Genomic DNA, 56,437 nt, shown 5'->3' on the forward strand with positions numbered 1-56,437 from the left:
ATGTTGCCAAAACGTGTTGGTGAACCAAGCGCCAAACCTGAACAATGGGTGAGATCATCCAGGGTACAATAAATGTCTCCCTCAGCAGGAATACTCGGCTCAGCCTCAGTCACCACAGTGGCCAGATTTGGAACGGTACGAATACGGGCAGTGACACCCGCAGCCTCAATTCCATCTGCAATCAGGTGTGCCATCTGTCTGGTTGAACCATATTTACTGTAATAAAGAACAAGGACGTAAGGTTGCATTACTTTCAATAATTTTGTTAAAAAGAACACTATACGATATTTTTTATATTTTTAGCGGTAATAAGTTCTGTGAAACGCATAGGATTTTGATTAAAACAATAGGATGAACCCATGATCTTCGAACGATATCGAAACAAACTGCCTTTTTTAGAAAAAACATGGTTTCAATTTATTGTATTTGTGTTACGGCGTTTCAAGGCCGATCGCTGTCAGGACCAGGCGGGTTCCCTCACCTATACCACCCTGTTTGCCGTTGTCCCTATGCTGACCGTTTTTCTGGTTATCATTTCCTCCATCAAGGCACTGGAACCTGCCCGACAACAACTGCAACAACTGATCTACAGCAACTTTTTGCCTAAAAGCACCATTGCCTTTGACAAGGCACTGAACGCATTTACCGAAAAATCCAGTAACCTCACCGTGATTGGGGTGTTATTTCTTTTTGTCACCACCGTACTGATGCTGTCTTCGATTGAAACCGTTTTCAATCGTATCTGGCGGGTCAAGGAAACCCGTACAGGCCTGATTGGCTTTATGCGTTACTGGACCATTATTTCACTGGGCCCGATCATTTTAGGCAGTGCGTTTGTACTTTCCTCAACTGTCGCCTCAATGAACATTCTCAGCAACAACTTTGCAGGCTATCAACTCAATGGTTCATTAATCTTATGGTTGATTTCATTTCTACTTACGATTGCTGGCTTTTTCATTTTATATTGGACCATTCCAAACCGCACTGTCCCGATCTTTTCAGCAGTGATTGCCGCCTGTTTTAGTGCAACGGTTTTTGAAACCCTGAAACGTTTATTTGGCTGGATCATGAGCAACTTCACTAGCTATGAAATTGTCTATGGTGCATTCGCTGCCGTTCCCATTTTCCTGCTCTGGATCTATTTGTCCTGGAACATCATTTTACTGGGTGTGGAAGTCAGCTATGCCCTCACTGCATTTAATTTAGGCAAGGAGCAAAAGCGCCATCCAATTTTGATGTTACTCGACATGCTGGAGCTGTTTTATAAAAAACAGCAAATCGGTGAAAGTGTCAGTGAAACGGAACTACTGGATATTATTGGTCGTGGTGAATTGGGGCGTTTACCTGCCTATATCCTGCAACTTGAAAATCAAAATCTCATCAAGCGCACAGATAAGGATGAATATGTATTGGTACGGAATTTGGCGCAGGTTGATTTCTGGAGTTTCTTTACCGCTCTTCCTTATCCTTTACCTCTACGCCCTGATGTATTCAATGTGCATCAGAATGATGAATGGATGGAGCGACTTGGCCCAGCCCTGATTGAAAGCAACGACTATTTGGCGGCTAAACTGTCTATTCCTCTTTCAACCATCTTTGAGATGTCGACAGAACCGAAATAAATCTGCATAGCCAATGACTTTAACAGGCGAGTCATTGGCTACTTTCAGACTTAACCCGCAGCATGTTGTAAATGCATGATTATGGTCGGACAAAAGTATTCCAGTCGTATTCCCCAGACTGGGTAATCAGTTTTAGGGTGAGTTGATCATTTGGCTGTAAAGCACCTACACCCGCTGGTGTTCCCGTCATGATCACATCACCTGTCTGTAGGCTAAATGCCTGATTAATATCAATCAGTAAATCGGCAATATCAAATATCATATCTTTGGTGAAACCATGCTGGCGTTCGGCACCATTGATGGTCAAGATCAGTTCAAGTTCCTGTAGGTCACCAATCTCATCGGTTTCAATCCACTCCCCCAGAATACATGCGCCATCGAATGCTTTGGCACGTTCCCACGGATGCCCCTTGGCTTTTAGCTCACCCTGTAAATCACGCAGGGTTAAATCCAGTCCCAGTGTCAGTGCTCCCACCGCCTCCAGTACTTTTTCCCGATCTGTTTCGCCAGACAGGGGATGTGCAATTTGCAGGCAGATTTCACATTCATAGTGACATTCACCCAAGGCCTTGTTCCATGTAATGCCTTGCGCTAGAGTCGCCAAACTACTTGCAGGTTTCATAAATAAAATCGGGCGATCTGGAATCACATTGCCAAGCTCTTTTGCATGCTCAGCATAGTTCCGACCGACACACACAATTTTTGATGGAGAGGTGCTCATGGCATTTCCTTATTTATTAGCAAGATTATTTATTTTTTAAAGCTATTTTCAAATTTACTTTGCGCTGCTGAATCCGTAAACGCCCGTTTTGGCACAATCACCACGGTATGGTTTTTCAGTTCCAGCATATAGGTCAGTTTACCAATGGCGAAAGACTGCACCTCGGCATATTGCGCACTTTGCTTTTTACCTGTGGCATAAAGCTCAAAATGATCCTGATACAGGTCAATGCCCTGTTCACTCTTGCCAAACTGATAACGGACAAACTGTCGTTTAAACAACATCGGCAGCAACCAATAGCGCATCAGCCCCTGCATGATCAGGAAAAAGGCCCCCAATGCAACGTAGTAACGCCCCACACCCGAAAAACCAAGATAAATACCCCATACAATAATGGCGATACTAATCAGTGGGGTTAAAAAACGGGTAAAGGTCTTTTTACCAAAGGTCACTAAAGCAAAACCATCCTGGGATTCTTCTAAATTCAGGTAATAACGCAGGGATAGCGCTGGACGTTGTTCAGACATGCTCGACTTCAATTTGTTTCATCATGGATGGGCGTAAATATTATACCAGTTTAGTGGCTAAGACGTTGTTTTACACAATATGGCTATTCTTTACACACAAAAAAATTTATAACTATTTTCCAATTTACTGGCATTGATCAAGATTGAAATGCTGAATTTCCAGCTCAGTCACGTATAAAAAATCAAAGGAATGTTATGTCTTATTTTACCCGCCTGCTATGTACAGGTATTTTATTCGGGATAAGTCAAATTGGTTTTACTCAAATCATTACATGGACAGACAATATCCCAAGTGCCTTGCAGCCTTTTCAGAACAATCCACAGCTCTTGGCCAGTTATACTCAGGACACTATTTTTATTTATGGTCACCCTGCGGTAAAAACTTCAGTACCCACCCTGAAAAGCAATCCTCAACCCACTGTCAGCTTTACTTCCGCTGCCATCATCGTCCCTGCCAATACACAACAGGTGGCGAAAACGCTGACAGACTTTAGTCATTATGTGGGACTGTTTCCAACCCTAAAATCAGCCAAGACCATTGAACAGTCGGGCAATATCGTACAGGTGAAATACAAGGTCTCAATTCCAACACCAATTCCTGTACTCAATTTCAATGAGGACGTCACGCTGCAACACCAGATCAAGCCGAACAGCATCGCCAGTCTGGTCATTGACGCTCCCATTCCCTATGGGGTCGGAAAACTGGAATGGTTTGCACTGGATGAGCATCGGACCCTGGTGACACTAACCCAGTGGGGTGACCTCAACCAACCGAAAGGATTTATTTTAAAGAAAATTTTAAACGCAATTCCTGAGGTCAAGTTTGGAGTTCCCAGCACTAGCAACGCCTTTGTTTTAGAGGCTTTAAGAACCCGTTTTATTGGAAAAAACACTGCCCCACTTGATGGCGGGCAAATGCCAAGCCCTCAACTCAATGCAACCCAGCTCACAAAAATCGCCCAGCTCAGCCAGACATCACAGCAACCCGTTAGCTTTCTGCATGCCCCGACCAGCATCATGTACACGCATGGACGTGAAGCCATGCGGTTTTCCACCACCTATCAGTTTTATAAACAGACACCACAACAGCTACAGAAATGGCTCACTCCATTGGCCTATAAGGATTTATTCCCTCGGCAAATCAAAAAGGTGGTGACCACCCCTATTCAGAATCAGGGACAGGATGCAGATATTCAGGTCAATGTGGGCTTAGGTGTCATTAATATTCCATTTGCCTTTAAACTGCATTTTAATTATCCAAATGCCAGCGAAAATAATTTTTATGCCAATGGTGGTGACTTGCGTTTTATTAAAGGCCAGATGGGATTTACCGAGCTTAATCAGGGTGCTTTATTGAAAATGACCACCAGCATGAAAATTGATGAAAAAGCACCTTTTTTACTCAGGGCAATGCGAAGCCTGCCATATCATGACGTATTGCCAGCAGTTGGCGGTAATGCAGTGTTTGTACAGAAAATTAAGGCAAAGGCATAAGGCACAAAAAAAACCGCAATTAAGCGGTTAATTTATTTAAGTTGGTGCGCTCAGAGAGATTCGAACTCCCGACCCCTTAGTTCGTAGCCAAGTGCTCTATCCAGCTGAGCTATGAGCGCTTTAAGTAAAGTGGCGGTGAGAGAGGGATTCGAACCCTCGATACAGTTACCCGTATGCATCCTTAGCAGGGATGTGGTTTCAGCCACTCACCCATCTCACCGTAACACGAGCGCAATAATACAAACTAAAACCGTATTACACAAGGGATGTTCCTGTTTTTTTCTTCTTTTTCAGTTCAATCAAATACTTTTTAATCAATTCTTATATTTTTTCGTCATTTTTAGCGCTACGCTTGTTAATATAGTGTTCTCTCCTTTATTTAGATCGGCACAATAAACAGAATCTTGCAATCTTTGACGTGCAGTTAGAGTTTGAATGACTTATGCTAAACCGATCTGCCAGATGTGAAATGAAACGATATGACTACAAATTGGGTTGATCCCGAAGCAAAAGCAGAAGCGCAACGTTACGATAATCCTATTCCTAGCCGAACTCTTATTCTAAGTACATTAGAACAATTAAAAACTGCACAGTCTCATGCAGAGCTGGTTGACCACTTTAATATCCCAGATCAAAAAAGTATTGATGCCTTGAACCATCGCTTAAGTGCAATGGTTCGTGACGGTCAGTTAATGAAAGATGGTTTTAAATACCAACCTGCAACCGATTTACCAAGCCATGAAGCAACGGTCTATATCAATAGTAAAGGTCTAGGTACGGCCAATATCGCAGGTCAGGATGATGTACTATTACCTGAACGTGAATTACGTCTAGTCTTTAATGGTGATCGCGTTAAAGTACGCCAAACTTCTGTTGACCGTAAAGGTAAAGCTTGGGGGTTTATTACCGAAGTCGTCCAACGTCGTGTCAAACAAATTATTGGTAAAGTCGCTGAACATGAAGGTGAATACTTTATTCAGCCAAGCAATCCAAATCAGCACCAACCAATTACCTTAGAAAAAGAATTGATTGAACATGCCAATGCCAAAGTTGGCGATATGCTACGAGTTGCGATTGATGATTACCCGACTCGTGAAGAATTAGCGACAGGTCATGTTGTACAGTCGATGGCGGACAAAGCTGACACTGAAATTATTATTCCACAAACCATTTTAGAATTTGGTTTGCCTTATGAATTTCCAGAGGCCGTCATTAAAGAAGCTGAAAGTTTTAAAGAACCTTCAGAACAAGATCGCAAAGGTCGTGTTGATTTACGCGATTTACCACTCGTCACGATTGATGGTGAAGATGCACGTGACTTTGACGATGCCGTGTATGCAGAGAAGCGTGCAGGCGGTGGTTACCGTGTTGTCGTGGCAATTGCAGACGTGAGCCATTATGTCCGTTTAGACTCACCTTTAAATGAAGAAGCTGAAGAACGTGGTACATCGGTTTATTTCCCACACTTTGTTTTGCCAATGTTGCCAGAAGCATTGTCAAATGGATTGTGTTCTCTCAATCCGCATGTTGACCGTCTGTGTATGGTCTGCGATTTAAAACTGTCACGTGCAGGTAAAGTCACAGGTTATGAGTTCTACCCTGCGGTGATGCATTCCAAAGCACGTTTGACCTATAATCAGGTGGCTGCTTATTTTGACGGTGCAACCGATGCCATTCCGCAAGATAAAAGCGTTCATAAATCGTTAAATACCCTATTCCAGCTTTATCAGACACTAAAAGAACTACGTGCCAAACGTCATGCGATGGAATTTGAAACCATTGAAACCTATATGACCTTTGATGAGTTAGGTGGAATCAAGGAAATCTTGCCACGTACTCGTAATGATGCGCATAAACTGATTGAAGAATGTATGTTATTGGCGAACGTTGCCGCAGCTGAATACTCATTAGAACATGATATTCCGATGTTGTATCGTGTACATGAAGCGCCAGAATTCTCACGTATTCAAAAAGTCCGTGATTTCGTCAAATTACTCGGTTTGCCATTCCCAGAGCAACCAACACAAGCCGATTATCAACGAGTCATTGAAGCAACCAAAGATCGTTTAGATGCACCAAGTATTCATGCGGTGTTGTTACGCTCAATGATGCAAGCCTATTATGGTGCGAATAATGCAGGACATTATGGTCTTGCTTATGAAGCTTATACGCATTTCACCTCACCAATTCGTCGTTACCCAGATTTATTGTTACACCGCGCAATTAAAGCCTATCTCGATAAGAAAGCTTATCCATTGTCTGGTGCCGCTTTAGATGAAGCTGGCGAGCATTTTTCACAAACTGAACGTCGTGCCGATGAAGCTTCACGTAGCGTCACCACATGGTTGAAATGCCATTATATGCAACAGCATTTAGGCGATGAGTTTGTTGGTATTATTAGTGCGGTGACTGAGTTTGGTCTATTCGTTACACTCAAAGATTTATATGTGGATGGTATGATTCATGTCAGCCAACTGGGTGAAGATTATTTCTTATATGATCAAGCCAGCCAAAGTTTGATTGGTCAGAATCGTGGACAGTCATTTAGTCTCGGCGATGAAGTCAAGATTCAGGTTGCAGGCGTCAATCTGGAAGAACGTAAAATTGACTTCAAATTGGTTCAACAGTTGACGCATTTGGGGCGTGTGATTCGCCATAAAGCCCCCCGCACCACATCTACCAAAGCTCTAGCTACTGAAGAGGTTTTTAGTAAACCATCCGCAACTTCTCAAATCAGTGAAGATGGTGAGAAGCCTGTACGCAAGAAAAAGGATAAGAGCAAACCAAGTTCTTATACCAAAAAGCCTGCTAAAAAAGCTTCAACCAAGCCTGAAAGCAAAGAAAAAGCCAAGAAGAAAGTAAAAAAGAAAAAGTCCAATGCGAAAGCTAAGCAGGACTAATTTAGCTCAATATTTTCCGTGTTCCACAATAGCCCTATTTTAATAGGGCTATTTTATTTGGATTTAACATCTCTCTTACTTGATTTCTCCCCCTCTAAGCCCTACATCTATACCTATGTTTAAAGATGATATGGCAAAAATACAATGACACTCCAACAAGCGACACTTCCCGTTCCTCAATTTGATCAAATTCAACTTGCTGACCTAAAACAACAAATTGAACAAACCATTCAAAACGGTCAAAACTTCTTAAATCAACTCAAGGAAGTGCCACAAAACAGCGAGGCACAATTGGCAACCTTGACCGAAGTTGATCAGCTTGAAAATAACATGAGTGAGTCATGGGGCATTTTGTCGCACCTCAATGCCGTGATGAACAATGCCGAAACCCGTGAAGTTTACCAATCACTACTCCCAAGCCTCAGTGAATACTATACACAACTGGGGCAACACACGGCGCTGTATCAAACCTATCAACAGATTCATGACAGTAGCATTTTCCAGACCCTCAGCGAAGCACAGCAAAGCGCCATTAAACTCGCGCTACGTGACTTTAAACTGTCTGGTGTTGCACTCCAAGGCGAAGCTAAAAAGCGTTATGCAGAAATCTCGGCACGTTTATCACAGCTGTCTTCAGACTTCTCAAACCATGTGCTCGATGCAACCCAAGCCTATTTCAAGCCTTTAACGGAAGCACAACTTAAAGGTTTACCTCAAAGCAGTGTTGAACTGTTAAAACAATACGGACAACAACGTGAGCTTGAGCAAGCGGTTGCGACATTGGACTTTCCTGCATATTTTGCGATCATGACTTATGCTGATGATCGTGAGTTGCGAGAAGAGCTGTACAAAGCCTATGTCACCCGTGCATCAGATCAATCGGATAAAACCGAGTTTGATAACACGCCTGTGATGGAAGAAATCCTGAGCTTACGTCAGGAAATGGCACAACTACTTGGCTTTAACAACTTTGCTGAATATTCCCTTGCCAGCAAAATGGCACCTGATGTTGAAACTGTTCATCAATTCTTAGTAGATTTGGCAGAGCATGCGCGTACGCCTGCACTTGCTGAAATTGCTGAACTAAAAAGTATTGCACAACAAGATGGAATTGAAGAACTCAAACCTTGGGATTCAACCTATTATTCTGAGAAGTTGAAACAACAACAGTTCAATCTTTCTCAGGAAGCGCTTAAACCGTATTTCCCTGCACCAAAAGTGGTTCAAGGTTTATTCCAGATTGTGCAGCGCCTTTACGGTATCCAGATCGTTGAACGCCAGGCGCCTGTTTGGCAGGATGATGTACGTTATTTCGAAATTGAAGATCAAGGTCAAGTGGTCGGCGGTTTCTATTTTGATTTATATGCACGCAATGGCAAACGTGGTGGCGCATGGATGAGTGGTTTCCGTTCTCGTGTGCAAACGGCCAATGGTCTACAAAAACCCATTTGCTACATGGTCTGCAACTTTACCCCACCGATTGGCGATCAACCTGCCTTGCTGACCCATGATGAAGTGATTACCTTGTTCCATGAGTTTGGTCATGGTTTACATCACATGCTGACCGAAGTGGATAATATCTCAGTGGCAGGGACGCATGGTGTGGCGTGGGATGCAGTGGAGTTGCCAAGTCAGTTTATGGAATTTTGGGCATGGGATAATGAAAGCCTTGATGTGCTCAGTGAACATACCGAGACCAAGCAAACATTGCCACAAGAATTGCTATCTGCCCTGCTCAATGCACGTTTCTTCCAGTCTGGTATGCAAACGCTACGTCAGATTGAATTTGCCCTGTTTGATTTAACAATTCACCGCCAAACACCTGCTTTAAACAGCCAGCAGATTCAGGAAACGCTGAACGATATTCGAGCCAAATTTGCAGTGGTGCCAACGGTTCCCTATAACCGTTTCCAGCATAGTTTTAGCCATATTTTCGCGGGTGGCTATGCTGCGGGCTATTATTCCTATAAATGGGCTGAGGTCTTAGCCAGTGATGCCTTTGACCGCTTTGAAAGCGAAGGTATTTTTAATACCGAGACTGGAAAAGAGTTTAGAAAGTTTATTCTAGCAGTTGGCGGAAAAAATACTGCACTTGATGCATTTCGCAATTTCAGAAAAAGAGAACCAAAAATAGATGCATTATTACGCCATCAAGGTTGGACGAACACCGATAAAACCGCTTAAACTACGTCATTATTGTTCACAGCATGGTATTAACTGACATGAAAAGACAGTTCATCGCGGGTGCAAAATGCCCTAAATGTGGCGCGTTAGATCGTGTAGTTAAGATCATCACTGTGGATGACGAGTGGATTGAATGTATCGAATGTGCTTATAGTGAAAAACGCCCGACCCACGTGGAAGAGCAACAACCCGCTGAGCCAGATGAAATTGGAGTGATACAATTCAAACCTCGTCATTTTGACTAGAAGGTTAAAAATGATGTCCACATACCAAACTCAAAATTCCAAATTATTATGGATGATAATTGGTGGAATTAGCGTTGTTGTGGTTTTGTTTCTTGCTGTGCAATGGTTTTTGGCACAAAAAGATCAGCAATCGACAACCACAGCTACACAACCAGCTGCGACAGTAAAACAGCAAACCGCTGTTACAGCTGAACCAACAGCAGCCAGCAGCGAAGTTGCCAAACCAATCCAGTTGGTTGAGGAATCAATTATTAAAGAGCCGCTTCCAGCAAATGACAGTTTGGCGAAAGAGGAAATTGCCAAACTGGATGATATTCATCAGCAGCTTAAGGATCAACAGCAGGAACTCAAGCAGCAGCATGATGATGTCGATGCACTGCTTAAGCTTAAAGAGGAACAGGTCAAACTACTGGAAGCGCAAATCGCGGCGCAGAAATAAATCCCATGAAATAAAAGGTCAAAAAGCTTTAACCTCAGTTAAGGCTTTTTATTATTGAATCGGTTTTTGAAAGGTGTGGGCCATCAGGATTCCCAGCAATGTTAGACCGCCTTTAATGAAATCCACAGCTCATTTCTTTCTCTTGCAGAGAAGCATACAATAGGTTCAGTTTCTCCCAGCCAGCATTCGATATGAACTCTCATCAAGCTGATCGCAACCTGTTTCTGGCGATTGGTTGTCTCACCATTTCTGCACTGCTCTTTTCAGTGATGGGCATTTGTATCCGATATGCTTCCCATAGTGTTGATAACTACACCATTGTATTTTTTCGTAATGTGGTTGGACTCATCCTATTTCTGCCTTTTATTTTTAAACAAGGCACTGGCTTTGTAAAAACAGAAAAACTATGGATGCATACATGGCGTAGTATTGTTGGACTTGCAGCCATGTATGGTTTCTTTTACGCCATTGCGCATTTAAAGTTATCAAATGCAATGGTATTTACCTACTCTTCCCCAATTTTTATTCCAGTTATTGCATGGCTATTTCTAAAAGAAAAAATCACCATTGCTATGATTTGTGCAGCTGTTTTAGGATTTATTGGCGTATTTTGCGTTGCTAAACCCGATCAAGGTCTACTGAACTGGATTTCGGTGATTGGTATTGCATCAAGCTTACTTGCCTCAATGGCTTTTGTAACTGTTCGGGCATTAACTCAAACTGAACCACCTGAACGCATCGTATTTTATTTCTGCTTGATAGGATCAGCACTTTCTGTGATTCCAATGTTTTGGGTATGGCGACCTTATCATTTACAAGAATTATTGTTTTTAATTGGCGCAGGGATACTTGCTAATGTCAGCCAAATTTTTATGTCTCATGCTTATCGACTTGCGCCAGCAGGACAAATTGCACCTGTGAATTATATGGCAATTATTTTTGCAGGTGTATGGGGCTTCTTACTTTGGAATGAAGTACCCGATTTATACAGTGTGATTGGATTTTGTATTATTTTGCTGGCAATTTTATTATGTAGTCCATTGACTCAACGTCAAAGGAAAATGATTCAACGCTAAAATATTTGATCTTTAAAAATAACTTATCAACATTGACAATGTCTAAAGCATTTTAAAGCTTAGAAATAAAAAAAGCACCCGAAGGTGCTTTTTTTATTGTTAGTTTAGTTATACCAACCAAACAATTTAAAGAAATACGGAACGTAAGCAATAATTAAGATTGCAGGTACCATGACCAATAAAGGCAATATCCAACGTTCATATCGATAGTAGAAAGACAAATGACGAACTTCTGCATCTGCTTCAGCCACTTCTGCATCACCAATCGATTGTCGAGCTAAGAGATGGTTTAATGCAACTGGAGGTGTGACATAACCCAACTCAAAACCAATAAGCGCAATCATCCAGAAATGAACAGGATCAATACCATATTGATATGCAACAGGTGCGACTGTAGCCGTGATCAGAATCACAGCACCAAATGGATCCATAATCATACCTACGAAGATCATCAATAATACAATCAACGTAATCACGACAACAATATTATTAATATCTTGTGGGAATGCTTCCATGATATGAATTTGCTCAAGGAAACCACCGACACTCACTGAAAGCGCCATCAGAATCACAAGTGCACCAATATGGCCTACTGTTTCACTTGAAGAAGCATGTAATGCTTTAGCAAATGAGATGTTACGCTCTGGTTTGCGTGGGTCATCTTCTGGATTAATTTTTGGTGCAGGTTGACTACCGTCCGCAGGCAATGTGTAGCTATTTAAAGTACTGTCCCAATGACCAACAGGTGCCAACGGTGCAGGTTCTTTACGTAACTTATCAAACAATACCATCATCAATAGAATCACAGGCATCATTACAGGTGCAGTAAATTCATTGAGATCAGTTGCTAATGCATGTTTGTAGAATAACCAAATCAAAACAAAGATCACGATATATGGTGATACAGGTACGAATGCACGTAATGATTTAGGCAATGCAACTTTAAATGGTGCAATACGGAATTTTTGTTCCGCAAAGAATAATGCAATCACCAAGAATAACGTTGAGGTTAATAGGAATGTGTACATCCCGTATTTATAAAGCAAATCAGTCGTTACTTCTTTGTTCAGTGAAGCGACTACTACGATCAATAAACATGGACGTAGAACTACACCCATTGAACCCGACAGCGCCGTTGCTGCTAAAGCAAACTGACGGCGTCCACCCGCATTCCACACTTCTTTATAAATAATCGCACCCGCAGCGATAACGAAAATACCTGATGCACCTGTATAGGCTGTTGGTAATGCCGCTGCAAGAAGGATCAACCAAGTTAAAGTCTCTGGAGCCAGATTCCAAGGACGTAAGATATTGAGGAATAAATCAACAATACGTGTTTGCTTGAGCAACATACCCGCCCAAATAAATAAGGCTAGATTCAAGAAAATATTCGACAATTCAACCAACTGTCCCAAATAAATACCTTGCCCCATTGGATAATCCATGAAGAAAGTAAATGCAACCCCGGTGATAATCGCCATATAGGCATATAAAGGAATACTGAGGATGGCTAAACCGACATTACCACCTTCACGAGTTGCAGCTGGTGGTTTGATCATTTGAAATAAACTGATGAGTGTCAGCACACCAAACAATATCATCCACAACCAATAAATCACGTTCATTTCTGGTGTGATCGGAACACCTGAATTCATGACCGATTTATATTGGCTAATCACAGATGATGTGAGTAATGCATTACCCAACAACATCGCAATACCATAAACACGGAAATCAGTTTTAGTAGCAGGACTACGTAAACCAATGTGATGCGCTTTCAATGTTGCACTGATTGCAGCAAATACAACCATAATAACGAGGAATAACGCGCGGTTCTCTGCACCTAATTTAAAGATACCGAAGAAACTAGTTTCAATTTTCCGATAAGTACGAACACTAGGATTGGCTTCGATATGCTTCATTGCCTTATCGTAGAATTGGTATTTCTCATCACATTGTTGCTGAGCCGCTATCAGCGAAGCTCGAACATCTGACTCAGAAGCTACACCAAACATACTCGCAAACTCATCAGCAGCATTGATTTTCATTTGCTCTTGAACTTGTGCATCTATATTTGGATTTCTGTCACAGGTTGGTTTCTCTGGTTCAGCACGTAGAAATGAATATTGCATTCCTGTATCAGGATCACCATAAAGGCGCTCCCCCATACGTAAAAGCTGACCATGAATCATCTCACCTGTTCCAATAACCAATGTCATTAGAAGCAAGAAAAGTATGACAAAGGTCGAAATCCACTCTGTCCATATATGGCTGAGCAGACCTAATCCAGATTTTTTCTCTTGATCATGTTGCATGTCTATTCCACTTTATTGTTCTCAACATCCATCCAAAGATGTTGAATCATGCGATGTATATGGTTGATAGAGAAATAACACCCTCTTGATAACCAATCCCTATTTAAACCGTCTAAGTTGTTGATAAGTTTGTATGAAAGTGACTTAATGTTTTTATTTCTTAATCCTTTTTAATAGCAAATAACCAAGTCCACAAAATACACCTCCAATTGCTCCAATCAAATGTGCTTCTGTTAGTACAGGACTTCCTATTAATTGTGCTGTACCTGTTTGACCAAAGGTATTTTCCCAAACAAGTTTGGCAAATATGAGCACTAAAACTAAAATTGCGAATGTTCTTTCCTTTGGATATTTTAGATAAACCAAACTTACCGCTGTATAAAGACCATGCAATACGCCTGACAAACCTGCATAAGCTTCAACATAAGGAAAGTAAAAATAAAAAATGAGGCTGATAAATGGTGGTAACAGTAATAACAACCAAACTAGATGTCTATTACGTGCATGTGGAAAAATAAAAGGTAAACAAGCAAATGCAAGCATATTCAAAAAGAAATGCATCCATCCAACATGTACCCAATGGGCTGTCCATAAACGCCAGACTTCGACCAGTACACTAGGCTTCCAATAGATGAAATGATCAGCAAAAACTTGCAGACTTGCAGAGATCGAAATACATACTGCGATCAATATGACTTTCCGTATCCATATTTGATCTTTCATTTACGTACCCCTCTTTTAAAACGAACCTTTTACATTCAACATTAACCAGTAATCTACTTAAATAATGTAAAAGGTCGTTTAATCTAGGTTACTGAGCTGGGGTCTCTTCTGCAGGAGCAGACGCACCATCCCCACCACCATCAAATAGCTCATCTAATTCTGAAGAACTTTCTTGTTTATCATCCCAGAATGTTGATAGACCTTCATCGGTAGCACGTATGCCAGTATTTTCTGTCCAGTAACGATCCGCAATTCCACGAACCATTAGACCTGCCATTTTGTCAATTAATCTAAATTGAGGGTTTGCAGGTTTATCTTCCCCTGTTGCAGCAGCATATGAACGGAATGCATCTCTAAGTTTTGCATCATCACCACTTGCTTGTGCAGCAACAGCATAAAGTGCATGTGCTAAGCGAACACCTTTTTTCTCACCAATTTGCATCGATTCTTTCATCGTTGCATAAGGTTCAGGTTTACCATCACCAGCACCTGGTAATAATGTCCAAATCACAGCACGAGTCGCCATTGGAGCGCCCCAGAACTTTTCATTATCTAGACATGCCATACCACGTTCTACAATACCCGCAATATCTTTCGGTACATTGATTGCACCACCAGAGTTAATATCATTGGTCATCGCTTGCAGACCACTTACCATCCCTAAAAGGTAAACTGTCTGATCTAAATCATTGCGCATTGTTGGGCATGAATCACCCAATTTATATTTATATTTTGATTCCCAACGATTTGCAAAAAGTTGATAACCTGCATATTGACGTTCAGCAGCAATCCCCGCCCAACGTTTTTGTTCAATACGAGCATCTTGAGCTTCAGAAACTTGACCTGCTTTCGAAGCACGCAAATAGCGGAGTTCCGCTTCTAAGGCTTTATTTTCAGCACAAATACCTGCTGAGGTATACAATAACACCGCCATACGTGTTGGATCAGCACCCATATCCTTGGTTGACATCACCGCTGGAGTTAAGGCATTACCTGAATTACACACCATTTCGGCGTCATCCATCGCCAAAATTGGTGGAACAATATGATTTTCACTAAAACTTAATGCGACATTAGCCCCTGTTTTAATGATTTGTGAACACCCTGATAATATTGATGTTGTGAGTAACGCAACCGCCACACCCTGTCCCATTTTTTGGAATTTAGACATTCTTCCTGTCCTCTAATTAATTTGTTTTTTCCTTTTAGGTGTACCTTATCAGATGCAATACCCGAATTAAAGAGTAGTTGCTCTAATTTTAACGTGGACATTTTGACACATTTCACAAATAAAAAAATTGACAGATGATTGGTAATACAAAAATTTTAGGCAAAAAAAAGTAGCATTGCGACGGTTCAGCACATGCTACTTATTAACTGGTAAAAACCTAAAACTCTTTATATTCTAGTTTTATTGAACATAATCCTTGAGTAATGTTCCAGCTCTTCCTACAACAATCGACATAACGACTGCAATTACCAGAAACATCCACATTGAAATCTCCATAGAGACCTCCTACACTTTGCGTATCCACTTTTGGTGGACACTAGATTGGCGTTCATCATCATTATTCACTGGGAGTGTGTATATTGATGACACTTTCAATCTCTTTCTCTTGGTCACTACAATTTTACGTTGATGTGATTCAAGAAGTTCCCTGAGTAAAGTTCCTGCTCTTCCTATAATGATTGCGAAAACCACTGCAATCACGAGAAACGACCATGTTGGAATTTCCATCATTTTGGACCTCCACCATACTTTACGTTGGTGTTTGTACTTTAACGAAAAGGAATACAAGTTCAGGGCTAAATTGTCTGACAATCATAATTTTCATGAATTTTTAGCGTATTTAATCTAACAATTTCAGTAAATTTTATTCAAAAGTATATTAAATAATTGATATATTTATTTTTACTAATTTTATACAGTCGTATAATTGTCGAACAATTAGAGCATTTTTATCAGTAGTTTAAGGTTTTTCCACTGTGTAACGGGCAATTGATCCCACCAAATGATGCATTTTTTGTTCTGGGACGAAGAAAAATACAGGACAATATAGCAATGATGGTCGATCATTTTCACAATTTGCCAACGCTGTACAGGAAAATCTGAATTGACAAACTCAAATGACCAATCCTGACCATGCAGATGTTCAAAACGCCTGACCTGAGGTTGCTGAAGAAACCTGAACCAGACAATGGCCATGATTCCCAGACACAGCAGCCAAATCCCCAAAGGCAGTACGTGATAAAGTAAAACTGCCAGAGAGATAAAAATTAAAAGTTGCAAAACAATCATAAATCGACTGGATTGCAACTCAAAAACACGATTAGCCATGGACATACTGTTTTAACTTTACAATCAATTCCTTGATTTCAGTTCTTGGCGCTTCACCCACTTCCATGAACCAGTCCAGCAGGTCAGGATCTTCCTGATCAACCAGTTCCGCAAACAAAGCCTTTTCTGTAGGATCTGCACTGAGATAATAGTTTTTGACGTAGGGATCAAAATACACATCAATTTCTTTTAAACCACGCCGTGAACGATAAATCACCTTACGTTCTTCAAGTGTCATTTCATCGGACATCATTTATTCCCCTATGCAACTATTTGGGCCTAGTTTACCCGATCCCCTCAAGAATTTCGCTGGGATTTTTCTCAAGTGACCAAATACATCAATCAAATTGAGCATTGATCACATTGTCCACTATTTTCAATTTCTTGTATCGTGGCAATGAATGTTTAAATCCAATACTCAAGGAAAAAATAACAAATGCAATCAGGTGCAATTCGTCCAATTCCAAATATGTTACCGCGTAAGCTATTTACTTCTGAGCATGAAGCATTCCGCGAAACAGTCCGTAAATTTTATGAGAAAGAAGTTGTTCCAAATATTGAGAAATATGAGAAACAACAGCATGTTGACCGTGATTTATGGAACAAGGCGGGTGAACTAGGCTTACTCTGTACCACCATGCCAGAACAATATGGTGGTTCAGGTGTGGATCGTCTATACAGCATGATCCTGATTGAAGAGCAGGCCTATGCTATGGACTCAAGCACAGGATTTTCCTTACATTCAGACATCGTTGCCAACTATATCAACAACTTTGGCAATGAAGAGCAAAAACAAAAATGGCTGCCTAAAATGGCGACAGGTGAAACGGTCACCGCTATTGCAATGACGGAACCAGGTACAGGCTCAGATTTACAGGCTGTACGCACCACTGCGGCACTGGATGGTGATGAATATGTGATTAATGGTTCTAAAATCTTCATCACCAATGGCTATCTCTGCGATATGGCGATTGTGGTGTGCAAGACAGGCAACAATGAAAAAGGCTCAGCAAATTTATCATTAATCATCGTTGAAGCTGATCGCGCTGGTTTTAGTAAAGGTAAACCTTTGAATAAAATCGGAATGAAAGGGCAAGATACTTGCGAATTGTTCTTTGACAATGTACGCGTACCTAAGGAAAACCTACTTGGTATGCAAGGTATGGGCTTCATCATGTTGATGAAAGAACTGGCATGGGAACGCATGTTGGTTGCGATTATTTGCCAGGCAGGTGCAGAAGCAGCATTTGCGCATACTGTTCAATACACCAAAGATCGTAAAGCATTTGGCAAAGCAATTAGTACATTCCAAAATACGCGGTTTAAATTAGCTGAATTACGTACTGAAATTGATTTCTGCCGTACTTATTTAGATCGTTGTATGGAATTACAACTCGAAGAAAGCTTAGGTGTAGATGCCGCAGCGGCAGCCAAATACAAAATTTCAGATATGTTCTCAAAAGTTGTGGATGATTGCTTACAGTTACATGGTGGCTATGGTTATATGTTGGAATATCCAATCGCCCGTGCCTATATCGACAACCGCGCCAACCGTATTTATGCAGGTACCAACGAAATCATGAAAGAGTTGATTTCCCGTACCCTATAAGCTTAAACATTCAAAAGGGGAATAGTGTTGATTCACTATTCCCTTTTTTTATTTATTTCTGTTCAGTTTTTTCAGGTTGCTGAACAGGTGCTGGATTCATGCGGGCCATCAATTGTTTAACTGTTGGGTTTTCCACATGCTGCTGCATGGTGGTGTTGAGTGCGGTACGCGCATTTTGAGTGGTGTAATGTGCCACTTCACTGCCAATTTCACTGGCTTTCTTGGCCCAGGCTTTCCCTTCTGTAGATTGATAGAATGAGAGTGCAGCCTGTAACTCTTTCTGGCTAAACGCCTCTACATAACGTTGCACAATAAACTGCTTTCTTTGTTCAGAATTGAGATTCTTGGTCAAGTCTGCATAAAACTCTGCTGGAATATCTTTAGGTAAGCGCATTTTAATTTGATTCAGGATCAACTTGTCTGTCGCTTCCAACCCCTGCTCCGTTCCATCTACCTCAACAAGTTTCTGTGCAATCACTTCCTTTTGTTTTATATCATCTGCCAAAACAGCGGTACTGAACAATAATGCCCCTAAAACCACCCATTGCTTCATTACTCTTTCCCTGATTCTCAGTTTTTTTAATGTCATCAAATATACGCGATATTTTTCTGATTGAAAGAATATCCAAAGTCATATCAATAAAAAACCCCATGTATTTACATGAGGTTCTCAATTTCACCTATGTCAGATTATGACACTAGCTTTGGCTTACGATCTGCCTGTTCACCACGCTTATGGAACTCTAAAACTCCATCATCAAACTTAGCATCTTTCAGTTCTTTGCGATCAACTAGGTAATTATTGGTGATCTTCCACGGTGCTTGTTTACCTTGTTTAGGCATCACATCAGCTGCACGTGCGATATAACCAGAAGACATTTTACCCATGATCGTGTCATTTTCACGCTGTAAAGGATCAGCGTGTGCAATCACTTCATCAAAACCATTTTTATCCATATGATTGATTAAGCGGCAGATATAATCAGCTGCAATATCAACCTTTAATGTCCATGAAGCATTGATATAACCAATGATCATCGCCATGTTAGGGACATCACTCACCATCATGCCTTGATACAGCATATGTTGAGATGTATTCATTGGTTTACCATCAATTGAACCTTGCACCCCACCTAGAATCTGAATTTCTAAACCAGTTGCCGAGATCACAATATCCGCTTCTAAATGTTTTCCAGATTTTAATTGGATACCATTTGCAGTGAATTTTTCAATTTGATCTGTTTCAACACTTGCTTTGCCTTCACGTAAAGATTTGAATAAATCACCATCAGGTACAACACATAAACGTTGATCCCACGGATTATAGCTTGGTGTAAAGTGTTTCATATCCACTTTACCCTTGAGCTGCAATTCAATACCTTTCAATAATAAACGACGGACAGTTTTCGGATATTTTTGTGCCAATGCGTAAATACCACGCTGCATACCAATATTACGCGCACGCGTAAATTTATAAGCCATTTCTTCAGACATAAATTTACGTGTTTTTTCATAAATAAAGTCAATTGAAGGAACTGTTGCAATATAGGTTGGTGAACGTTGTAACATCGTCACGTGTCCCGCCCCACCCTTGACCATTGAAGGTACAAGGGTAATTGCAGTTGCACCACTGCCGATGATCACAACTTTCTTACCCGTGTAATCTAAATTTTCTGGCCAGTGTTGCGGATGAATAAACTGACCTTTGAAATCTTCTTGTTTAGGGAATTTAGGTGCATAACCTTGATCATAGTTATAGTAACCTGTACAACCCATGACAAAGTTGGCTGACCAAATTTGTTTTTTCTTGTTGTTATCTTCGATCTCAACTAACCATTTTTTCTTTGTAGAATCATAGTTTGCTGAAAGAACACGATGGCCAAAGTGAATTTTATCTTTTAACTGATTTTCACTAATGACATCACTTAAATAACCTTTGATCTCAGCGCCGCTAGCTAATACTTTATCTTTTGCCCATGGCTTGAAGTTAAAACCAAAAGTTGACATATCCGAATCAGAACGAATACCAGGGTAACGAAAGAGATCCCATGTTCCGCCAAAACTATCACGACGTTCTAAGATTTCGAATTTACGCTGTGGACACTTCTTAGAGAGATGCACAGCCAATCCAATCCCAGAGATACCTGCACCAATAATTAATATATCAACTTGCTTTTCCATTTTTTTTATACCCTGTGTAAATCATGTCTTTATTAAAGCACAAATTTGACAATACACAATGTCAAGTTTGATCATTCATCGGTTTTTTTATATCAGTTCGGGACATTTTGAGAAAAAAAGTGGTAAAAAAATCCTGAGATTTTTGCTTGGGTTTAGCTTTTGGTCATGTTTATAGGGTTAAAAATAAATCTGCTTTCTACGCTTCATTATCATCACATTCTTTTAACCATAAAATAATACTGAGGACAGATGACCATAGCTCTGCCTAATGAAACATTTTTAGCTAAAATTAACTTAATATACGGTCCGATCACAGAAAAATGGTTCATTCAATCTGATCTAATCGTTATATAAACCAGAAAATATGGCTTAATCTCATTTAAGATAGATAATAAAAAAGGTCGGAATAAACCGACCTTTTTTGGAACAACTGACTGTTCTACACGTAGAAGTATTATTTTACTTCACGGTCTACAAGTTCAACGTAAGCCATCGGTGCAGCATCACCTGCACGGAAGCCCGCTTTAAGAACTCGAAGATAACCGCCGTTACGTTCTTTGTAACGAGGGCCAAGAACGGTAAATAATTTACCAACAGTTGCTGCTGAACGAGTACGAGCAAACGCTAAACGACGGTTTGCAACAGTATCGTTTTTAGCTAAAGTGATTAAAGGCTCAGCAACACGACGAAGTTCTTTCGCCTTAGGCAAAGTTGTCTTAATTAACTCATGCTCTACTAAAGCATTTGTTAAGTTTTGAAACAACGCCTTACGGTGGCTGCTTGTACGGCCTAATTTCACACCACTATTACGATGACGCATGGTGATAGTCCTACTTAATTAACGGCTACGATAGGCAAATCGGTCATCCATACGGAGACTAGCTGGTGGCCAGTTCTCTAAACGCATGCCGAGTTGTAAACCTTTCGATGCCAAAACATCTTTGATCTCTGTTAACGATTTTTTACCTAAGTTAGGAGTTTTTAACAACTCAACTTCAGTACGTTGAACAAGATCACCAATGTAGTAAATATTTTCTGCCTTCAAACAGTTAGCAGAACGAACAGTAAGCTCGAGATCATCTACTGGACGAAGCAAAATTGGGTCAACTTCTTCGCGAGGCTCTTGAGCAACAGGGGTTTGATCTTTCTGAAGATCAACAAAAATTGCAATTTGTTGTTGCAAGATTGTTGCCGCTTTGCGGATCGCTTCCTCAGGATCAACCGTTCCGTTAGTCTCAAGATCGATCACTAACTTATCAAGATCGGTACGTTGTTCTACACGCGCATTTTCTACTGTATAAGAAACACGCTTGATTGGGCTATAAGAAGCATCTAACTGTAAACGACCTACAGGACGTGTTTCACCTTCTGGGAAACGAGAGTCAGATGTCTCATAACCACGACCTTGAGCCACTTTAAGGCGCATTTTCAATGAACCAGAAGAACTCAAAGTACCGATTAAATGATCAGGGTTAACCACTTCAACATTGTGAGGCAAACGGAGGTCAGCTGCTGTTATGTCACCTGCACCCTGCTTTTCCAATGTTAAATATGCTTCGTTTTGATCGAACAGCTTAATAGACAATCCTTTTAGGTTCAGCAAGAGCTCGACGATGTCCTGCTGCAAGCCTTCTAAAGTACTGTACTCGTGCTCGACGCCTTCTATTTCTACTTCAACCACAGCAGCGCCAGGCAAAGAAGACAATAGAATGCGACGTAAAGCATTACCTAGAGTATGACCAAAGCCACGCTCCAAAGGTTCCAGAATCACTTTTGCCGAGGTCCCGCTCACCGCTTCGACCTTGATCGCTTGCGGAGTTAGAAACTCGTTTGCAGTACGCGTCATTTATTGCTACCTCAAGGATTATTTAGAATACAATTCTACAATCAAGCTTTCGTTGATTTCAGCAGGTAGATCAGAACGATCAGGTGCAGCTTTGAACGTACCTTCTAACTTAGAATGATCAACTTCCATCCAAGCAGGGAGACCACGTTGAGCAGCTAATTCAATTGCATTTTTGATACGCAATTGTTGTTTAGCACCCTCATGAACAGCAATTACATCACCCGCTTTTACTTGAATAGACGCAATGTTTACACGACGGCCATTTAAAGTAATAGAACGGTGACTAACTAACTGACGAGCTTCTGCACGTGTAGAACCAAAACCCATGCGATAAACAACGTTGTCCAGACGGCTTTCAAGCAATTTCAACAAGTTTTCACCTGTTGCACCTTTAACACGAGCTGCTTCTTTATAGTAGTTACTAAATTGACGCTCTAACACACCGTACATACGACGTACTTTTTGTTTTTCACGTAATTGTAGTGAATACTCAGATTGTTTACCACCACGAGCCGCACCATGTTGACCAGGTGCTTTGTTCGCTTTTTTAGTTTTTACATCAAACGGTTTAACGCCTGATTTAAGTTGCAGGTCTGTCCCTTCGCGACGAGAGAGTTTGCATTTTGGACCAATATAACGAGCCATGAATGTTTCTCCTTACACGCGACGTTTTTTAGGTGGACGGCAACCGTTGTGAGGAATTGGTGTCACATCGGTAATGCTGTTAATCTTATAACCCACTGCGCCTAATGCACGAACCGCAGACTCACGACCTGGACCAGGACCTTTTACAAGGACATCCAGATTTTTCAAACCGTAATCCAAAGCTGCTTTACCAGCAACTTCAGCAGCTACCTGGGCAGCGAACGGAGTTGATTTACGTGAACCACGGAAGCCTTGTCCACCTGAGGTGGCCCAAGCCAATGCATTACCTTGACGATCGGTAATCGTTACAATGGTGTTATTAAAAGACGCGTGAATGTGTGCAACACCTTCAGAGACGGTACGAGTGACCTTCTTGCGTGTGCGAGTATCTTTAGCCATCTTTTAGCTTCCAGAAATCTTACTTTTTAATCGGTTTGCGCGGACCTTTACGGGTACGTGCGTTAGTTTTGGTGCGTTGTCCGCGAACAGGCAAGCTGCGACGATGACGAAGACCGCGGTAGCAGCCTAAATCCATTAAACGTTTGATGTTCATGGAAATTTCGCGACGTAAATCACCTTCGGTCGGAACCTTGGCAACTTCTGCACGAATCGCATCAAGCTGAGCATCATCTAATTCACGAATTTTAGTAGTAGTAGAAATGCCTGCAGCAGCTAAAATGTTTTTAGCAGTGTGGCGACCGATACCAAAAATATACGTGAGAGAGATAACAGCATGCTTGTTATCCGGAATGTTTACACCGGCAATACGAGCCATTCAATTTTCTCCAAAAAGGCAGTCAAGATAATCAACCGCCCCACAAAAATCTTGAGGGGCGGATAATAACCTAATTAGCCTACTGAAATCAACAGGTCTTAATTAAATTAACCTTGACGCTGCTTATGACGAGGTTCTGCGCTACAAATCACGCGAATAACCCCATTACGACGGATAACTTTGCAGCTACCACAAATTTTCTTTACAGAAGCTTGTACTTTCATGATGAAACCTCTAAGTGCGCTTATCCCTTAGGATGAGCAGTCGTTTTTCTCATTAACGTTTGGTCATCATATTGATGCGAAGTAAGGTGCGCCTGAAGTTGCGCCATAAAGTCCATTACCACGACCACCACAATCAGCAACGATGTTCCACCTAAATGGAATGGAATACCAAATGAACTTTGCAGCACCATCGGCATCAAGCATACGACTGTAATGTAAATTGCACCAATAAATGTCAAACGGTTAAGAATATGATCTAAATAACGAGCCGTTTGCTCACCTGGGCGGATACCAGGCACATATGCTCCGCTACGCTTTAAGTTTTCTGAAACTTCTTTCGGGCTGAACACCAGCGCAGTATAGAAATAACAGAAGAAAATAATTAACGCGCCAAAGAGCATTAAATACAACGGCTGTCCAGGCGATAACACCAATGCCAGATCTTGCAGACTACGTTTTACAATCCCTGCATTTGGATCAGCACTTCCCAACCACTGTCCCAAGCTCGCTGGAAATAGTAACAATGAGCTTGCAAAAATTGCTGGAATTACACCTGCCATGTTAATTTTTAATGGTAAATGTGTTTGCTGTGCAGTAAATACACGACGACCCTGTTGTTTTTGAGCATAGTTTACTGGAATACGACGCTGTGCCTTTTCAATAAACACAATCGCAGCGAGGACTGCCAACGATAATAAACCGAATACAGCTAAACCAATTAAACTACCCTGACCATTATGAACAGACGAAAACGACTGAATCACGAGATTTGGCAAACCTGCCACAATACCCGCAAAAATGATCATGGAGATGCCATTACCAATACCACGTTCGGTAATTTGTTCTCCCAGCCACATCAAAAACATTGTTCCCGCAACCAGCGAAGTGACTGCTGGAACATAGAATGCCAGGCCTGAGGTCAGGGTAATTCCCTGACTAATCAGCCCTGCACACATACCCACCCCTTGCACAAGTGCAAGCAGCAGGGTGCCGTAACGCGTATATTGATTGATCTTACGCTTGCCCTGTTCGCCTTCTTTTTTCAAAGCTTCCAGCGAAGGAACCACCGTTGACATCAACTGCACGATAATCGATGCAGAGATATAAGGCATGATTCCCAACGCCAGAATTGACATGCGTTCCAACGCACCGCCAGAGAACATGTTAAATAAACCTAAGAAAGTACCTTCATTAGCTTTAAAAAACTGTGCTAGCGCTACGTTATCAATACCTGGCAACGGAATATGCGCTCCTAGTCGAAAGACCAATAACGCGCCAATCAAAAACATTAATCGACGAATAATTTCACGGTATTTCACATGAAATGGTTGGCCTTTCATCATGTTTACATGACCTGAAGAACTAGGAGTCATAGACACTCGAGATTACTCCTCGACTTTACCGCCAGCAGCTTCAACAGCAGCTTTAGCGCCTTTAGTCAACACAACACCTTGTACAGTGAATGCGCGAGTGATTTCACCAGAAAGCACGATGCGAGCACGAATTTGGTCACGACGAACAACATTCGCAGCTTTTAAAGTTTCAAGGCTAACAACATCACCTTCAACCTTATTCAACTCAGACAAGCGTACTTCAGCAGTTTTCAAAGCGATTTGGCTAGTGAAACCGAATTTTGGTAAACGACGATATAACGCTGTTTGACCGCCTTCAAAACCTGGACGAGTACCACCACTTTTACGTGAGTTTTGACCCTTGATACCACGACCACCAGTCTTACCAACGCCAGAACCGATACCACGACCCAGACGACGATTTTCACGCTTAGCACCTTCAGCAGGCGCAAGTTCATTTAAACGCAGAGTCATGGCTTATTCCTCTACACTAACCATATAGTAAACTTTGTTGATCATACCACGGTTAGAAGGCGTATCTTGCACTTCCACAGTATGACCAATACGACGCAGACCTAGACCTTGTAAGCAAAGTTTATGATTTTTTAAACGATGCGAAGAAGATTTAGTCTGGGTAACTTTAATCGTTTTCATGATTGATTACCCTTGAATTTCTTCTACTGAAAGACCACGTTTCGCAGCGACTTTCTCAGGAGAAGTCATATCACGCAAACCTTTAAAAGTTGCGTTAACTACGTTAGCAGCGTTTGTAGAACCATAGCATTTTGTCAATACGTTATGTACGCCAACAGCTTCTAGAACTGCACGCATAGCACCACCAGCAATTACACCAGTACCTTCAGAAGCAGGCTGCATGTAAACGCGGCTTGCACCGTGACGAGCATTAATAGGGTGTTGTACAGTACCGTTAACAAGATCAACAGTAATCATGTTACGACGCGCAGCTTCAAGTGCTTTAGCAATAGCAGCTGGAACTTCACGCGCTTTACCACGACCAAAACCGACGCGACCATTACCATCACCCACAACAGTTAATGCTGTGAAAGAGAAGATACGACCACCCTTAACAACTTTGGCTACACGATCAACGGCAACCAGCTTTTCAACAAGACCTTCGTTTTGTTCAACTTTAGCCATGATTAGAACTCCAAGCCGTTTTCACGAGCAGCATCAGCCAAGGCTTTGATACGACCATGATATTTAAAACCAGAACGATCAAATGCAACTTTCGTTACACCTGCTGCTTTCGCACGTTCTGCGATTAAAGCACCAACTTTTGTTGCTGCATCGATGTTACCAGTCGCACCGCTACGCAATGATGCATCCAAAGTTGAAGCTTGCGCTAAAACTTTGCCACCATCTGCTGAGATAACTTGTGCATAGATGTGACGCGGCGTGCGGTTGACACACAAACGAGTCGCACCCAATGCACGAATGTGCAAGCGTGTGCTTTTCGCACGACGCAAACGGGATTGTTTCTTTTCGTTCATAAGAACCTCGCGCCTTATTTCTTCTTAGCTTCTTTACGAAGAATAACTTCATCCGAATAACGAACACCTTTACCTTTATATGGTTCAGGAGAACGGTACGCACGGATTTCCGCTGCCACTTGACCTAACAACTGCTTGTTTGCTGATTTCAGGATGATTTCAGTCGCAGTTGGAGTTTCCGCTGTTACCCCTTCAGGTAAAGCGTAGTCAATTGGGTGTGAGTAACCGAGTGCCAGGTTAACAACGTCACCTTTCACCGCAGCTTTATAACCAACACCAACGAGCTGTAACTTACGTTCGAAGCCTTCGCTAACACCTTTTACAAGGTTATTCAATACAGCGCGAGCAGTACCAGCCTGCATCCAGGCATCTTTCGACTCTTTCACTGGAGCAAGTTGAAGTTTACCTTCTTCCTGTTTAAGCTCGACCAGCGCATGCAGGTTGAAAGACAATGTACCTTTGCTGCCTTTCACTTCGACCTGCCGGCCGTTCTGAGTAACTGTTACACTATTAGGTACAGTTACTGGGGCTTTAGCCACACGAGACATGAGGAATCACCTATTAAGAAACAAAAGCAATAACTTCACCACCAATGCCCGCAGCACGTGCAGCGCGATCAGTCATGATGCCTTTGCTTGTAGAAACAATTGCAATACCTAAACCTTGCTTAACGCTTGGAAGTTTATCTTTACCACGGTATTGGCGAAGACCTGGACGGCTTACGCGCTTAACCACTTCGATAACTGGTTTGCCTTCGAAATATTTTAACGTAATAGTCAAAGTAGATTTTGTCTCTTCTTGAGCCACTTCTACGTTTGAAATATAACCTTCTTGTTGAAGTACGTTTGCAATAGCAACTTTCAACTTAGAAGAAGGCATAGAAACAGTTTGTTTCTTTGCCATTTGTGCGTTACGAACACGGGTTAGCATGTCGGCAACGGTATCTTGCATACTCATTTAGTCGCTCCTTACCAGCTTGCTTTAACAACGCCTGGTACATCACCCTGCATTACTGTATCGCGTAATTTGTTACGGCTTAAACCGAACTTACGGAAGTAACCATGAGGACGACCAGTTAAACCACAGCGGTTACGAAGACGTACTGGAGATGCATTACGTGGTAATGCTTGTAACTTCATCATCGCTTCGAAACGTTCTTCGTCACTTGCATTTACGTTTGCAATCGTTGCTTTTAATTCAGCACGTTTTGCAGCGTATTTAGCAACTGTCTTTTCGCGTTTCAATTCGCGATTAATCATACCTTTCTTAGCCATATCGACCTCTTATTTGAACGGGAAGCCGAATGCACGCATAAGCGCACGGCCTTCGTCATCGCTACGAGCAGTGGTCGTAATCGTGATGTCTAAACCACGGATACGATCAATTTTGTCAAAATCGATTTCAGGGAAAACGATCTGCTCTTTTAAACCCATAGAGTAGTTACCACGACCATCAAATGATTTCGAAGAGAAACCACGGAAGTCACGGATACGAGGGATTGCGATCGAGATCAAACGATCCAGGAATTCGTACATTTGGTCGCCACGTAAAGTAACTTTACAACCAATTGGCCAACCATCACGGATTTTGAAACCAGCGATTGATTTACGCGCAAGGGTCACAACTGGCTTTTGACCAGCAATGAGTTGCATATCAGCCACAGCACCTTCCAATAATTTCTTATCAGTTGCAGCTGCGCCTACACCCATGTTCAGGGTGATTTTAGTGATGCGAGGAATCTCCATCACATTCTTAATGCCAAGTTCTTCTTTTAACTTCGCTTTAAGTTCGTCATTGTAACGTGCTTTAAGTCTGGCCATTGCCTTTTCAACCTATTACTTCGCTGCCGCCACTGATTCACCATTTGATTTATAAACACGAGTTTTCGTGCCATCAATCACTTGGTAACCAACACGGTCAGCCTTTTGGGTTGTAGCATTAAAAATTGCCACGTTTGAAATATGAAGCGTCGCCTCTTGTGTTACGATGCCGCCTTCAGCGCCAGTAGCACGGTTTGGTTTTTGATGCTTCTTCACTAAGTTAAGGCCTTCAACCTTAACTCGGTCTTCAGAAACAGACAAAACAGTACCCTGTTTGCCTTTTTCTTTACCTGCGATCACAATTACTTGATCGCCTTTTTTAATCTTAGCCATGATTGCCTCTTATAGAACTTCAGGAGCCAATGAAATGATTTTCATGAACTGTTCAGTACGAAGTTCACGAGTCACTGGTCCGAAGATACGAGTCGCAATCGGAGCTTTGTTGTTGTTCAAAATAACAGCAGCGTTATCGTCGAAACGAATCACTGAACCGTCTGGACGACGGATGCCAAATTTTGTACGAACAACTACAGCATTCATCACGTCACCTTTTTTAACACGTGCGCGTGGAATTGCTTCTTTTACAGTAACTTTAATAATGTCGCCAACAGAAGCATAACGACGATGTGAACCACCTAGTACTTTGATACATTGTACGCGGCGTGCACCACTGTTGTCTGCTACGTCGAGCATACTTTCGGTTTGAATCATTGCCCTACTCCAAAACCGAGCATCACCGGTCGCAATTTCGAAAGGCTCAAAGAGTACTCGAAATTGTCCGATGATGCAACAAGAACGTCTAATTACTCAGCAGCTGCTTCAACGACTTCCACTAAAGCCCAAGCTTTAGTTTTAGAAATTGGGCGGCTTTCTTTGATGGTCACCAAGTCGCCAGTTTTAGCAACATTGTTCTCATCATGAGCGTGTAGTTTAGTTGAACGGCGGATTGATTTGCCATACAACGGGTGTTGAACACGGCGTTCAATAAGCACAACAATAGACTTGTCCATTTTGTCGCTTACAACACGGCCTGTTAACGTGCGGACTGTTTTTTCACTCATTGTCCGTTCCCCTGTTTTTCGGTAAGGAGTGTCTTAATACGAGCAATTGTTTTACGAGCAATTTGCACTTCGTGCGATTTGCCTAGTTGACCAGTTGCTTTCGCCATACGAAGACGGAATTGGTTAAGCTGTTGCTCATCAAGCAACGCTTTCAACTCTTCTACCGACTTTTCACGTAGATCTTTAGTTTTCATTACATCACCGTCCGAGTCACGATAGTGGTTTTAAACGGGAGTTTAGCGGCAGCCAATTCAAAAGCTTCACGCGCCAACTCGTCGCTCACACCTTCAATTTCGTACAGGATCTTACCTGGCTGAATCTGACACACCCAGTATTCCACGCTACCCTTACCTTTACCCATACGAACTTCTAATGGTTTTTCGGTAATTGGTTTGTCTGGGAATACGCGGATGAAGATTTTACCACCACGCTTAATACGACGGCTAATGGTACGACGGCAAGCTTCAATCTGACGCGCAGTCATGCGACCACGTTCAGTTGCTTTAATTGCAATCGAACCAAATGATACTGTACTACCACGATGCGCTAGACCAGTGTTACGGCCTTTGTGCATTTTACGGAATTTGGTACGTTTAGGTTGCAACATGGATTATTCTCCCTTGTCAGCAGCACGGTCATTACGACGTCCACGACGTTGTTCCTGACCTTCACCACGACCACGACCACGTTTAGCTGGACGTTCTTCAGCAGGAGCAGGGTTCATGACTTGTTTCATGCCACCCAGGATCTCACCACGGAAAATCCATACTTTAACGCCGATCGTACCGTAAGTTGTTTCTGCACGCATAGTTGCATAGTCGATGTCCGCACGAAGCGTATGCAAAGGTACGCGACCTTCACGATACCATTCGGTACGAGCGATCTCTGCACCACCTAAACGGCCAGAAACTTCAACTTTGATACCTTTTGCGCCAGCACGCATGGTGTTTTGAACCGCACGTTTCATAGCACGACGGAACATTACACGTTTTTCCAATTGAGAAGCGATAGCTTCAGCAACTAGACGTGCGTCCAAGTCTGGGCGATCAATTTCATTGATGCTAACTTGAGCTGGAACACCCATAATATTGGTGAGTTCGCGCTGTAATTTCTCAATATCTTCGCCTTTTTTACCGATCACGATACCAGGACGAGCAGTGCTAATTGTTACTTTAGCAGCGCCTGTAGGGCGTTCGATAAGAATATTGCTGATCATCGCGTTCTTAAGTTTTTTAGTTAAAAACTCACGAACCTGAAGATCTTTAAGCAAGTATTCAGCGTATTGTTTCGGACTCGCATACCAGTTAGCGTTATGGCGTTTCACAACACCCAGGCGGATACCGATTGGATGAACCTTCTGACCCATATCAAACCCCTACCTTAACGGTGATGTGACAAGTACGCTTAGTAATACGGTCTGCACGGCCTTTGGCACGTGGCAGGATACGTTTAAGGCTCATGCCTTCATCAACGTAGATCGTAGTTACTTTAAGGTCATCAACATCTAAGCTGTTGTTGTGTTCAGCATTGGCGATTGCAGACTCAAGTGCCTTTTTCACAAGCACAGCCGCTTTCTTGTTGCTGAAGTTTAAAATATCTAGCGCGCGCGCAACCGATTTACCACGGATCAAATCAGCAACTAAACGTGCTTTCTGTGCCGAGATAGCGGCACCGCGTAATTTTGCAGTTACTTCCATCATAGCACCTATTAACGTTTAGACTTCTTATCAACACCGTGACCACGATAGGTACGAGTTGGCGCGAATTCACCTAGTTTATGACCAACCATGTGTTCAGTGATAATCACTGGAACGTGGTTACGGCCATTGTGAACAGAAATTGTTAAACCAACAAAGTCTGGCAGGATCATTGAACGACGTGACCAAGTTTTGATCGGCTTACGGTTGTTTGCAGCAATTGCCGCTTCAACTTTAGCGAACAGGTGCGCGTCGACGAATGGACCTTTTTTTAATGAACGAGGCATTAGTCAGATTCCTTTACTTGACGCGACGGTCGCGAATAATCATCTTAGTCGTACGCTTATTGGTACGTGTCTTGTACCCCTTCGCTTTTTGACCCCATGGGCTTACAGGTTGAATACCCTTGCTACGCCCTTCACCACCACCGTGCGGGTGGTCAACTGGGTTCATTGCCATACCACGTACGGTAGGACGAACACCACGCCAGCGTGAAGCACCAGCTTTACCCAATGAACGTAGGTTGCTTTCCTGGTTAGAAACTTCACCAATGACAGCGCGACATTCAACGTGGATTTTACGCATTTCACCAGAACGTAAACGAACGATAGCGTAAGAACCATCACGACCCAACAATTGAACTGAAGTACCAGCAGAACGTGCTAACTGAGCACCTTTACCGATTTTAAGTTCAAGGTTGTGAAGTGTAGAACCGATTGGCATGTTGCGAAGTGGTAAGCAGTTACCTGGACGAATTGGAGCATCGTTACCAGATTGAACTTTATCACCAGCACGTAAGCCTTTAGGTGCAATGATGTAACGACGTTCACCGTCAGCATATTTCAACAAAGCAATATGCGCTGTACGGTTAGGATCGTATTCGATGCGCTCTACAGTCGCTGGAATACCATCTTTGTTACGTTTAAAGTCAACAATACGGTAGTTTTGTTTATGACCACCACCCACATGACGTGTAGTGATGTGACCATTGTTATTACGACCACCAGTACGTTTTTTAGCTTCTACCAACGGTGCATAAGGCGCGCCTTTGTGAAGATGGTCATGAACCACTTTCTCTACAAAGCGACGTCCTGGAGACGTTGGCTTACATTTTTGAATTGGCATAATTTTCGTCCTTATTCCGCTGCGTTGTCAGCGGTATCGCCCAAGTCAGCCATTTCAACATCTTGGCCAGCTTTCAGGGTGACGTATGCTTTTTTAACATCAGAACGGCGTCCCAATGTCTTACCAAAGCGTTTTGCTTTACCCTTGGTGATTGTTGTGTTTACTTTAACAACTTCAACACCAAAGAGTTGTTCAACTGCTTTCTTGATTTCAAGCTTGTTTGCATTTAATGCAACCTTAAACACCTGAACACCAGCAGTATCACCTAAAACTTGTGCTTTTTCTGAGAATACTGGTCCTTGTAGGACTTGATATAGACGTTCGTTGTTCATCCGAGTTCTACCTCAATTTTCTTAGCAGCAGCTACAGACATGACAACTTTATCGAATGCGATCAAGCTAACAGGATCAATTGCAGTTGCATCTACCACATCAACGTGTGGAAGGTTGCGCGCTGCAAGATATAAGTTCTCATCTACAGCATCTGTAACGATCAATGCACGAGTTGCATTCAAGTCGTTCAATTTAGCAAGCAAGTCTTTGGTTTTAGGAGCAGCAACAGCAAACTCTTCAACCAATACAAGACGATCCTGGCGAACAAGTTCAGCCAAAATACATTGCATTGCACCGCGATACATCTTACGGTTTACTTTTTGAGACCAATCCTGTGGGCGAGCAGCAAAAGTTTTACCACCACCAACCCAGATTGGGCTACGAATAGAACCCGCACGAGCGCGACCAGTACCTTTTTGACGAAATGGCTTTTTACCACCACCAGAAACATCTGCACGTGATTTGTGAGCACGAGTACCTTGACGGCCACCAGCTAGGTAAGCTGTAACAACCTGATGTACAAGAGCTTCGTTAAATTCACGACCAAAAGCAACTTCTGATAATTCAACCGCAGCGCCAGAAACAGTTTTTAAATTCATTCTATTTCACCTTACGCTTTGATGGTAGGACGTACAATCACGTCACCATTCGTTGCACCAGGAACAGCACCTTTAACAACTAAAACAGAACGTTCAGCGTCAATAGATACAATTTCAAGACCTTGAACTGTTACGCGTTCATCACCTAGGTGACCAGCCATTTTCTTGCCTTTGAACACGCGACCAGGAGTCTGGTTTTGACCTGTAGAACCTAATACACGGTGAGATACAGAGTTACCATGTGTAGCGTCTTGCGTACGGAAGTTCCAACGCTTAACACCACCCTGGAAGCCTTTACCTTTAGACTGACCAGTTACGTCAACAATTTGACCCACTGTAAACAAGTCAACACCGATAGAACCACCAACTTCACGGCCTTCAAGCTCAGCTTCAGTAACACGAAACTCTTTAACCAGACGACCAGCAGCAACACCCGCTTTCGCGAAGTGGCCTTTCTGAGCGTTCGTTACGCGCGATTCGCGACGTTCACCAGTAGTTACTTGAATTGCTTGATAACCATCAGTTTCAAGTGTTTTGATTTGCGTAATGCGGTTTGGATCGACTTCGATCACTGTTACTGGAACAGAAACACCTGCTTCAGTAAAGATGCGAGTCATACCACATTTGCGACCGACTAAACCAATAGCCATGTGCATAAACCTCTAAAAAAGCGGCCTAATTAACTTAGAGTTAATTAACCGAAAGCCTTAACCCAAAGCGATCTGAACATCAACACCAGCAGCAAGATCCAACTTCATCAATGCATCAACAGTTTTATCTGTTGGTTGAACGATATCGATCAAGCGTTTATAAGTGCGGATTTCATACTGATCACGAGCGTCTTTGTTGACGTGTGGTGAAGTAAGAACGTTGAAGCGTTCGATGCGAGTAGGCATCGGGATTGGACCACACACCTGTGCGCCAGTACGCTTAGCGGTTTCTACGATCTCTTGAGCAGATTGATCAATCAGGCGATGATCAAAAGACTTCAAACGGATACGAATTCTCTGGTTAGACATACCAGTAAACTCCAAGCCAAATATATAAAGAATCACCCATGACGCACCTCACCTTTCGGCAAGTGTCAAGGGCAGTGAAATTCACTAAGGTCGTGATCGATGCCACGACTGTAATGCGTTGACTACTTTCTTCGTAGAAAACGCCCTCCATTTGAGGGTCGCCCATTATAGCGACTGTTTAAGTCTTATGCAATTCTTCTTTTCTTTTTTTGGTTTTAAAGCCCGCCTATGCGCTCACCACATAGTCAATCGCCTGATTCAGCAGGGTATTGCCCTGTTCAAATTTGCTTTGATTGGATTTTTTCAACTCTGCAATGGATTGCACATACTCCCCCTTAAATACTGCCATATCCTCCTCATTTTCAATCAATAGCTGTAATGCATGTGGTGTCATTTCTGGGTGGAACTGGAAACCCAGAACATTCCGTCCTATTTGATAAAGCTGGTTACGACACACCCTGTTTTCCGCTAGACGCACACCACCTTTAGGAATTTCAAAGGTTTCACTATGCCATTGCATAATGTTAATCTTCTCGGGAATTTGGAAGCAATCTTCTGGAACGGAAGATGCCCTCCCTACATCCATCCAGCCCAGTTCCTGCTGAGGATTACGACTCACCGCCGCGCCCAGTGCATTGGCAATGAGCTGCCCACCCAGACACAACCCTATCGCAGGCTTGCCTGCGGCCAGATAGCGACGCAGCCAGCGTTTCTCCAGCCTGAGCCACGGATAGTTTGCCTCGTCGTTGACACTCATGGTTCCACCCATAATGATCAACAGGTCAACCTCATCCACACGGGGCAATGCCTCCAACTCAAGGGGTAAATCGACGGGCAAAGCAAAGAATTCTGTAGCGGTAATTTTTGCTTTATGTGCTTTCAGGAAGCTATAGCAACTTCCAAAACCCTCACCTGCAATGTGCTGAAAATAATGCACTCTTAAATGCGACTTCATGCGCCAAAACCTGTTATCGTTAGAATGATAATTAGTCTTAGCAAAAATAAAGCCAGTTTTGTGCTAACTCCCCACTCTGTACCGATTCTGTACAAAATATGCAAACCACTGGCAGGATTGTGTATTTTCTCTTAACCTAAACCATTATATTGCCTAGATTTTGCCCCATGACGACACATAATCATGCTCAGACCGATCTTATCCATGCACCACGCCAAGCTCCCCAATACATAGAAACCATCCAGCCTCCCCTATTTCGTGCATCTACTATTATTTTTAAAACCACGGCGCACCTTTTTGACCGTCACTGGACCGATCCCTACGACTATAGTTATGGCACACATGGTACTCCAACCACTTTCACCTTAGCCGACAATATTGCCCAGATTGAGGGTGGAAAATATTGCCTACTTGCTCCAAGCGGATTATCTGCAATTAATTTGGTAAACAGTGCTTTTTTAAGCTCAGGTGATGAAGTTTGGGTTGCAGATAATATTTATGGCCCGAATCTGGAACACTTAAAGAATCTGCAAGACCGCTATGGCATTCAGGTCAAGATTTACAACCCAATTGATGCGAATAGCTTTCAGCCAACAGAAAAAAGTAAACTGATCTGGCTTGAAGCAGCAGGTTCAGTCACGCTGGAATTTCCCGATTTAAAAAATCTGGTTAGAAAAGCGCAACAAGCCAATGTTTTGACTGTTTTGGATAACACATGGGGTGCAGGACTGGCTTTTAATGCCTTTGATTTTTCTGATGAACATTTAGCGGTCGATATCACCGTGCATGCACTCACCAAATACCCAAGTGGCGGCGGCGATATTCTCATGGGTTCAGTCGTGACCTGTGATCAACAGTTACATCACAAGCTCTATCGCATGCATGCCACTCAAGGTATCTCCGTTTCAGGTGATGATACCGCACAAATCCAGCGTAGTCTGGCGCATATGTCACTGCGTTATGAACAGCAGTCAAAAAGTGCCTTGGCCTTATTAGACTGGTTAAAACACCAACCCCAATTCACTCAGGTACTGCATCCAGCCCATCCAGATTCCGCAGGTCATTCATTCTGGACAGAGGTTTGCACCACAGGCAAAAGTGCAGGCTTGGTCAGTGTTATTTTTAAACCTGAATTTGATATTACTGCGATTCGAAAATTCTGCGATAGCTTAAACTTATTCAAGTTGGGATTTAGTTGGGGCGGCCCTGTCAGCCTTGTTATGCTTTATGATTTAAAACAGATGCGAGAACTAGAAAATACACATTTACAACAAGGTTTATTGGTTCGCTTCTGCATAGGACTAGAACATCCACAAGATTTAATCCAAGATATTCAAAACGCATTAAAACAGCTCGAGTGAGATAAAGAATAGGTGAAGAATGAGTACACCCATCGTTATTGCTAAAAAAACCACAGATACCACCCAAGATATTGTTTTACATTCGCAATTTGCCAATCGGCACGGTTTGATTGCAGGGGCAACAGGCACAGGTAAAACCGTGACCCTCAAGGTGCTAGCCGAAAGTTTCTCCCGTCTCGGGGTGCCTGTGTTTTTGGCTGATGCAAAAGGAGATGTTTCCAGTTTAGCCAAGGCAGGTGTAAGCAGTCCCAAGTTTGGTGAACGTCTCAAAACACTAAACATTGAATCGGTGCCTTTTGCTGCATCACCCGTAATGTTCTGGGATTTGTTTGGTCAGCAGGGTCATCCAATTCGCACCACCATTTCGGAAATTGGTCCGTTATTGTTGGCGCAGATGCTGAATCTGAATGACACCCAGGAGGGTGTGCTCTCGGCAGTTTTCCGTATTGCTGATGATCAGGGTTTATTGCTGATTGATTTTAAAGACCTTAAAGCAATGCTGACCTATGTCAGCGAAAATGCAGCCGAATTAAAAGCCGAATATGGCAATCTTTCTCCTGCTAGTCTTGGGGCGATTCAACGTAATTTATTGGCGTTAGGTGATCAAGGTGGAGAACAATTTTTTGGTGAACCCAGCCTGAATATTCTGGATTTCATCCAGACAGACAGCAATGGTCAGGGCTATATCAATATCCTCGCTGCGGATAAATTGATGAATACCCCTAAACTATACGCCACATTCCTGTTATGGATGCTCTCTGAACTGTTTGAACAGCTCCCTGAAGTGGGTGATATGGACAAGCCTAAACTGGTGTTCTTCTTTGATGAAGCGCATTTATTGTTTGATAATGCCAGCCCAGCCTTACAAGAAAAAATTGAACAGGTGGTCCGCCTGATTCGCTCCAAAGGTGTGGGGATTTATTTTATTACCCAAAACCCACTGGATTTGCCTGAAAGCGTTTTGGGCCAACTGGGTAACCGTGTGCAACATGCGCTACGTGCCTTTACCCCAAAAGATCAAAAGGCGGTCAAAACCGCAGCGGATACCTTTCGAGCCAATCCCGAATTTAAAGTTGAACAAGCCATTACCGAACTTGCTGTAGGTGAAGCATTAATTAGTTGTTTAGATGAACAAGGCACACCGCAAATTGTAGAACGTGCTTGGGTCATGCCACCTTACTCTTCATTTACGCCAATCACGCCAGAAGAACGCCAAGTGATTATTGGGCAAAGTATTGTCGCAGGGGTTTATGATCAGGCAGTGGATCGAGACAGCGCCTATGAAATGTTGCAACAAAAAGTTGAGCAACGTCAGCAACAAGCGGCAGCAGCAGAACAAGCTAAAATTGAAGCCAAGGAAGCTGAAGTACGCGCCAAGCAAGAGGCTAAAGAAGCCGAAGCACTCGCCAAACAACAAGCGCGCGAGCAAGAGCGTCTAGCCCGCGAACAGCAAAAAGAAGCAGAACGCATTGCCAAACAGCGTGAAAAACTGACTCAGGATATTGTGGGTACCTTTGCCAAAAGCGCAGCACGAAGTTTAGGCGGCTCTACAGGTCAAAAGATCGTTCGCGGTTTACTGGGTTCATTATTTGGCAAATAAAAATCTTTATTATTTTAAAAATCAGGGGATAATCAGTTATCCCCTAGTTTTTTTATGGTTTTAGTCAAAACAGATCTTGCAAATAAATTTTATAAGGTATATTTTAAATACATCTTATAAATGATAGCCAAGAGAGATCACCCATGACTCCGCAGCAAATTGACCTTGTAAAAGCAACTGTACCTGTACTCCGTGAAAATGGTGTGGCACTCACTGGTTACTTTTACAACCGTATGTTAGGTAATAACCCTGAATTAAAAGAAACCTTCAATATGGGGCATCAACGTAGTGGTGCACAAGCACAAGCACTTGCGGGTGCTGTACTAGCTTATGCGGAAAATATTGAGGACCCATCTGTGCTGTTGCCTGTGGTTGAACTCATTGCCCATAAGCATGTCAGCCTGAATATTCAATCACCTGATTACAGTATTGTGGGTGAGAATCTACTGCACTCTATCAGTGAAGTACTGAATATCTCGATGGAAGATCCATTGATTGATGCATGGGCTGCCGCTTATGGTCAATTAGCTGACTTATTTATTAGCACTGAAAAAGCCATTTATGATCAACATCAACAAACCAAAGGCAGTTGGTTAGGCTGGCGTAATTTCAAAATTGCCAAAAAAGTAGTTGAAAGCGATGAAATTACTTCATTCTATCTAGCTCCTGTAGATGGTGGTGAATTACCAAAATATGAAGCAGGTCAATATATTTCAGTTCGCGTGTTTGTGCCTGAACTCAATTTAAGACAACCACGTCAATATACGCTTTCAACCAGCCCTCAAGCAGATTACTTACGTATTTCAGTTAAACGTGAAGATGAAAAGGGTGAGTTAGCAGGTGGCTGGGTATCTAGTACGTTGCATGGTTTGGCTGAGGGTTCAGAAATTGAAGTTTCTGCACCAACAGGTAACTTCTATTTAATTGATAGCAGCAAACGTAATGTATTTATTAGTGGTGGTGTAGGTTTAACGCCAATGATTGCAATGCTCAATCAATTGGTGACTTTAGATATGCCGCAACCTGTAAGCTTTATTCATGCTTGCCGCAGCAGCCAAGTGCATGCCATGAAAAAGCATATCCATGAACTAAAAGCAAAATATCCACGCCTGAGCACATTTACTGCCTATGAGTTCCCACATGAAAGTGATGTGCTAGGTGAAGATTATGACGTTGCTGGCCGTCTGGATTTAGCAGCGATGGATGCCGCTTTACTGCCAATCAATGCAGACTATTATCTGTGTGGTCCAATGCCATTTATGGCAGAGCAGCATAAAGCTTTAGTTGCTCGTGGCATCCCTGCTGAAAATATCCATAGCGAAGCATTCGGTACGGGTGGCGTAAAACTCAGCTAATCGGTGCTGCGTTTTGCATAGGGCTAGTCTATGTTAGACTAGCCCTTTCTGTTTAAAGCAATAAATTGAGTGAAAACCCATGCAACTCAATAAGTTTACTGATTATGCACTCAGAATCTTAATGTATGTCGCTCGTCCGAGTGATGTACCGTATACGATTGCAGATATTGCACGGGACCTGCATGTATCCCAAAACCATTTAGTGAAAATCGTTCACTTCATGGGAAAACAGCATTGGATTGTAACGATTCGCGGCAAAGGTGGTGGACTTCGTTTAAATCCAGAGGCTAAAAGTCTAAAATTAGGTGAGATTGTTCGTATCTTACAAGGCAATCATCAAATCGTAGAATGTAATACGCCACCTTGCGTTTTGCGCTCTCATTGCGGACTTAAAAGTATTTTGGATCAAGCTTTAGAATGTTTTTATCAAAGCCTTGATCAATATACCCTTGGAGAAGTGGTGCAATATGGCATTCTTCCCTCTTCTACAAATTCAAATATTGATTTTTTACAACTCGTTCAAAAAGCCTAAACATCAAGATTCGCACGAATCTCTCACATCCTTTATAATACTTGTTGCTATTTCAATTCAAAAAGTAAGCTTCTATGCGTCGTAGTGAAAAATCGAAAGACACCAAAGCCAAACTCGCACCTAAACAAAAAATCAGTTATGAAAAAAAGACTGATCCTGCTGTAACCGCATATGCAGTGCAGTCTTTGACTTGGTTACGCCAAGCTGAATTTTTGATGAGTGCGCCTAAACTGGATTTGTGCGTAGAAGATACAGGTTATGAAATCGCATTTGCAGGTCGTTCCAATGCAGGAAAATCGAGTGCAATTAATGCTTTAACTAATCAAAAGCAACTCGCACGCGCTTCAAAAAGACCAGGTCGCACGCAAATGATCAACTTTTTTAGCTTAGGTAGTCCAGATCAACGTTTGGTCGATTTACCAGGTTATGGTTATGCAGCCGTCCCTGAAGCCATGAAAATCGTATGGCAGAAAGAACTTGAGAACTATCTAATCCATCGTAAAAGCTTACAAGGCTTGGTACTTTTGATGGACATCCGACATCCATTACAACACTTTGACTTAATGATGCTGGAATGGGCACATTCACGTCATTTGTTTGTGCATATCCTGCTTACTAAAGCAGATAAATTAAACCGTGGCCCTGCCAATAAAGTACTATTAGAAATTAAGCAGCAGTTGAAGAAAATGAAACTTGATTTCTCAATTCAATTATTCTCTTCACTCAATCGAATTGGTTTAGAAGAATTGGCAAGCGTCATGGGTGGTCGTTTAAATTTCACACTTGATCAACCAGCAGAATTTGACCTTGATCAGATCCCAGAAGCTTCAGAAATAGACGTAGAAGAATAAATAATGCATTTTATGCAACTTGATGCATAAAATGATTTTTAATTGTCCTGTATTGCTAAACACAAGCACTAGGTAGTTTTCATATACTGCTTAGTGTTGGTTCATTGCACTATCGATTAGGACTAAACGATGAAATTATTATCATTTGTGAAGAACAAAGTCCTTGGTTCTTCGATTAACTATAAAATTCTCCCACGCAAGGTAAAATTTGACTGGGAAAACACACCCGTAGACTGGATTCCCAACCAGCCTTTTGCCAGTTATTTTATTAACGAAATCAATAATATTTTGCCTGCTGGTGAGTTCTGGTTTTGCCGCTAACAAAGTTATTACATGAGTGTAGCTGTAATCGTGGGTGTACTTGGTTTATGGGTTGATGGCGCGGCACATATCATGGGGCAAGACCCTCGTTTTGCCGACAAAAAACCGAGCTTATTTAGACCATGGGTTTGGATGGAATGGTACAAAATTGGTCGTCAAGATAATCAGGTTTTACCAAATCCAATTTGGTTAGTCGCTCAACAAATCGACTATCTCATGCCTTGGTATAATCCTGTGAAAGAAGCTAATACTCAAGATGCTGGTGAATTATTTAAATAATTCACCAGCAGCAAAACGCGCTTTACAACAAGCTGCATAAGCATTGCAATAAAAAAGCAGGAGTCTTCTCCTGCTTTTTATTTTTTAAATCGCATCAACTTGATTCAACTTCTGCTTGCTTAGCATAACGATCAACAACAACGCTGATCATCATATCCCCCTGTACATTCACTACTGTTCGTACAGTATCTAATACTCGATCAATCGGTAATAAAATCGCAATCGCTTCCGCAGGCAAACCAACTGATTGTAAAACCATAATCATGGTCACCATACCTGCGCTGGGAATACCTGGTGCTCCCAATGAAGCAATCATGGCAGTTAAACATACAATAATTTGCTGTGTTAAACTCAAGTCCAAGCCCATCAAATTTGCAATAAATAAAGCGGCAGCTGCCTCATAAAGTGCAGTACCATCCATATTTAATTGTGTTCCTAAAGGAATCACAAATCCTGCCGTCTGTGGTCGCACACCTAAATTTTCTTGTGCACATTTCATACTGAGTGGCATCGTCGCGGAACTTGAACTGGTCGCAAATGCAGTGACCAAAGCAGTACGTGCACCTTTAAAGAAAGTGATTGGATTCATTTTGCCAAAAATCCAAAGTAATGCCGGCAAAACAACAGCACCGTGGAAAATCGTTGTTCCTGTGACAACCACTGCGAATTCCACTAAACGACTTAATACGGAAAGATCTTCGGTCGCGATCAATTTAGCCAGCAGCGCAAAAATACCGATTGGCGCTAGCTTCATCACCCAACCCACAAGCATCATCATCATAACAAAGAATTGTTGGCAGGTATTGCGAACCAAGCTAAAGCTTTCACCCCCTTTGACTAATGCGACTCCAAGGAATAACGCAAAAACCACAACTGCAAGTACATTACCCTCACTCAATGCTTTAAAAGGATTAATCAAAGTATTTTGGATAAAACTGGTCAGAAAGCTTGAAGGCGTCAGCGTATCTGGCGTCTGGTGGTTTTGCATGGCTTCTTGGAAGATTTGAATATCTACGCCTTTGCCTACTTCAAATAGATGTGCGCAACTGATTCCTAAAATCAAAGCTAAGGTTGTTGTCGTGAGACAACTTAATGCTGTAATTTTCCAAACTCGTCCAAATTGTCCACCAGCCTGTAAATTTGAAACACCCACAACGATCGAACTAAAAATAAGTGGGATAAGCAACATTTTTAGTAAACCAATAAAAATACTGCTTAAAATCCCTAGCCCATACAAACTATGTTCAGCAAAACTAGTCTGCGGATACAAAGTTAAGAAGAACCCATATATAACACCCAGTACGGCTGCGATTAGAATTTGTGTATTTAAATTCATGCTGATTAATAAAATATTTTAGCTTATGGATACTATGGCACGCTCATATTGAAGAATCGAGCAATTTTTCTCACAACCTTATGACAAAAAAGCCATCTAAACGATGGCTTTAATTTGAGTTTTTCAGCTCTAATTTACTGGGTTTCAATTTCTCTCAATCGAATTAACCCCTCTTGTACAGTGCTACATACCAGCTGACCATTCTGCCACATGCGTCCAAAATTAAGACCACGTGAACTAGCACTAATCGTTGCTTCCATATCGTAAAGCATCCAATCATCAGCACGTAACGGGCGATGGAAATAAATGGTGTGATCAATGCTTGCACATTGTAAATTTGGCGAAATCCAAGATAACCCGTGTGGACGCAGTGCGGTGGTCATCAAAGTAAAGTCTGAATAAAATGCAACGATGGCTTGATGTAATGACACGTCATCAACATTTTCTGCAATACGATCATGGGTACGAATGTAGTGCGCATAATATGGTGCTTCAGGCTGCGGCTGAAAAGGATTAACTGGTCGAGTTGGTCTGATTTCCACATGACGTTCGCGCATAAAACTGGTACGTGCATTTTCTGGAACGAAATTGAGCATACTTTCTTTTAATTCTTTCTCAGACTTCAGCTCTTCAGGACTCGGATACTCTGGTTCTTTATGTTGATAATTTAAGCCTTCTTCTGGATTGGCAAAAGATACCATGGCCGAGAAAATTGTACGTCCATGCTGGATCGCACGCACTTGTCGACTTGCAAAACTTTTACCATCTCGCAATGGATCAACTTCATAAATGATGGGTGCATCGACATCACCACCATATAAAAAATAAGCATGCAACGAATGAGCTGGACGATCTGTAGTATAGGATGCGGCCCTTAACGCCTGCCCTAGCACCTGCCCACCAAATACCCGTTTACCGACCAGATTGCGACTATTGCCTCGGAAAATATGTTCTTCAATCCGTTCCAGCGTCAATAATTCAACGAGTTCTTGAGTCAAAGCATTCATGTAACCACCTTCCAACACCAATGAGGAGAAATCAACCCAGGCATAAGGACAGCTATAGTGCCACAATAAAACACTGTTTCTAGCTCATGCACAGGGCAAAGTCAGGACAATTCAGATCAATCGTTATGAGCAGCCTGACTTGATTGTGCCATAAATTCCCATAAATATACTCAGGATAAAATGATTTGTCCGTCACATTGTTCTTGTTTATAACCGCTAAAAATACGATTTTTAACGATAAAATCTACCAAATACGCTATATTTTGTCAGAAAATAACATATCGTTTTATGTCAGAATAACGCAGAATGTCGTGCTCATCATGGCTTACTGTCAGGATTATGATTTAGGAGTCTGTAATGTCCAAGACTGGATTTGGTCAAATGTATCGCCAACTTTCGAGTAAGTTACTTGACCTTGTGGTCACCCCACATGTTCTTGGTGAAGTTCCTACAGAATCAACAACAACTGAGCAAAGCACACCAGATTCAAATAAAGTGATTTGCTATGTACTACAAAATTATTCACGTAGTAATGCTTTGGTAGTTGATGGTGAAACGCGTCGCCTTCATCTAAAGCCAGCTTTAGATGCCATGAGTTTTGGAACTTATCATGAAAAAAACTCGATTCTATTTTTACATCAAAATGAAAATAACTTTTTTAATACTCAAACATATCCCCCACGCCTTCTACAGTTGATCGAAGCATTAGAACAAAATCAAGAAGTAGATGTTCAATTAGTTCCCGTTACAGTACTTTGGGGACGTTCACCAGATAAAGAGGATTCATGGTTTAAACTGTTGTTCTCCGATACCTGGGCAACGCCTGGGACAGTCAAACAACTGGTCAATATTGGTCTACATGGTCGTGAGTCTTATTTAGAGTTCCATGCACCGCAATCCTTGCGTGAACTGGTAGATTATGCCAAGAGACATCATCCAAACATCTCTCCTGCCACGTATATCGCAAGTTCACTAGATCGCTACCTAGACCAGCAACGCGAAGTGGTACTGGGTCCTGACTTGTCAGACCGCCGCAACGTGATGCAGTCTATCATTAAGGCACCCGATGTACAGGATGCCATCCGTCGTGAAAGCATTCAGCATAAAATCAGCATGCTTGAGGCAGAACGCCGCGCAATTGGCTATGTCAATGAAATCGTTTCTGATTATTCAGCGTCAGCAGTACGCTTCGCAGATATGGCTTTAACACGATTATGGACACAACTGTATGACGGCGTTGAAGTTCATAATTTCAGTACGGTTCGCGAACTTGCGAAAGATTATGAAATTATTTACACACCATGCCACCGTAGCCATATTGACTATTTATTATTGTCCTATGTGATTTATAAACGTGGCTTGATGATTCCATATATTGCTGCGGGTGATAACCTAAACCTACCTTTTGTAGGTCAGTTATTACGTGGAGGTGGTGCATTTTTCATACGCCGATCTTTCCGCGGAAATGCACTATATACATCTGTACTCAAAGAATATTTATACAGCATTCTATCACGCAATACGCCTATCGAGTACTTCATTGAAGGTGGTCGTTCACGTACCGGTCGCTTGCTACCACCGAAGACAGGCATGCTTGCAATGACCATTCATGGTCATTTACGCGGTCGCGCCAAGCCAATTGTTTTTGTTCCAACATATATCGGCTACGAACGCCTGATGGAAGGTTCAACTTATGTCGGTGAGATGCAGGGTAAGCCAAAAGAAGCAGAATCAATTTTTGGCATCGTCAAAACTTTACGTAAAATTGAAAGAATTTTTGGCAAGGTACACGTCAATTTTGGTGAACCTGTTTTCCTTGATGATATTTTAAAGCAGCATAATGCAGATAAAATTCAGATCGAAAAAAATGATGCGCCAATTCCAGCAGAAATTTCCAGTGTGGTGTCAAGCTCAGCCAACCTGATTCTGGAAAACATCAACCGTGCGGTGGTGATCAACCCTGTTTCCCTGCTTTCGCTGATCTTGTTGGCAACGCCAAAACATACGCTGGATGAGGAGATTTGTGCAAAACAGCTCGACATTTACCGTGATCTGGCCACCCAGCAACCTTATGATGAGCGCACTCAAGTCACCTCATTATCGGGCAAGGAAATCATTGCCTATGGCATGAAGCTCAAACTGATCAAGCGCGTACAGCATGTGTTGGGCGATATTATTGCAATTGAGGACAATCAGGCGGTCTTGCTCACCTATTTCCGCAACAATATCCTGCATGCTTTCGTACTACCATCACTGGTTGCGTCACTGGTTGAGCACAACGGTAAAATTAACAAGACCGATTTAAGCAACGTCATCCGTACCCTGTATCCATTCCTGAAAGCTGAACTGTTCATGAAATGGCAGCCAGCTGAACTGCAACAGCATATTGATAGCTACATCAATGCGCTGGTACAGATTGGCCTGATCTTTCAGGACCATGATGGCAACCTGTTCAGCCCAACACCAAATAGCGAAGAACACCAGAAACTTGTGACCTTGGGATTGCCTGTGAAACAGAGCCTGGAACGTTATTACATGACGCTTGCGCTGATTACCCAGCGTGGTTCTGGCAATATCTCCACTAAACAGGTTGAGGAGCTGAGCCATTTATTGGGTCAACGTTTGTCTGTGCTGTACGAGTTCAACTCACCAGAGTTCTTTGACAAGGCACTGTTCCAAAGCTTTATTAAAGTGCTGACTCAGCAGAATTATATTCGCAATAATGAACAGGGCTTGATTGAATATGATGACAACTTTAGTGAAATGGCAGCAGGTGCCCAGTTGGTGCTTGACGAAGCGACCTTGCAGATGTTGCAGCACATCACCACATTCAGTGATGAGGAACTGGCGACAGCGCTGGAGGCAATGGCTTCACAACAGGCCAAACGCCGCTTGAAACGTAAAAAAGCTTAATATTGCAATTAATACCTCAAAGCAACTTCGCTTTGAGGTATTTTTATTTCCGACACTCCAGATATTGCGGATCATCCAGACAACGTAGTCATCTGATCAGGTCAAGAAAATAGGCATCATAGTAACCTGAATCGACATAGCGGTTACGGATTTTTGCCACCAATGCCTCATAGCCCTCTGCACCAATGCCTGTTGTGGCGGATTGTTTTCAAGAATCCCGATTCTCTTGTTGTTTAACGGGGGAAACCTTGCTGATTTGAAAGGTTTTAAATTTCAACTGGACCCGACTTTGCTGTGCATACAGGCGAATATCCTGCAACCTGCGGCTAATATCGCCCTGAGTCCCCACAGGGTCAAATACACAGCAGACCTGTTCACTCGCCCAACTGTTTGTCGCAATCCATCCGAGAAGCACTGTATATATTATTTTTTTCATCGCTGACCTTTGCCCACTTTGCTGCAAACTCTGTGCATCATTCAAGCCATCTTGAAGATACACTGACATCCAATGGTAATAAAGGCCATATTCCGCATCACAACACTTGCAGTTTGATCGAATTATTCTGGATTGCCATGTGCCGACAAGGCCGCCGCATAGTCATTAAAGCAAATCAAATGGTCAAATTTAAAATCCATTTCCATCAGTCTGGTGGCATAAATGCGTTTCCCTGTCTGCTGTTCAGAGAGCAACCTCAACGCAGGCAAATCAAGCTGTTGCTGGAACCAGAGCAGGATTTCATGCATGGGTAAAGGCATGTTATTGGTGACGATATAGCTGGGCTGTGCATTCTCCATATCCATAAGTTGAGCCAAAAACCTTGCCAAATCATTAATATGGATACGGTTACTCAAATGAATGGCTGGGTAGGTTGATGTTTGCTCAGCCATTCGTTGCAGACGGGCCACTGATGTTCCATAAATCCCTGTTGGACGAACGATGATGCTCTGCTGTGGATAATGCATCTGCCACAACAACTCCATTTTCCGTAACAGCTTGCCCTGCTCATCGGCAGGCTGGATCAATGACTCATCATCAATCCTCTCCCCTGCATTTTCACCATAGACTCGTGTCGAAGAAACAATGATGATGCGCTGAACAGGATGTAACTTTAAGGCCTTGAGGATTGGCTCAACACTGTCCACATAGGTGTGCTGGTAGGCCTCGATTCCCTTTTGTGACGGAGCAAGCAACACATAGACCACATCAATCGGAGCAAATGCGGTCAGGTCGAGCTGGTGAATATCCTGTATCTCATGTGTCGCGTAACAATCTGTTTTTGCACTGCGACTAATTGTGCTAATGTGGTGACCCTGCTCAAATAAGTGTTTAGCAACACGTTGAGATGTTTTACCATAACCAATAAATAAAATATGCATACATATCCCTGACCAAAGATGACCTCAGTCCAGCAATTACAAGGCGTTGGTGCTGCCGCAGCGGCCCTGCTCGAAAAACTTCATATTTTTAGCACGGATGACCTGCTGTTTCATCTTCCGCGTGACTATGAAGATCGTAGCACGATTATTCCAATGAATCAGTTGGTGGTTGGGCGCAGTTACCTGCTTGAGGGTGAAGTCAGGTCTGTTGACTTTCCACCTGGCAAAAAGAAGTCACTGGCGGCATTGCTACAGGATGATTTTGGCAAGGTCACTTTACGTTTTTATCATATTTACAAGGGTCTGACCGACCGTATCAAGATTGGGCAACGCCTGCGGATTTTTGGCGAGGTTCGGGTCGGTGCACGTGGTCTGGAACTGTATCACCCTGAAATTCAGGTGATCCAGCAACATACTGCCTTACCCAAAACCCAGCTTACCGCAATCTACCCAAGTACCGAGGGCCTGACCCAGCCCAAACTACGGGAATATGTACGTCAGGCTTTACAGTACCATAGTGATGAGCTGGCTGAACTACTGCCTAAAAAATACAGTAACGGCTATGAGTTGAAAGAGGCTCTGCATTACATCCATGAGCCGCCAACCGATGCCAATATGTTGCAGCTTAATCAGGGTTCCCATCCTGCACAGCAACGGCTGATTTTTGAGGAGCTGGTTGCCCATCAGGTCAGTTTGTTGACGCGCCGTGCCTATATCCGCCAGATTGCCGCCCCGCGTTTTAACAGCAGCAAGGTTTTGGCAAAGCACTTACTGGATGGTCTACCATTTCAGATGACCAACGCCCAGAAACGGGTTTCCAAGGAAATATTGCACGACCTTAAACAGGATCAGCCAATGTTGCGTCTGGTACAGGGTGATGTCGGGGCAGGTAAAACCCTAGTTGCTGCAGTCGCTGCCTGTCATGCGCTGGAAGCGGACTGGCAGGTGGTCTTGATGGCACCGACGGAGATTCTTGCCGAGCAGCACTACTTAAACTTTAAACGCTGGTTTGAACCGTTGGGCATTGAGGTGGCATGGCTGTCAGGCAAACAGAAAGGTAAGGCACGCGCTCAGGCCGAACAACAGATCAAGCAGGGTCATGCCCAGTTGATTGTGGGCACTCATGCACTGTTTCAGGACAATGTCGAGTTTTCCAGACTCGGTCTAGTGATTATTGATGAGCAGCACCGTTTTGGGGTTGATCAACGGCTTGCCCTACGCAACAAAGGTACAGACCAGTTCACACCCCATCAGTTGGTGATGACTGCAACCCCAATTCCCCGCACGCTGGCTATGAGTGCCTATGGTGATCTGGACACCTCCATTATTGATGAACTGCCACCAGGACGTACCCCCATTCAAACTGTGACCATTCCACTGGATCGGCGCGAGCAGGTTCTGCAACGTATCGCAAGCAATTGTCGGGAGGGCAAGCAGGCCTATTGGGTCTGTACGCTGGTTGAACAGTCTGAAACGCTGGATGCACAGGCGGCCGAGGCCACCTATCAGGAAATTAAAGAGCGTTTTTCAGACATCAACATTGGGCTGGTGCATGGTAAAATGAAAGCAGATGAAAAACAGTCGGTTATGCAGGCCTTTAAGGACAATCAATTACAATTACTGATTGCCACCACGGTGATTGAGGTCGGCGTGGATGTACCCAATGCATCCATCATGGTGATTGAAAATGCAGAACGGCTGGGGCTGTCGCAACTGCATCAGCTCCGTGGTCGGGTAGGTCGGGGCGCAACCGCAAGTTTCTGCGCCCTACTCTATAAAACTCCATTGTCACAGAATGGACAGGAACGCCTTTCAATTTTACGGGAAAGCAATGACGGCTTTGTGATTGCTGAAAAGGATCTTGAAATTCGCGGTCCAGGTGAGTTGCTGGGCACCAAACAGACAGGCGATATCGGCTTTCGCGTGGCGCGTCTGGAACGTGATGACCATTTACTCAGCCAGGCACATTATGTGGCGGCACAAATCCTCAAGGATTATCCACAACATGCTGACGGCCTGCTCAAACGCTGGTTGCCTGAAGCTCCAAGATACGCTTATGTTTAAATTACTTGGCACATCCGTCCAACAGGTTTTTGATTATTGCACGCCATGTAGCCTGTGTGACATTGGGATCAAACAGCATTTTGGTGTTTGTCACAATTGCTGGCAACAACTGCCGTGGTTGAAACAGCACATTACCCGTAACCAGCAACAGGTATTTGTTGCCTGTCATTATCAATATCCGATTGACCGCATTATTCAACAGTTTAAATATGAGCAAAAACTGCATCATCAACGTTTATTGAATGGCCTGTTGCTACAACTCAAACTTCCCAGAGTTCAGGCCATTGTGCCAATGCCAATTTCCACAGATCGTTTGGTAGAGCGAGGTTTTAACCAAACCCTGTTACTGGCCAAAGCACTGGCACATAACCTGAATATTCCTGTCTGGCAGCCTGTACAACGTCTGGCACAACACTCACAAAAAGGCTTTTCGCGTCTGGAGAGGCTGGAAGACATTGAGCAGCAATTTATTAGCAATCCATCAGGAAAAATCCGCTATCGAAAAGTGCTGATTGTGGATGATGTGGTGACTACGGGAAGTTCCATTACCGCCTTGTCACAGGCATTGGAACAAATCGGCTGCCAACAAATCTATAGTGTGTGTTTGGCGGCCGCACAACATCGTGAGTCTAGCTTACAAGGTTTTGCTGACACCATGGAATCACCACCTCTTTAGTCAGTGGTGCCAATATTGTGGACTGATCATCCAAATAGAATTTATACAATTAAAACCGTTTTATATAACTGTCATGCTGCTAAAGTAGACTATGTAACAAGATTTTTAACAAAATAACGTTTAGGCAAGTGTTTTTCAGCCCATCCTTGTCTAAAATACACGCTGACTTTCTGTAAAATGCAGAAGGCCTTATATTGACTGCGCGAGGAAAAAAGACATGCTTGAAGCCTTTTATGCCACAGAGCGCGGTAGTCTAGAAGATGCAACAATCAATGGTGGATTTGATCTACACCCAGAGTTGGTTTGGATTGACCTAATTGCGCCATCCCAAGAAGAACAACAATGGGTTCTCGAGGCCTACGATCGCAATCTACCCACCCTAAAATCACTTGAAGACATTTCCTCATCAGCACGTTTTTATCGTGATGATGAAGGTATTTTACATATCAGTACTTACTTTCTCACCAAGAACAAAAATTTCCAGTCAGATCGAGAACAAGAAGATCTTGAAAATACCCTTGCAGCAACCGTACATACAGTTGCTTTCTTGCTTGAGAAAAACCGACTCATCACACTCCGTGGTGAAAAATTAGTCGCATTTCGAGCATTTCGAGCAAGAGCGAGACGTAATGATTATGAGATGGACTATAAAGATCCAGTTTGGATTTTATTAGGCTTATTGGAAGCTAAACTAGATGAACTTTCAGATATCTTAGAAGACACCCACCGTTATCTTGAAGAGTACTCCGCAGAAGTCCTGAATGATCATCACCGTGAACAAATTCTTGATCTTGACGACATGATCACAAACCTCGCGCATCAAGAAGATATGTTGGGAAAAGCACAACTCTGTCTTACAGACTTACGTCGTGTGTTGTCTTTTCTGTCACGTCCACGCGCCTTGGGTAGCCATATATATGATGCAGATATTCGAGAAATGAGTGAGGATGTTCGTTCTTTACTAGAACATAATGCGTTCCTGTTTCAAAAGCTTAAATTCTTACTCGATATCACCACTGGTTTTGCAAATACTGAAATGAATGAGACCTTTAAACGTTTCTCAATTTTACCAAGTATGCTTGCGCCACCGATGTTAATTGCCAGTATTTATGGCATGAACACCGATGTTTTGCCTTTTGCGCAAGGGGATACGAGCTTTTGGATTGTGATTACATTGGTTTTAACATTTTTAACTGGACCAACACTTTATTTCCGCTGGAAGAAATGGATTTAGCATGAAAGGCAATTCTCTTTTTTTGAGTATGCCTATTCTAGGATCGATTCTATTCCTTCCGACTGCTTTTGCTTGTGCACCGTATTCACCAGATGACGTGTTTATTGCACGTCTTCAAGCTGTTCAGAAGATAGCATCTACAGATCATTACCACTTAACTATAAGTAATTCCCATTTTATCTTCCAAGGCTTTAGAACATGGATAATGCGTTCAAAGCCGAAACAATGGCAGAGTCAGTTCCCACTTAAAAATATAAAGAAGAATGATTTAATCATTGGCTTAGCCTACGCCCCTGATCAAGCTAAACCACACAACTATACTGTGGCTTCTTTAGCACGGTTACAGTGTCAAAATAATATCCTATCTATAGACCAGCCAATTGTACCGTTCCTAGCGTGGAACCGAAAAAATAATAATTGTCATGATGACCACACCACATCCATAAAATTACTAGATGGTTTTTTAGCATACGATCAATCTTATTATCTCAAAAAATTACACACAAAATATCCAACTTGTCAGGCTCTTTTTTCAGCCTTTCCAAAATCATAAATATAAAAAAAGAGCTTTATAAAAAAGCTCTTTTTTCGATTCATACAATATCAAATCAAAATAAGGTCATCTTCTAAATGACAAGCTTGGATGATTTTCAGCATTTTCTCAGGGACATTTTTAAAATGCAGCCCTTTACTTTCAGGGGTTTGACGCAACCATTGCACTAATACAGCGAGAGACAAGGTGCTGCCCTGTTCAAGCTGAGCAAGATCAACAATCAAAGGAAAATGCTGATGTTGTTGAATATGCGCTAAGCCTGATTGGTAAATCTGCTCTGCATTTTCAAAATCGATCGTCTTAGGAACGATAAGTTGCTGATCAATATACTGAATCACCCTTCACCTACTTATTTTTTAGTGACTGCAGCATCTGCATCAGGTTTAAAAGTTGCAATCGCTTTATTGATATCACCACCATTACGCTGAACCGTTGCCGCAAATTGGTTACGGAACTGTAAACCAAGGTCAACGCCAGATACATTGATATTACGTACTTTCCACTGATCGCCCTTGTCCGTTAACTGGAACGACACAGGAATCTTTTCACCATTGTGCAGGAAGTCTAAAGTTACCACAGGGTTTTTACTGTTTGACGCTTTATAAGGGCGCATGGTATAGCTTTCGTTGGTGTATTTCGCAAAAGCACCACCATAGTTTTCGATGATCACTTCACGGAAGTTTTTCTCAAACTGGGCGCGCTGTGCAGCATTGGTATATTGGTTATTGGCATAAGTACCCAACACAATACGTGTAAACGCCTGTGAGTCTACATAGGGGTCAAGATTTTGACGAATAATCGTTCTTACCAAAGCTGGGTTATTCTGTAATTTCGCATGATCTGCTTTTAAACGGGTAATCAGCCCATCAGCAACACGCTTGACAAAATCAGGTGGAGTTTCTGTTGGTGCTGCAAATGCTGTGGTTGCAAGCATAGCCGATAATACGCTTGCTGTTAGCGTTTGTTTCAATAATGTGTTCACGGACAATCTCCTAACCTATATTACTCAGCGAAAGATGGTTCTGCTTCAGCAGCGGCTGGCTGCGAATTTGAACCCTCTGTTGCGGTTGATCCAGTTGTGGCTTTACCAGCACCACCTGTAATAAATTTGCTAATCAAATCTTCTAAATCCATCGTACCCTGGGTATTTGAAACCACGTCACCACGTTTAAGGTAGTTCACACCACCACCTGGCACCACTTTCAAATATTTCTCACCCAGAAGACCATTGGTTGCAACCATAATATAAGCATCCTCATCCAGGCTGGTGATGGAGGTCATGTTGCGGATGAGTTGCTGTTCCATTTCTTTTTGTTTCGCGGCATCGGCCTGCTCATAGTCAGCACTGTAGCGCAATTCTTCAAGTGCGTTCTTTTGCACTTCCTTGAGTTGCTCTGGACTAAAGCTGGTCAACTTACCATCAAGGTCAAACTTGACTGTTGCCAGACGTGACACTGGATCAAGGGTAATGGATTCTACACGGCCAATGGTGACACCACTCATGGTTACCTTGGCACGTGGTTTTAAACCATTCACATTATCAAACTGCGCTGTCATGCTGTAGCTGTCACGTAAATTGGTACCCACCAAGCCACTGACCTTCATCGCAAGAAAAAATAGAGCAATACCGAAGATAATGACAAAAATACCTACAGCCAGCTCACTAGTACGTGATTTCATTAAATCCCTCCGAACATGACCGCAGTCAACACAAAATCAAAACCTAATACACAAAGTGAAGAATATACGACCGTTCTGGTCATTGCAGTCGCGATACCTTCAGGTGTCGGGTCACAGGCATAGCCCTGATAGACCGCTACCCATGTACAAATCAGGGCAAATACAATACTTTTAATAATGGTGCCATTTAAAATGTCATGCCAGAACTGCACGCTGCTTTGCATGCCACTCCAGAATGAACCTTCATCAGCGCCCAAGAAATCAACCCCCACCATCTTGCCGCCAATAATGCCAATGGTTGCAAAAATCACGGTGAGCATTGGCAGACTGACAATCCCTGCCCATAAACGTGGGGAAACAATTTGACGAAGTGGATCAACCCCGATCATTTCCATACTGGCAAGCTGTTCACTCTGCTTCATGGAACCAATTTCAGCGGTCAGTGCTGAACCTGCACGGCCTGCGAACAGCAAGGCAGCCACCACAGATGCCAGTTCACGTAATAGTGTCAGTGAAATTGCTGTACCCAGCATCGCCTCACTGCCAAAGGTGACCAGAATGCTATACATCTGCAAGCCAAGCACAGCACCAATAAACAAGCCTGAAACTGCGATAATCAGCAGGGACATCACCCCAACACGATACATCTGGTACACAAAACGCTGAAAGCCACCTTTAGTTGGCATGGAAAATAAAACTTGCAGCAGCATCAGTGCCGCAGCACCAATTCCCTTTATTCGCTCAATAACGAGTCTACCTAGCCAGGCAATCGCATTCATGGACGAACCTCGTTATCTAAATATGCTTGGTGAGTAAATTGATATTCGACAGGTCCCTCAACCGAACCTGTTAAAAACTGGCGCACAAATGGTGATGCGTGATTTTTTAATTGTTCAGGTGAACCTTCACCCTGAATTTTACCTTCCGCCACCACATAAATATAGTCAGCAATCGACAGTGTCTCTGAGACATCATGTGAGACAATAATGGTCGTTAAATCCAACGCTTCACGCAGGGAACGGATTAAACGGGTAAGCACCCCCATCACTATCGGGTCCTGTCCTGCAAAGGGTTCGTCATACATGATCAGTTCAGGATCAAGCGCAATAGCACGTGCCAAAGCCACACGGCGGTTCATACCACCCGAAAGCTCAGTTGGCATCAACTGCTCAGCCCCACGTAAACCGACGGATTCAAGTTTTAATGCCACCAGTTCTGAGATGAGGTGTTCTGGCAATTTGGTATGTGCACGAATCGGGAATGCCACATTTTCATAGACCGACATATCGGTAAACAGCGCACCACTCTGGAATAACATGCCCATACGTGCACGCGCAGCGAATAATTCATGACGTGACATTGCAGCAATATTTTTGCCATCCAGCAAAACTTCGCCCTGATCGGGGCTCAGTTGCCCACCAATCAAACGCAATAGAGTGGTCTTACCTGTACCTGATGGTCCCATAATGGCAGTAATTTGACCACGTCGAATTTTAAGGCTGATATCGTCATAAATGACGCGTTCTCCTCGATTAAAGCTCAGGTTTTTAACTTCAATTAGGGCTTCGCTATCGAGAGGAGATTTGTTATTCATAATGGCATTCATTCCTGCACTTTTTATGCACGCATACTATACACTGAAAGACTAAATCGTTGTTTTTATTTTGATGAGCGACGTATGAAGATTGTTAATTTATGTAGTTATTTTTTGAGACGACCTGACTGGTGGTTTGGCTGGAATTGACATTTACGGAATCGGCGTGATTGGCACCAAAAAGTGCATAGGCGAAAAACAGGCCATTACACAGCATCAAAATGACAAAAAGGAATGGCAGTCCATCATTTCATATGAAAAACCACATTTGACTCAAAAGACTTTTGATTTGATTAAGCCTTTTTTATTTCTTATGCAAAATTTGAATTAGCACACATTTTAACAATTTTACCTGACTAATCCCAAACA

General features: G+C 42.6%; 66 protein-coding genes, 2 tRNA genes and 3 pseudogenes (1 of these 71 cut by a window edge). 20 read left to right on the forward strand and 51 right to left on the reverse strand.

The genetic code is table 11. From position 1 onward, the window contains the following. Positions 1-248, reverse strand: partial view of an NAD(P)H:quinone oxidoreductase gene (gene wrbA / locus F972_RS12120; RefSeq protein ID WP_004757105.1) — the beginning only. The gene continues 349 nt to the left of window position 1, outside the view; the window shows 248 of its 597 coding nt (coding positions 1-248); its start codon is at positions 246-248; the stop codon falls past the left edge of the window. A 111-nt stretch (positions 249-359) separates the two neighbouring features. Between wrbA and F972_RS12125 the strand changes: the two genes are divergently transcribed. Then, positions 360-1,622 carry a YihY family inner membrane protein gene (locus F972_RS12125; RefSeq protein WP_004678543.1) on the forward strand — a complete coding sequence of 421 codons (1,263 nt, stop codon included), beginning with the start codon at positions 360-362 and terminating at the stop codon, positions 1,620-1,622. Positions 1,623-1,701: 79 nt separating this feature from the next. Here F972_RS12125 and F972_RS12130 read toward each other — a convergent pair whose 3' ends face one another. Further along, on the reverse strand, positions 1,702-2,343 hold the full coding sequence (locus tag F972_RS12130) for a fumarylacetoacetate hydrolase family protein (RefSeq protein ID WP_004678545.1): 642 nt from the start codon (positions 2,341-2,343) through the stop codon (positions 1,702-1,704). Between the two features lie 29 nt (positions 2,344-2,372). Further along, positions 2,373-2,870: a YcxB family protein gene (locus F972_RS12135; RefSeq protein WP_004678548.1), complete on the reverse strand. Its 498-nt coding sequence runs from the start codon at positions 2,868-2,870 to the stop codon at positions 2,373-2,375. Between the two features lie 195 nt (positions 2,871-3,065). Between F972_RS12135 and F972_RS12140 the strand changes: the two genes are divergently transcribed. Next, entirely contained in the window at positions 3,066-4,364 is a 1,299-nt protein-coding gene (locus tag F972_RS12140; RefSeq protein ID WP_004683243.1) for an SRPBCC family protein, read from the forward strand. 42 nt (positions 4,365-4,406) lie between these two features. Here the strand turns inward: F972_RS12140 and F972_RS12145 are convergent. After that, positions 4,407-4,483: transfer RNA gene (locus F972_RS12145), tRNA-Arg, on the reverse strand. Positions 4,484-4,494: 11 nt separating this feature from the next. Then, positions 4,495-4,584, reverse strand: a tRNA-Ser gene (locus tag F972_RS12150). A gap of 259 nt (positions 4,585-4,843) precedes the next feature. On the opposite strand from F972_RS12150, the gene rnr reads away from it, so the two are divergent. The 5 genes from rnr (at position 4,844) to F972_RS12175 (ending at position 11,208) form a co-directional block, all read left to right on the forward strand. Continuing rightward, positions 4,844-7,264 carry a ribonuclease R gene (gene rnr, locus F972_RS12155; RefSeq protein WP_004769871.1) on the forward strand — a complete coding sequence of 807 codons (2,421 nt, stop codon included), beginning with the start codon at positions 4,844-4,846 and terminating at the stop codon, positions 7,262-7,264. Positions 7,265-7,408: 144 nt separating this feature from the next. Beyond that, positions 7,409-9,448: a M3 family metallopeptidase gene (locus F972_RS12160; protein WP_004683246.1), complete on the forward strand. Its 2,040-nt coding sequence runs from the start codon at positions 7,409-7,411 to the stop codon at positions 9,446-9,448. A 38-nt stretch (positions 9,449-9,486) separates the two neighbouring features. Then, on the forward strand, positions 9,487-9,693 hold the full coding sequence (locus F972_RS12165) for a YheV family putative metal-binding protein (protein ID WP_004660391.1): 207 nt from the start codon (positions 9,487-9,489) through the stop codon (positions 9,691-9,693). A gap of 10 nt (positions 9,694-9,703) precedes the next feature. Then, positions 9,704-10,132 (forward strand): hypothetical protein, encoded by a 429-nt coding sequence (locus F972_RS12170; protein WP_004683248.1) that lies wholly within the window; start codon positions 9,704-9,706, stop codon positions 10,130-10,132. 191 nt (positions 10,133-10,323) lie between these two features. After that, positions 10,324-11,208, forward strand: coding sequence for a DMT family transporter (locus F972_RS12175; protein WP_004683250.1), 885 nt, complete (start codon positions 10,324-10,326; stop codon positions 11,206-11,208). A gap of 104 nt (positions 11,209-11,312) precedes the next feature. Here the strand turns inward: F972_RS12175 and F972_RS12180 are convergent, their stop codons facing one another. The 6 genes from F972_RS12180 to F972_RS12205 form a co-directional block, all read right to left on the reverse strand. Continuing rightward, complete coding sequence (locus F972_RS12180; RefSeq protein ID WP_004683251.1) at positions 11,313-13,523, reverse strand: TRAP transporter large permease subunit; 2,211 nt, start codon at positions 13,521-13,523, stop codon at positions 11,313-11,315. A 153-nt stretch (positions 13,524-13,676) separates the two neighbouring features. Continuing rightward, positions 13,677-14,246, reverse strand: a complete 570-nt coding sequence (rrtA, locus tag F972_RS12185; protein WP_004683254.1) for a rhombosortase — start codon at positions 14,244-14,246, stop codon at positions 13,677-13,679. Positions 14,247-14,334: 88 nt separating this feature from the next. Then, a complete protein-coding gene (locus F972_RS12190) occupies positions 14,335-15,417 on the reverse strand; it encodes a hypothetical protein (RefSeq protein ID WP_004683255.1) in 1,083 nt (360 codons plus the stop codon). A gap of 345 nt (positions 15,418-15,762) precedes the next feature. Then, complete coding sequence (locus tag F972_RS12195) at positions 15,763-15,987, reverse strand: hypothetical protein (RefSeq protein WP_004678560.1); 225 nt, start codon at positions 15,985-15,987, stop codon at positions 15,763-15,765. A 207-nt stretch (positions 15,988-16,194) separates the two neighbouring features. After that, on the reverse strand, positions 16,195-16,590 hold the full coding sequence (locus tag F972_RS12200; RefSeq protein ID WP_004683257.1) for a protein YgfX: 396 nt from the start codon (positions 16,588-16,590) through the stop codon (positions 16,195-16,197). Further along, positions 16,577-16,834, reverse strand: a complete 258-nt coding sequence (locus F972_RS12205) for an FAD assembly factor SdhE (protein ID WP_010589142.1) — start codon at positions 16,832-16,834, stop codon at positions 16,577-16,579. Before F972_RS12205 ends, F972_RS12200 begins: the two co-directional genes overlap by 14 nt. Positions 16,835-17,020: 186 nt before the next feature. On the opposite strand from F972_RS12205, the gene F972_RS12210 reads away from it, so the two are divergent. Beyond that, positions 17,021-18,193, forward strand: coding sequence for an acyl-CoA dehydrogenase family protein (locus tag F972_RS12210; RefSeq protein WP_004683259.1), 1,173 nt, complete (start codon positions 17,021-17,023; stop codon positions 18,191-18,193). A 52-nt stretch (positions 18,194-18,245) separates the two neighbouring features. On the opposite strand, the gene F972_RS12215 is transcribed toward F972_RS12210, so the two are convergent. The 31 genes and pseudogenes from F972_RS12215 to F972_RS12360 form a co-directional block, all read right to left on the reverse strand. Further along, positions 18,246-18,746 carry a DUF2059 domain-containing protein gene (locus F972_RS12215; protein ID WP_004683260.1) on the reverse strand — a complete coding sequence of 167 codons (501 nt, stop codon included), beginning with the start codon at positions 18,744-18,746 and terminating at the stop codon, positions 18,246-18,248. Positions 18,747-18,883: 137 nt separating this feature from the next. After that, a complete protein-coding gene (locus F972_RS12220; RefSeq protein WP_004683262.1) occupies positions 18,884-20,374 on the reverse strand; it encodes a flavin-containing monooxygenase in 1,491 nt (496 codons plus the stop codon). Positions 20,375-20,828: 454 nt separating this feature from the next. After that, positions 20,829-21,194: a 50S ribosomal protein L17 gene (gene rplQ, locus F972_RS12225; protein WP_004641032.1), complete on the reverse strand. Its 366-nt coding sequence runs from the start codon at positions 21,192-21,194 to the stop codon at positions 20,829-20,831. 18 nt (positions 21,195-21,212) lie between these two features. Then, on the reverse strand, positions 21,213-22,220 hold the full coding sequence (locus F972_RS12230) for a DNA-directed RNA polymerase subunit alpha (RefSeq protein WP_004683263.1): 1,008 nt from the start codon (positions 22,218-22,220) through the stop codon (positions 21,213-21,215). Positions 22,221-22,238: 18 nt separating this feature from the next. Continuing rightward, entirely contained in the window at positions 22,239-22,865 is a 627-nt protein-coding gene (gene rpsD, locus F972_RS12235) for a 30S ribosomal protein S4 (RefSeq protein WP_004678568.1), read from the reverse strand. A gap of 12 nt (positions 22,866-22,877) precedes the next feature. Then, complete coding sequence (rpsK, locus tag F972_RS12240; RefSeq protein WP_001040166.1) at positions 22,878-23,264, reverse strand: 30S ribosomal protein S11; 387 nt, start codon at positions 23,262-23,264, stop codon at positions 22,878-22,880. A gap of 19 nt (positions 23,265-23,283) precedes the next feature. Beyond that, positions 23,284-23,640 carry a 30S ribosomal protein S13 gene (gene rpsM / locus F972_RS12245; protein WP_004678572.1) on the reverse strand — a complete coding sequence of 119 codons (357 nt, stop codon included), beginning with the start codon at positions 23,638-23,640 and terminating at the stop codon, positions 23,284-23,286. A gap of 107 nt (positions 23,641-23,747) precedes the next feature. Further along, a complete protein-coding gene (gene rpmJ, locus F972_RS15530; RefSeq protein ID WP_000867907.1) occupies positions 23,748-23,864 on the reverse strand; it encodes a 50S ribosomal protein L36 in 117 nt (38 codons plus the stop codon). Between the two features lie 20 nt (positions 23,865-23,884). Further along, positions 23,885-25,204, reverse strand: coding sequence for a preprotein translocase subunit SecY (gene secY / locus F972_RS12250; RefSeq protein ID WP_171055675.1), 1,320 nt, complete (start codon positions 25,202-25,204; stop codon positions 23,885-23,887). A gap of 45 nt (positions 25,205-25,249) precedes the next feature. Then, positions 25,250-25,690 (reverse strand): 50S ribosomal protein L15, encoded by a 441-nt coding sequence (gene rplO, locus F972_RS12255; RefSeq protein WP_004683267.1) that lies wholly within the window; start codon positions 25,688-25,690, stop codon positions 25,250-25,252. A 3-nt stretch (positions 25,691-25,693) separates the two neighbouring features. Beyond that, a complete protein-coding gene (gene rpmD / locus F972_RS12260; protein WP_000849088.1) occupies positions 25,694-25,870 on the reverse strand; it encodes a 50S ribosomal protein L30 in 177 nt (58 codons plus the stop codon). Positions 25,871-25,876: 6 nt separating this feature from the next. Then, on the reverse strand, positions 25,877-26,374 hold the full coding sequence (rpsE, locus tag F972_RS12265; RefSeq protein ID WP_004678577.1) for a 30S ribosomal protein S5: 498 nt from the start codon (positions 26,372-26,374) through the stop codon (positions 25,877-25,879). 2 nt (positions 26,375-26,376) lie between these two features. Then, positions 26,377-26,727 (reverse strand): 50S ribosomal protein L18, encoded by a 351-nt coding sequence (gene rplR, locus F972_RS12270; protein WP_004683268.1) that lies wholly within the window; start codon positions 26,725-26,727, stop codon positions 26,377-26,379. Positions 26,728-26,741: 14 nt separating this feature from the next. Then, complete coding sequence (gene rplF, locus F972_RS12275; protein ID WP_004678579.1) at positions 26,742-27,275, reverse strand: 50S ribosomal protein L6; 534 nt, start codon at positions 27,273-27,275, stop codon at positions 26,742-26,744. 13 nt (positions 27,276-27,288) lie between these two features. After that, positions 27,289-27,684, reverse strand: coding sequence for a 30S ribosomal protein S8 (gene rpsH, locus F972_RS12280; RefSeq protein WP_004678580.1), 396 nt, complete (start codon positions 27,682-27,684; stop codon positions 27,289-27,291). Positions 27,685-27,695: 11 nt separating this feature from the next. After that, positions 27,696-28,001, reverse strand: coding sequence for a 30S ribosomal protein S14 (gene rpsN / locus F972_RS12285; RefSeq protein ID WP_004660360.1), 306 nt, complete (start codon positions 27,999-28,001; stop codon positions 27,696-27,698). Between the two features lie 9 nt (positions 28,002-28,010). Beyond that, on the reverse strand, positions 28,011-28,547 hold the full coding sequence (rplE, locus tag F972_RS12290) for a 50S ribosomal protein L5 (protein ID WP_004678582.1): 537 nt from the start codon (positions 28,545-28,547) through the stop codon (positions 28,011-28,013). 15 nt (positions 28,548-28,562) lie between these two features. Continuing rightward, positions 28,563-28,880 (reverse strand): 50S ribosomal protein L24, encoded by a 318-nt coding sequence (rplX, locus tag F972_RS12295; RefSeq protein WP_004678584.1) that lies wholly within the window; start codon positions 28,878-28,880, stop codon positions 28,563-28,565. Positions 28,881-28,889: 9 nt separating this feature from the next. Next, positions 28,890-29,258 carry a 50S ribosomal protein L14 gene (gene rplN, locus F972_RS12300; RefSeq protein ID WP_004657680.1) on the reverse strand — a complete coding sequence of 123 codons (369 nt, stop codon included), beginning with the start codon at positions 29,256-29,258 and terminating at the stop codon, positions 28,890-28,892. 92 nt (positions 29,259-29,350) lie between these two features. After that, on the reverse strand, positions 29,351-29,608 hold the full coding sequence (gene rpsQ / locus F972_RS12305; protein ID WP_004678586.1) for a 30S ribosomal protein S17: 258 nt from the start codon (positions 29,606-29,608) through the stop codon (positions 29,351-29,353). After that, complete coding sequence (rpmC, locus tag F972_RS12310; RefSeq protein ID WP_000849927.1) at positions 29,605-29,802, reverse strand: 50S ribosomal protein L29; 198 nt, start codon at positions 29,800-29,802, stop codon at positions 29,605-29,607. The genes rpsQ and rpmC overlap by 4 nt, the downstream gene beginning before the upstream one ends. After that, positions 29,802-30,215: a 50S ribosomal protein L16 gene (gene rplP / locus F972_RS12315; RefSeq protein ID WP_004683271.1), complete on the reverse strand. Its 414-nt coding sequence runs from the start codon at positions 30,213-30,215 to the stop codon at positions 29,802-29,804. Before rplP ends, rpmC begins: the two co-directional genes overlap by 1 nt. Beyond that, positions 30,155-30,974, reverse strand: a pseudogene (gene rpsC, locus F972_RS12320) (30S ribosomal protein S3). The gene rplP and the pseudogene rpsC overlap by 61 nt, the downstream one beginning before the upstream one ends. Before the next feature lies 1 nt (position 30,975). Further along, positions 30,976-31,305 carry a 50S ribosomal protein L22 gene (gene rplV / locus F972_RS12325; RefSeq protein ID WP_004683272.1) on the reverse strand — a complete coding sequence of 110 codons (330 nt, stop codon included), beginning with the start codon at positions 31,303-31,305 and terminating at the stop codon, positions 30,976-30,978. An 11-nt stretch (positions 31,306-31,316) separates the two neighbouring features. Further along, positions 31,317-31,592 carry a 30S ribosomal protein S19 gene (gene rpsS / locus F972_RS12330; protein ID WP_004678590.1) on the reverse strand — a complete coding sequence of 92 codons (276 nt, stop codon included), beginning with the start codon at positions 31,590-31,592 and terminating at the stop codon, positions 31,317-31,319. A 13-nt stretch (positions 31,593-31,605) separates the two neighbouring features. Next, positions 31,606-32,430 (reverse strand): 50S ribosomal protein L2, encoded by an 825-nt coding sequence (gene rplB / locus F972_RS12335; RefSeq protein ID WP_004678591.1) that lies wholly within the window; start codon positions 32,428-32,430, stop codon positions 31,606-31,608. A gap of 11 nt (positions 32,431-32,441) precedes the next feature. Continuing rightward, positions 32,442-32,762 carry a 50S ribosomal protein L23 gene (rplW, locus tag F972_RS12340; RefSeq protein ID WP_004678592.1) on the reverse strand — a complete coding sequence of 107 codons (321 nt, stop codon included), beginning with the start codon at positions 32,760-32,762 and terminating at the stop codon, positions 32,442-32,444. Continuing rightward, positions 32,759-33,361, reverse strand: coding sequence for a 50S ribosomal protein L4 (gene rplD, locus F972_RS12345; RefSeq protein ID WP_004683274.1), 603 nt, complete (start codon positions 33,359-33,361; stop codon positions 32,759-32,761). The genes rplW and rplD overlap by 4 nt, the downstream gene beginning before the upstream one ends. 11 nt (positions 33,362-33,372) lie before the next feature. After that, positions 33,373-34,011, reverse strand: coding sequence for a 50S ribosomal protein L3 (gene rplC / locus F972_RS12350; protein WP_004683276.1), 639 nt, complete (start codon positions 34,009-34,011; stop codon positions 33,373-33,375). Positions 34,012-34,068: 57 nt separating this feature from the next. Beyond that, positions 34,069-34,380, reverse strand: coding sequence for a 30S ribosomal protein S10 (rpsJ, locus tag F972_RS12355; protein WP_000070912.1), 312 nt, complete (start codon positions 34,378-34,380; stop codon positions 34,069-34,071). 226 nt (positions 34,381-34,606) lie between these two features. After that, on the reverse strand, positions 34,607-35,335 hold the full coding sequence (locus F972_RS12360; RefSeq protein ID WP_004678598.1) for a type 1 glutamine amidotransferase: 729 nt from the start codon (positions 35,333-35,335) through the stop codon (positions 34,607-34,609). 167 nt (positions 35,336-35,502) lie between these two features. Between F972_RS12360 and F972_RS12365 the strand changes: the two genes are divergently transcribed. The 6 genes and pseudogenes from F972_RS12365 to F972_RS16335 all read left to right on the forward strand — a co-directional run bounded on the left by F972_RS12365 (position 35,503) and on the right by F972_RS16335 (position 41,674). Beyond that, a complete protein-coding gene (locus F972_RS12365) occupies positions 35,503-36,696 on the forward strand; it encodes a PLP-dependent transferase (protein ID WP_004769874.1) in 1,194 nt (397 codons plus the stop codon). Positions 36,697-36,715: 19 nt separating this feature from the next. Then, positions 36,716-38,296, forward strand: coding sequence for a helicase HerA-like domain-containing protein (locus F972_RS12370; protein ID WP_004683278.1), 1,581 nt, complete (start codon positions 36,716-36,718; stop codon positions 38,294-38,296). 143 nt (positions 38,297-38,439) lie between these two features. Then, complete coding sequence (gene hmpA, locus F972_RS12375; protein ID WP_004683279.1) at positions 38,440-39,651, forward strand: NO-inducible flavohemoprotein; 1,212 nt, start codon at positions 38,440-38,442, stop codon at positions 39,649-39,651. Between the two features lie 79 nt (positions 39,652-39,730). Next, positions 39,731-40,183 carry an RrF2 family transcriptional regulator gene (locus F972_RS12380; RefSeq protein ID WP_004660334.1) on the forward strand — a complete coding sequence of 151 codons (453 nt, stop codon included), beginning with the start codon at positions 39,731-39,733 and terminating at the stop codon, positions 40,181-40,183. A gap of 74 nt (positions 40,184-40,257) precedes the next feature. Further along, complete coding sequence (gene yihA / locus F972_RS12385) at positions 40,258-41,034, forward strand: ribosome biogenesis GTP-binding protein YihA/YsxC (protein WP_004683281.1); 777 nt, start codon at positions 40,258-40,260, stop codon at positions 41,032-41,034. Between the two features lie 129 nt (positions 41,035-41,163). Further along, positions 41,164-41,674, forward strand: a pseudogene (locus F972_RS16335) (metal-dependent hydrolase). A gap of 54 nt (positions 41,675-41,728) precedes the next feature. Here F972_RS16335 and F972_RS12400 read toward each other — a convergent pair. After that, entirely contained in the window at positions 41,729-42,970 is a 1,242-nt protein-coding gene (locus F972_RS12400) for a dicarboxylate/amino acid:cation symporter (RefSeq protein WP_004683286.1), read from the reverse strand. A gap of 134 nt (positions 42,971-43,104) precedes the next feature. After that, positions 43,105-43,977, reverse strand: coding sequence for an acyl-CoA thioesterase (locus F972_RS12405; RefSeq protein WP_004683288.1), 873 nt, complete (start codon positions 43,975-43,977; stop codon positions 43,105-43,107). A 357-nt stretch (positions 43,978-44,334) separates the two neighbouring features. Between F972_RS12405 and plsB the strand changes: the two genes are divergently transcribed. Then, a complete protein-coding gene (gene plsB, locus F972_RS12410; RefSeq protein WP_004683289.1) occupies positions 44,335-46,890 on the forward strand; it encodes a glycerol-3-phosphate 1-O-acyltransferase PlsB in 2,556 nt (851 codons plus the stop codon). Positions 46,891-46,978: 88 nt separating this feature from the next. Here plsB and F972_RS12415 read toward each other — a convergent pair. Together F972_RS12415 and F972_RS12420 are read right to left on the reverse strand one after the other, a co-directional pair. Beyond that, positions 46,979-47,326: pseudogene (locus F972_RS12415) on the reverse strand (hypothetical protein). Between the two features lie 122 nt (positions 47,327-47,448). Then, entirely contained in the window at positions 47,449-48,267 is an 819-nt protein-coding gene (locus tag F972_RS12420; RefSeq protein ID WP_004769878.1) for an NAD-dependent epimerase/dehydratase family protein, read from the reverse strand. Between the two features lie 18 nt (positions 48,268-48,285). On the opposite strand from F972_RS12420, the gene recG reads away from it, so the two are divergent. The 4 genes from recG to F972_RS12440 all read left to right on the forward strand — a co-directional run bounded on the left by recG (position 48,286) and on the right by F972_RS12440 (position 52,794). Then, positions 48,286-50,331, forward strand: coding sequence for an ATP-dependent DNA helicase RecG (gene recG, locus F972_RS12425; RefSeq protein WP_004683292.1), 2,046 nt, complete (start codon positions 48,286-48,288; stop codon positions 50,329-50,331). Then, positions 50,324-51,007, forward strand: a complete 684-nt coding sequence (locus tag F972_RS12430) for an amidophosphoribosyltransferase (RefSeq protein WP_010589144.1) — start codon at positions 50,324-50,326, stop codon at positions 51,005-51,007. Before recG ends, F972_RS12430 begins: the two co-directional genes overlap by 8 nt. Before the next feature lie 217 nt (positions 51,008-51,224). Beyond that, positions 51,225-52,241, forward strand: coding sequence for a CorA family divalent cation transporter (locus tag F972_RS12435; protein WP_004673037.1), 1,017 nt, complete (start codon positions 51,225-51,227; stop codon positions 52,239-52,241). A 1-nt stretch (position 52,242) separates the two neighbouring features. Then, the gene (locus tag F972_RS12440) at positions 52,243-52,794 is read left to right on the forward strand and encodes a hypothetical protein (protein ID WP_004683293.1); all 552 of its coding nucleotides are present in this window, start codon (positions 52,243-52,245) and stop codon (positions 52,792-52,794) included. Between the two features lie 50 nt (positions 52,795-52,844). Here F972_RS12440 and F972_RS12445 read toward each other — a convergent pair whose 3' ends face one another. The 5 genes from F972_RS12445 to F972_RS12465 are packed head-to-tail and all read right to left on the reverse strand — an operon-like array spanning position 52,845 to position 56,068. Further along, positions 52,845-53,132, reverse strand: a complete 288-nt coding sequence (locus tag F972_RS12445) for an STAS domain-containing protein (RefSeq protein WP_004683295.1) — start codon at positions 53,130-53,132, stop codon at positions 52,845-52,847. 11 nt (positions 53,133-53,143) lie between these two features. Further along, positions 53,144-53,776, reverse strand: coding sequence for an MlaC/ttg2D family ABC transporter substrate-binding protein (locus F972_RS12450; RefSeq protein WP_004769879.1), 633 nt, complete (start codon positions 53,774-53,776; stop codon positions 53,144-53,146). A 20-nt stretch (positions 53,777-53,796) separates the two neighbouring features. Further along, entirely contained in the window at positions 53,797-54,474 is a 678-nt protein-coding gene (locus tag F972_RS12455; RefSeq protein WP_004769880.1) for an outer membrane lipid asymmetry maintenance protein MlaD, read from the reverse strand. After that, positions 54,474-55,253, reverse strand: a complete 780-nt coding sequence (gene mlaE / locus F972_RS12460) for a lipid asymmetry maintenance ABC transporter permease subunit MlaE (RefSeq protein WP_004769881.1) — start codon at positions 55,251-55,253, stop codon at positions 54,474-54,476. Before mlaE ends, F972_RS12455 begins: the two co-directional genes overlap by 1 nt. After that, positions 55,250-56,068: an ABC transporter ATP-binding protein gene (locus F972_RS12465; RefSeq protein WP_004769882.1), complete on the reverse strand. Its 819-nt coding sequence runs from the start codon at positions 56,066-56,068 to the stop codon at positions 55,250-55,252. Before F972_RS12465 ends, mlaE begins: the two co-directional genes overlap by 4 nt. Positions 56,069-56,204: 136 nt before the next feature. Here F972_RS12465 and F972_RS15945 point away from each other — a divergent pair, with 136 nt between their 5' ends. Next, positions 56,205-56,399: a hypothetical protein gene (locus tag F972_RS15945; protein ID WP_034427396.1), complete on the forward strand. Its 195-nt coding sequence runs from the start codon at positions 56,205-56,207 to the stop codon at positions 56,397-56,399. The last annotated feature ends 38 nt before the right edge of the window (positions 56,400-56,437 follow it).

Source organism: Acinetobacter sp. CIP 102529 (assembly GCF_000368325.1).
Taxonomy (GTDB): Bacteria; Pseudomonadota; Gammaproteobacteria; order Pseudomonadales; family Moraxellaceae; genus Acinetobacter; species Acinetobacter parvus.

Coding starts and splice junctions, on each gene's coding strand:
- F972_RS12125 (WP_004678543.1), top strand. CDS start 360: ATGATCTTCGAACGATATCGAAACAAACTGCCTTTTTTAGAAAAAACA.
- F972_RS12130 (WP_004678545.1), bottom strand. CDS start 2,343: ATGAGCACCTCTCCATCAAAAATTGTGTGTGTCGGTCGGAACTATGCT.
- F972_RS12135 (WP_004678548.1), bottom strand. CDS start 2,870: ATGTCTGAACAACGTCCAGCGCTATCCCTGCGTTATTACCTGAATTTA.
- F972_RS12140 (WP_004683243.1), top strand. CDS start 3,066: ATGTCTTATTTTACCCGCCTGCTATGTACAGGTATTTTATTCGGGATA.
- rnr (WP_004769871.1), top strand. CDS start 4,844: ATGACTACAAATTGGGTTGATCCCGAAGCAAAAGCAGAAGCGCAACGT.
- F972_RS12160 (WP_004683246.1), top strand. CDS start 7,409: ATGACACTCCAACAAGCGACACTTCCCGTTCCTCAATTTGATCAAATT.
- F972_RS12165 (WP_004660391.1), top strand. CDS start 9,487: ATGAAAAGACAGTTCATCGCGGGTGCAAAATGCCCTAAATGTGGCGCG.
- F972_RS12170 (WP_004683248.1), top strand. CDS start 9,704: ATGATGTCCACATACCAAACTCAAAATTCCAAATTATTATGGATGATA.
- F972_RS12175 (WP_004683250.1), top strand. CDS start 10,324: ATGAACTCTCATCAAGCTGATCGCAACCTGTTTCTGGCGATTGGTTGT.
- F972_RS12180 (WP_004683251.1), bottom strand. CDS start 13,523: ATGCAACATGATCAAGAGAAAAAATCTGGATTAGGTCTGCTCAGCCAT.
- rrtA (WP_004683254.1), bottom strand. CDS start 14,246: ATGAAAGATCAAATATGGATACGGAAAGTCATATTGATCGCAGTATGT.
- F972_RS12190 (WP_004683255.1), bottom strand. CDS start 15,417: ATGTCTAAATTCCAAAAAATGGGACAGGGTGTGGCGGTTGCGTTACTC.
- F972_RS12195 (WP_004678560.1), bottom strand. CDS start 15,987: ATGATGGAAATTCCAACATGGTCGTTTCTCGTGATTGCAGTGGTTTTC.
- F972_RS12200 (WP_004683257.1), bottom strand. CDS start 16,590: ATGTCCATGGCTAATCGTGTTTTTGAGTTGCAATCCAGTCGATTTATG.
- F972_RS12205 (WP_010589142.1), bottom strand. CDS start 16,834: ATGTCCGATGAAATGACACTTGAAGAACGTAAGGTGATTTATCGTTCA.
- F972_RS12210 (WP_004683259.1), top strand. CDS start 17,021: ATGCAATCAGGTGCAATTCGTCCAATTCCAAATATGTTACCGCGTAAG.
- F972_RS12215 (WP_004683260.1), bottom strand. CDS start 18,746: ATGAAGCAATGGGTGGTTTTAGGGGCATTATTGTTCAGTACCGCTGTT.
- F972_RS12220 (WP_004683262.1), bottom strand. CDS start 20,374: ATGGAAAAGCAAGTTGATATATTAATTATTGGTGCAGGTATCTCTGGG.
- rplQ (WP_004641032.1), bottom strand. CDS start 21,194: ATGCGTCATCGTAATAGTGGTGTGAAATTAGGCCGTACAAGCAGCCAC.
- F972_RS12230 (WP_004683263.1), bottom strand. CDS start 22,220: ATGACGCGTACTGCAAACGAGTTTCTAACTCCGCAAGCGATCAAGGTC.
- rpsD (WP_004678568.1), bottom strand. CDS start 22,865: ATGGCTCGTTATATTGGTCCAAAATGCAAACTCTCTCGTCGCGAAGGG.
- rpsK (WP_001040166.1), bottom strand. CDS start 23,264: ATGGCTAAAGATACTCGCACACGCAAGAAGGTCACTCGTACCGTCTCT.
- rpsM (WP_004678572.1), bottom strand. CDS start 23,640: ATGGCTCGTATTGCCGGTGTAAACATTCCGGATAACAAGCATGCTGTT.
- rpmJ (WP_000867907.1), bottom strand. CDS start 23,864: ATGAAAGTACAAGCTTCTGTAAAGAAAATTTGTGGTAGCTGCAAAGTT.
- secY (WP_171055675.1), bottom strand. CDS start 25,204: ATGAAAGGCCAACCATTTCATGTGAAATACCGTGAAATTATTCGTCGA.
- rplO (WP_004683267.1), bottom strand. CDS start 25,690: ATGACTCTGCGTTTAAATGAACTTGCGCCTGCTGAAGGTGCTAAGCGT.
- rpmD (WP_000849088.1), bottom strand. CDS start 25,870: ATGAAAACGATTAAAGTTACCCAGACTAAATCTTCTTCGCATCGTTTA.
- rpsE (WP_004678577.1), bottom strand. CDS start 26,374: ATGGCTAAAGTTGAACAAAACGAAGGTCTTGTTGAAAAGCTGGTTGCC.
- rplR (WP_004683268.1), bottom strand. CDS start 26,727: ATGAACGAAAAGAAACAATCCCGTTTGCGTCGTGCGAAAAGCACACGC.
- rplF (WP_004678579.1), bottom strand. CDS start 27,275: ATGTCTCGTGTGGCTAAAGCCCCAGTAACTGTACCTAATAGTGTAACA.
- rpsH (WP_004678580.1), bottom strand. CDS start 27,684: ATGAGTATGCAAGATACCGTTGCCGACATGCTAACCCGTGTTCGTAAC.
- rpsN (WP_004660360.1), bottom strand. CDS start 28,001: ATGGCTAAGAAAGGTATGATTAATCGCGAATTGAAACGCGAAAAGACA.
- rplE (WP_004678582.1), bottom strand. CDS start 28,547: ATGGCCAGACTTAAAGCACGTTACAATGACGAACTTAAAGCGAAGTTA.
- rplX (WP_004678584.1), bottom strand. CDS start 28,880: ATGGCTAAGATTAAAAAAGGCGATCAAGTAATTGTGATCGCAGGTAAA.
- rplN (WP_004657680.1), bottom strand. CDS start 29,258: ATGATTCAAACCGAAAGTATGCTCGACGTAGCAGACAACAGTGGTGCA.
- rpsQ (WP_004678586.1), bottom strand. CDS start 29,608: ATGAGTGAAAAAACAGTCCGCACGTTAACAGGCCGTGTTGTAAGCGAC.
- rpmC (WP_000849927.1), bottom strand. CDS start 29,802: ATGAAAACTAAAGATCTACGTGAAAAGTCGGTAGAAGAGTTGAAAGCG.
- rplP (WP_004683271.1), bottom strand. CDS start 30,215: ATGTTGCAACCTAAACGTACCAAATTCCGTAAAATGCACAAAGGCCGT.
- rplV (WP_004683272.1), bottom strand. CDS start 31,305: ATGGAAGTAACTGCAAAATTACGCGGTGCCGCTATCTCGGCACAGAAA.
- rpsS (WP_004678590.1), bottom strand. CDS start 31,592: ATGCCTCGTTCATTAAAAAAAGGTCCATTCGTCGACGCGCACCTGTTC.
- rplB (WP_004678591.1), bottom strand. CDS start 32,430: ATGCCAATTCAAAAATGTAAGCCAACGTCTCCAGGACGTCGCTTTGTA.
- rplW (WP_004678592.1), bottom strand. CDS start 32,762: ATGAACAACGAACGTCTATATCAAGTCCTACAAGGACCAGTATTCTCA.
- rplD (WP_004683274.1), bottom strand. CDS start 33,361: ATGAATTTAAAAACTGTTTCTGGCGCTGCGGTTGAATTATCAGAAGTT.
- rplC (WP_004683276.1), bottom strand. CDS start 34,011: ATGGCTATTGGTTTAGTCGGTCGCAAATGTGGTATGACTCGCATCTTT.
- rpsJ (WP_000070912.1), bottom strand. CDS start 34,380: ATGTCTAACCAGAGAATTCGTATCCGTTTGAAGTCTTTTGATCATCGC.
- F972_RS12360 (WP_004678598.1), bottom strand. CDS start 35,335: ATGAAGTCGCATTTAAGAGTGCATTATTTTCAGCACATTGCAGGTGAG.
- F972_RS12365 (WP_004769874.1), top strand. CDS start 35,503: ATGACGACACATAATCATGCTCAGACCGATCTTATCCATGCACCACGC.
- F972_RS12370 (WP_004683278.1), top strand. CDS start 36,716: ATGAGTACACCCATCGTTATTGCTAAAAAAACCACAGATACCACCCAA.
- hmpA (WP_004683279.1), top strand. CDS start 38,440: ATGACTCCGCAGCAAATTGACCTTGTAAAAGCAACTGTACCTGTACTC.
- F972_RS12380 (WP_004660334.1), top strand. CDS start 39,731: ATGCAACTCAATAAGTTTACTGATTATGCACTCAGAATCTTAATGTAT.
- yihA (WP_004683281.1), top strand. CDS start 40,258: ATGCGTCGTAGTGAAAAATCGAAAGACACCAAAGCCAAACTCGCACCT.
- F972_RS12400 (WP_004683286.1), bottom strand. CDS start 42,970: ATGAATTTAAATACACAAATTCTAATCGCAGCCGTACTGGGTGTTATA.
- F972_RS12405 (WP_004683288.1), bottom strand. CDS start 43,977: ATGAATGCTTTGACTCAAGAACTCGTTGAATTATTGACGCTGGAACGG.
- plsB (WP_004683289.1), top strand. CDS start 44,335: ATGTCCAAGACTGGATTTGGTCAAATGTATCGCCAACTTTCGAGTAAG.
- F972_RS12420 (WP_004769878.1), bottom strand. CDS start 48,267: ATGCATATTTTATTTATTGGTTATGGTAAAACATCTCAACGTGTTGCT.
- recG (WP_004683292.1), top strand. CDS start 48,286: ATGACCTCAGTCCAGCAATTACAAGGCGTTGGTGCTGCCGCAGCGGCC.
- F972_RS12430 (WP_010589144.1), top strand. CDS start 50,324: ATGTTTAAATTACTTGGCACATCCGTCCAACAGGTTTTTGATTATTGC.
- F972_RS12435 (WP_004673037.1), top strand. CDS start 51,225: ATGCTTGAAGCCTTTTATGCCACAGAGCGCGGTAGTCTAGAAGATGCA.
- F972_RS12440 (WP_004683293.1), top strand. CDS start 52,243: ATGAAAGGCAATTCTCTTTTTTTGAGTATGCCTATTCTAGGATCGATT.
- F972_RS12455 (WP_004769880.1), bottom strand. CDS start 54,474: ATGAAATCACGTACTAGTGAGCTGGCTGTAGGTATTTTTGTCATTATC.
- mlaE (WP_004769881.1), bottom strand. CDS start 55,253: ATGAATGCGATTGCCTGGCTAGGTAGACTCGTTATTGAGCGAATAAAG.
- F972_RS12465 (WP_004769882.1), bottom strand. CDS start 56,068: ATGAATAACAAATCTCCTCTCGATAGCGAAGCCCTAATTGAAGTTAAA.